Origin of the sequence: Salinicoccus siamensis, from assembly GCF_042429615.1 — a bacterium.
Classification (GTDB): Bacteria; Bacillota; Bacilli; order Staphylococcales; family Salinicoccaceae; genus Salinicoccus; species Salinicoccus siamensis.
Window position 1 is genome coordinate 1 of record NZ_JBHMAH010000004.1, and the last position, 57,671, is coordinate 57,671.

The window sequence follows — 57,671 nt, forward strand, 5'->3', positions numbered from 1 at the left end:
GGCGCCCCGCTGGATAGGGATGAAAAATATGGAATATATGCTTGTAATCTATTGACTAATCGTAAGAAAATGCCTCCCTCGGTTGAGGGAGGATACATAAATTAGCAAGGGGGTTTACTCCCTTATATATTACTCCTTTAAGCAGTTATATAACTCACTGTGCTTCCCTATCTCGTTACTTATATATCGAGCGCAATTCCCATCAGCCCTCAAGTCTATCCAGAACAACCTCACCGAGCGTTTTTGCACTGATCAATAAAGAGTCCTCGTTTATCAAGAATTTAGGATGATGGTTGGGATATGGCTCTTTCATGCCTTCAGGCTTGGCACCGACGTTTATAAATGTGCCAGGAATCTTTTCAAGATAGTAGGAAAAATCTTCCGAGCCGCTGAAAGGTTTGGAATGGATTACCTCATCAATATAGGATCCGACGCTCTTTTTGAGTATATCTTCTACATACTGGGTTTCTCTGGGATGGTTGTATGTGACGGGATAATCATAGAGATAATCAAGCGTGCACTCTACATCGAAAGAGGTTTCAATGCCTCTAGTTATTTTCTTCATTGCCTCGTATGCAGGCTCTTTATTATCTTCGTCCAGATAGCGAACAGTTCCACGTAGCACGACTTTATCCTGTATGACATTAAAGCCTCCAGGCGCATCGAATACTGTGATGGATACGACCACTGAATCGTTCGGGTCCATGCGTCGTGAGACGATGGTCTGGGATTCGGTGACGAAGTAAGAGCCGGCAACGAGGGCGTCATGGGTAGTATGCGGCATGGCACCATGGCCACCAGAACCTTGGATGGTCAAAGTGAAGTTCGATCTGCCGGCCATTGCGTTGCCGGGGACGAGAGCGATGGTTCCGGTATCGAATGCTGGGAAGATATGAATGCCGTAGATTTCGTCCAAGTCATCGAGCATGCCTGATTCGACAATACTTTTTGCACCGCCGGGCGGGACTTCTTCAGCATGTTGATGAATCAGTTTTATGGTGCCTGACCATTCTTCCTTTAGGTCAATGAGCGCTTCCCCCAAGTGGAGCATATAGGCAGTATGGACATCATGACCACAAGCATGCATTACGCCTTCATTTTTAGACTTGAAGGGGACATCCGCTTCTTCCTCTATGGGAAGCGCATCGAAATCAGCGCGCAACCCGATTACCCGGCCCGGACCCTTACCACTGATTTCAACGATGATGCCGTATCCATTACCCATATTATTTATAACCTTGACGTCCTTATCGTGATAGAAGTCTTCAATGAACTTCGCTGTGTTATGCTCTTCAAATGACAACTCGGGATTTTCATGCAGAAATCTTCTGGTTTCAATCATATCCTGCTTTTTATCTTCCAGTTTCCTAAAAAGTTTATCCTTTAACTCCACTATTAATACCCCCTAATATCTTTTGATGTAAATTTTAGCACTCAAGTACCTAAAAGGAACTCGCTAGCATAGTTTACAAAAATGCTGCAGTAGTCTGCGAGGGATGCGGCGGTAGGGAAGGTAGTGCTTAAACTTCAAAAAAATATTACCTTGGCCATTTTTCGACATAAAAGTCAATACTCATTTATTTCATATTTACACTTTTATTTTTGCCCTTGGATATTACATATTCTTATAGCTCACACGCATCTGGAATGCTTGTAAAATCAGGGTTTAGAGCCGAATTAGTACTAGGTTATATAATCAGACATAAAACTTTGCGATAGTAAAAGTTTGATATTTCTGAAATGAAAACGTTTACAATTTATAATCATGATGATACATTGAAATTGTAAGGTCAACATAAACAGGGGGATGTTATATGTTAAAAGTGTTTTTGGAATAAAAAATGTCGGGAGAATGGGATATGAAGATTATTTCATACAATGATTTAGAGCATATCGTTAAAACAGGGGATGTCATTGCGATAGCTGCTCTATCAGTGGGTAATCTGCCAGTCGAAATTCTTAAAAACTTGGCAGAACAGCATGATGAGAATAAGGAAGTAAATGATCTTACGTTTGTCGTTTCGAACGACATCAGTGATTTTGATGATGGATTCGATTTGGATTCCTTTGTTACACGGGGGATGGTCAAACGCATCATCACAAGTTTGGTGATAGCATCGCCGTTTACAGTTAAGGCGGTTAAAAATAATGAAATAGAAATGTATTTCCTGCCCCAAGGCATTATAGCCACCCAGTATCGCCATCAGTCATCGGCTTCACCAGGCATGATTTCTAAGGTTGGGTTGAACACAGTTGTTGATCCAAGGTATTCGGGTGGCAGAGCAAATGATGTGACTAGGGAAGATATAGTGTCAGTCATTGATATCGATGATGAAGAATATCTGCATTATAAATTCCCTAAAATTGATATTGCGTTATTGAGGGGAACTTATGCGGATGAGAAGGGCAACATCTACATGACCCATGAATCCCACCTCGGAGAAGGGTATGCTGCAGCTGCGGCAGCGCGCAGTAATAACGGCAAGATAATCGTCCAGGTGAAAGAAATCATCAAGAATGGCAGCTATAATCCAAAAGACGTATTTATCCCTGCCGAACTTGTAGATTACGTGGTCGTCAATAAAGATCCTAAATACCATAAGCAGGTGATACAGGACTATTATGATCCGGCCTTGGCGGGTCATTATAGGATTGCAGAGCCTAGACAAGGTTTTCCGAAGTTTGACGCTCGTAAAATAATTCTTAGACGCTCAGCCCAATTCCTTTCACCGGGAGATGGTGTAAGCATCGGTTATGGAATCAATAACGAGCTCTCCAGCCTACTGCGTGAAGAGAAGGTGGATGAGCTTGTGAATCTGAACATCGATACCGGTATTTTCGGCGGCATGTTCGGCAGCGGTAATCGCTTCGGCATGAACTACAACCTGGATGCCAGAATACGCCATGACATGACTTGGGATTTCATATTCAATGATGGTCTCGACATCGCATACTTGAGTTTTGCGGAAATCGACCGTCATGGCAATGTCAATGTCTCGGCCTTTGGGGAGAGGCTGAATGGCAGCGGCGGCTTTATAGACATCAGCCAAACTGTCCAGATATTGATCTTTTCGGGCACCATGGTTGTAGGCAGCAAGGCAGAGTGCCGTGGGAAGACTCTTGAAATAAAAGAGGAGGGACATACCAGGAAGTTCGTGGACAGCGTCAAAAGCATGGACTTCAACGCGGCTTATTCAAGACAGCTCAGACAGCAGGTCTACTATGTTACAGAACGTGCGGTCTTTGAGTTGACTGATGCAGGGTTGAAAGTCATTGAAATCGCACCAGGGCTTCAACTGGAAAAAGATGTACTTTCTCAGATGGATTTCAAACCGATCATTGCGGAAGATATAAAAGTAATGGATCCGGAAATCTATCAGGAAACATGGGGGAAGCTGCAATATTCCATAAAGGGAGAATAATCACAAACAAAGGGGAAGATAGACATGAACTACGATTGGATTAAGACACGGGCGGACTATGATGAAGTGAAGCCGGCAATAATAGATCCTCTGAAGGGGACTGAGTGGTCTTACCAGGATATGGACAAGCGTGCTGAAAACTTGGCGAATCACCTGAAGGAACAAGGTATTGGCCATGGCGATGTAGTCGGGATATTTGCGCCTAATGATGTAGCAATATTCGATCTGCTATTCGCGACATTCAAGATGGGGGCTGTATTTCTACCGATGAACTGGCGTTTGAGTCCAAAAGAGATTCAGAGCGTCATTTCAGATTCCGGCGTCAAGTTGATCTTATATGCAGAAAAACATAAAGAAAGCCTGACCGGTACTCCTGAAGGTCTGCTTCATATGAATATCGATTCGAAAGAATATGATGACATATGCCACCCTGATAATCATAGGCCTTTCAAAACTGTCGATGTTGAAAGTGATGAGCTTGCAGCACTAATCTATACAAGCGGTACGACAGGACTCCCTAAAGGAGTGATGTTCACATATGATTCATTCGTCAGCAATATCGTGAACACGGCACTGACCTATAAGATTAATGCATCATATAAGACAATCCTAACGACACCGCTATTCCATGTACTTGGATTGAATGATACCGCGCTGCCGGCAATCATGGTGGGGGGCACATTGGTGCTGCACCGCTATTACGACGGGGCACAGTTGAATGATCTGATGGCGGAGCATAAACCGGATTACCTCACGTTAATACCGACGATGTACTACGGCATGATTTTTGAGGAGAACTTTGATATTAAAAACTTTGAAAATATAAGGTTCCTGATCCAGGGAGGATCCTCTCCGTTGCCAGCTGTCCAAAGGCACTTCGAAAGCATGGGGCACACGCTGATCAATGGCTATGGTCTCACTGAGGCACCGCTGGCAATGGTCAATACACCAGAGAATGCCAAAAGAAAACCTATGAGCATCGGCAAGCCGATCATGTATGTCGACATGAAGTTGCTCGATGACGACGGCAATGAAGTTGGAACGAATGAAATAGGTGAACTCGCGATTAAAGGAAAAAACGTAACTCCAGGCTATTGGAATAGGCCGGATCTGACTGAAAAATCATTCCACAACGGCTATTTCCTGACAGGGGACCTCGCCCGGAAAGATGAGGATGGCGACATATTCATCGTCAACCGTAAGAAAGAACTGATCATCACCGGTGGTGAAAATGTTCTGCCATCTGAAGTGGAGTCGGTATTGTCAGAGCATCCACTAGTGAGGCAATCAATAGTAGTCGGATTCGATCACCCGAAATATGGTGAATCGGTCTCTGCAGCAGTCGTCCTGAAGGAGGATGAAGAAGGTTTTGAAGAGACCTTGAACGCACATATGAGGGAAAGGTTGGCAGGCTATAAAGTTCCGAGGATGTATCTGAATCTGACAGATATCCCGTTGAACTCGACTGCAAAACCGGATAGGATGGCCATCCAGAAACTCATGAACGAAAAAGCGCAGGAGAATGGGCTTGTTCACTAGTTCACTAGGCAGTAAACAGCAATTTTGAAAGCGGTATAATAAAATGATGGGGGAAATATAATGGCAACTAAAGATGAACTATTGAAGGAATTATATCCAGAAGATCTGTTGAACGTCTCCAAAGAACTCACTGAAGGAGAAGTGAAATTTTTAAAACAACTGAACGATCTGCTTGAGAGTAAATACCGGGATTCGATCAATGACCATTGGATAAATGCAACCATTCCGGAAGGCTTCTTTGAAGAGATGGGCAAACTTGATTATTTCAATAATCCCTTGTTGTTTGAAGGACGGGAAGGCGCCAGAATGGCAAGTCAGATGTTCCAGTTCTTCCTATCCTACACAGTAGCCAGGTTTGATGTATCACTGGTGACTTTGCTTGGTGTCCATCAGGGGCTTGGTCACAACGCCTTCTTGTTCGGAGGAAGTAAAGAGCAGGTTGCGCACTATATTCCAAAACTCCAGTCCCACGAACTCAGAACGTGTTTTGCATTGACTGAACCGGAGCACGGATCCGATGTAGCGGGAGGATTGGAGACGACGGCAAAACGTGAGGGCGACAAATGGATCATAAATGGTGCGAAGAAATGGATCGGGGGAGCGAATGTATCAGATGTCATTCCTTTGTTTGCGGTCGATGTTGAAACCGGCAAGCCGAAAGGTTTCATCATCCGGCCCGAGCAGGAAGGTGTCGATATCGATATTATAGAGAATAAAATTGCACTCAGAATCATACCCAATGCCAACATCCATTTAAAGGATGTCGTAGTGGAAGAGGCGGATCGACTGCAGAATATCAATAGCTTCAAAGATATCGCCAAAATCCTTTATTCGACACGTGCAGGCGTGGCATATATGGCGACAGGTGCAATGGCAGGGGCACTGCGTGCCACACTTGATTATGTGACCAAACGTAAGCAGTTCGGCAAGGAGATCAGCAAGTACCAATTGATCCAGGAAAAACTGGCCATGATGCAAGGTAACCTATCGCAGGCAATCACTTTATCTGCACAACTTGCACGTATGCAGGAGAAGGGTGAATACGATGAAGTGGCGACCTCTACTGCGAAGATGATGAACGCATTACGCCTAAGGGAATCTGTGGCGATGGGCAGAGGCATCACAGGTGGCAATGGTATTCTTGCCGAGTATGATATCGCCAGGTTCTTCTCGGATGCTGAAGCGGTATACACGTACGAAGGCACCCATGAAATAAATGCATTGGTGATAGGCCGTGCATTGACCGGCGACTCTGCATTCATCTAAAGCCCATAGTGCAAAAGTACATCGGAGATCAAATAATTTGGAGGGTATTTCCATGACGATAAGAAAAGCAACTGTTCTAGGTGCTGGGGTAATGGGCAGTCAGATTGCTGCACTGCTCGTCAATGCCGGCTTGAAAGTGAAATTATTGGATATAGTGGCAGATGACAAAGATCGTAACAAGGTTTCAAAAAAAGCATATGAGATGATAACGGATAAAAAACGTCCGCAGCTGTTCGACCTGGATTTTGCATCAAACTTGTCCTACGGCAACTTTGAGGATGACTTGAAGGGGCAGGATGATTCGGATATCTTCATTGAAGCCGTTAAGGAAGAGTTGGAAATCAAACATGAAGTGTGGAATAAGGTGAAGGGTGTTGCCAAAGATAATGCACTGTTTGCGACGAACACTTCCGGTATACCGATTGCTTATATCGCGAAAGTATTGGGTGAAGAAGAGCGCAGAAGATTCTTTGGAATGCATTTCTTCAACCCGCCAAGGATAATGAAGCTTGTGGAAATCATTCCGCTTGAAGACACTTCTGAACAATCGGTCGATGAAGCGCAAGCTTTCGCTGAAGACAAGCTTGGTAAGGGCGTAGTGATTGCAAATGATGTTCCGGGATTTGTCGCCAACCGGGTTGGGACCCAGACGATGAATGACATCATGTACCGCGCGGAAAACCAAGGAATGTCGATTACGGAAACGGACGCTCTGACAGGACGCAGCATCGGCAGGCCAAGTACAGGGACCTACGGGTTGAGTGATCTGGTTGGACTGGACATTGCTGTCACTGTAACAAAAGGACTGCAGCAGATTCCCGAAGAGAAGGAATTCTTCCATGATACTAAAATAGCTGAAAAACTAGTCGGACAGGGTGCACTCGGCAGGAAGACCAAGCAGGGCTTCTACAAGAAGGATAAGAAGGAGGTACTCGTCTTCGACCCGGAGCAGAATGATTATGTCTCCCAACAGCAACCACAGTTTGAAATCCTGGGGCAGTTCAGCAAAGATCTGGAAGCGAACATGGATGTAATATTCAATGCTCAAGATGAAGCGGGGCTGTTCATGTGGGAGACGCTCAGAAACAACTTCTATTATTCTACTTTGAATGTACCGAAAGCTGCTTCTGACTATAAAGATATAGACCGGGCGCTTGTATGGGGGTTCAATTGGAAGAAGGGGCCGTTCCAGCTCTGGGATCTTATGGGATTCGAACGCGTTAAAAACCGCATGAAGGAAGAACTTGGTGAATTACCGGACTGGATCGAGGAACGCACTTCAGGATTCTATGAAGCAGGCGAGACGATTGAGCGGACAGCTCCAGTGGCATCGTTCATAGACAGCCAAATATGGGACCGGGAAGATTCCAACCTGTCGGTGGTCCATTCCGATCAGTTGCTGTTGAAGTTGCAAAGCGCCAACAATATCATTTCGGACGGCTTCTCAAGTGATCTGATTGAAGCCATAGGCTTGCTCGAAACTGAAGATTTCTCAAGTATGGTCATCTACGCTGATGGCCGGAACTTCAGCGTAGGTGCAAATCTATACATGATGAAGAAAGCGCATGAAATGAAGCAGGTGGATGAGCTCGTCGGTCCAGCCATAGACCAGCTCCATGAAAGTTTCAATCGCTTGAAATATACACTGAAACCGATTGTAACAGCTGTACAAGGTCAGGCACTTGGTGGTGGGTGTGAACTGGTGCTGCACTCCCCGTTTGTCGTAGCTGCAAGCGAAACTTATATGGGTATGGTGGAGACTGGTGTCGGCCTGTTACCGAGTGGTGGGGGGCTTGCTGAAATGGCGGATCGCATATTAAGCACTACTCATAAGCATAACGACAAGCAGGAATCGATGACGGATATACTGATGAACATCGGCTTGGCTAAAGTGTCCACCAATGCCTATGAAGCAAAGAGGTATGGCTACTTGAGAGATACAGATTCCATATTGCTTAATTCAGAAAAACGTGTTGAAGTGGCGCTTGAGAAAGCACGATTTGAAGCCAACACCAATTATATACCGAAACCAAAGGGCCAATATATTGCTTTAGGACGCGATTTCATTGCACTTATTAAAGGTCAGCTTGATGCCCAGCGTCTCGGACATTTCATCAGTGACTATGATTATGAAATCACTTTGAAAATTGCAGAGGCATTGGCAGGTGGAAATCTACCGCGAAACACCTATGTGAATCAAAGATATATCCAGAAGCTGGAACGCGAACGTTTCTTGAGCCTGCTTCAAAACGAAAAGACGCACGCAAGAATCAGTCATATGCTTGAAACAGGGAAACCACTACGCAATTAATGGATCGGTTAAAAAGAAAGGATGAGTCTTAATGCAGGAAGCATATATAGTGGCTTATGGCCGTTCTGCTGCAGGCAGAGCTAAAAACGGCGCGATGTTTCACGATAGGCCGGATGAAGTAGCAGCACAAGTACTTAAAGGCGTGCTGGAACGTGTGGATGGAGGGTTCGAATCTTCCATGGTCGAAGATGTCATAGTGGGCAATGCTTTTCCAGAGGGACTACAGGGTCAAAATATAGCCCGCTCCATTGCATTGCTTGCGGGAATGCCAAACAGCGTACCGGGACAGACTGTAAACCGCTACTGTTCATCAGGGCTTCAAACGATTGCGATGGCAGCAAACCAGATTCAGGCTGGGCAGGCGGATGTCCTGGCGGCAGGTGGAATTGAGCTGATGAGCGCTGTACCGATGGGGGGCAACGAGCCTACAAACAGTCCGATTCTTCAAGATGCAGACTCAGGGGTTTCCTATCCGATGGGATTGACCGCAGAAATGGTGGCTGAGGAGTTCCAAGTCTCCCGGGAAGATCAGGATGCCTACGCAGTGCAGAGCCATCAGCGTGCCAAAGCGGCACTAGATGCGGGCCGTTTTGAAGATGAAATTATTCCGATCGATGTGACAAAAGTGTCCTATGACCAGAATGGACCCGTCGTCACCAAGGAAGAATTTAAAACAGATGAGCATATACGCCCGGGCACTACAATGGAAGGATTGTCGAAACTGCCTACAGTATTCAAGGCAGATGGCACAGTGACTGCAGGTACATCAGCCCCATTGACCGATGGCACCGGCTTCGTCGTTCTGATGTCAGGTGATAAGGTGAAGGAACTTGGGGTGACACCAATCGCGAGGTTCGTCGGGTTCAAAGCTGTAGGCGTCGATCCTAAAATAATGGGGATTGGGCCGGCATATGCCATCCCTGAAGTGCTCGAGCAGACCAACCTATCAGTTGAGGATATGGACCTGGTGGAATTGAATGAAGCGTTTGCTTCTCAGACTGTCGCCTCAATCCGTAAAACTGGCTTGGACATCGATAAGACAAACGTAAACGGCGGCGCAATATCGCTCGGACATCCACTCGGCGCTTCGGGTGCGATGCTTACGGCACGTCTGTTATCAGAAATGAAACGCAGGCCCGATTCGAAATATGGCATGGTCACCATGTGCATCGGGGTCGGCATGGGTGCAGCAGGCGTCTTTGAATATGTAAGGTAGTCCAAACCCTCCAGCAGATAAAACTTCTGCTGGAGGGTTTTCGCTTTTGAAGCAATCAGTCAATGACTTCAAACTCGGCTTCAAGCCAAGTGGTCTCTCCTGTATTCTTATTACTGAACGCTTTGACGATTCTGTATGTACCCTTGTCAAATGTTAGTCCGTAATCATCCATGGCCACCTTAATATCTGCTTTATCTCCTGGGGCAAGTCGACTGCCATAGTTATCGAATGACGTAAAGTCGTCAAAAACGGAGTCCTCTATTTCTAGCATATACCACTCTTTTTCTATATAGAAGAACTCACCATACGTATACACGGCATCCCCAGCATTATGGATGTGAAACGTCAGTGTCCGCATAGGCAGGATATATGTAGTCTTATCGAGGGAAAGTGAAACATTATTTGAAGTGTTGGATAGATTCTGTCTGGGTGAAGGATCCTCCAACAGATCTGATGTAGGCGATGTAATGCAGGAAGCCAGAATTAAGGAGACGGATACCAATAGTAATGTCAGCTTCTTGTAATACCTTTTCTGCATTGGGGCAACCCTCCCGCCGGGCTACAAAATATTTTTGCATCAAACTGTAGGAACCAGAATGCCAAACAATGAAATGAGCTTCATCATGAATGATGAGGCTCATTGGACGGAAATCCGGATTATGCGACTGCTCTGCAGGCTTCAGCACATGCTTCTGCACATCTTTGGCAATGTTCATGATCATGTTTTCCGCATTCTTCGCCACACGCATCACATATTGCGGCGCATACTCCAGCAAGTTCTTTGATGAATGGAGAGTTTCTGGAGATGGCCTGTTCCAGGTATCCACATATGTCGGCGCATTCCCTGTCGAGTCGTATGCATTCCGCCATCATTTTGACATCGTCTTCCTTGAGGCAGGCATCGAAGCAGCGCAGCGGTTGCACTCGGTCATGCATTGATGCAGCGTTTCAAGCAGATGCTGGTATTGCTTTTCCATTGGAAATCTCCTCCTGACAAATAATTTAATACGTTTCATTCTTCCCTCCATGATGAAACGCATACATAAGATATATCATTTGCTGAGATCTATATTGATATAGCCATAATGGAAAAGGCTTGAGGGCCTTCTTTCTTGAAAAAAGCCCAAGTCATGAAACCGGCTGCTCTGCCAATGGTCTTTCATGACGATGCGTTCTCTGGCCACGCGTCTGGCTTCAGTGATGGTATCAAGTGATAAATCTGATTTATCTGTCTGTGCGTGAATGATCTGCATTGCATCTGAAGTTTCGACGGTTTCGGTGAACATCGGATCGAAATAGATGATGTCAAAAGAATTATCTTTCTGCATCTGCAGGAACTCATGGTGTGGGGTGTGTAGTGCTTCTATTCGCGTCATCGCTTTTCTGATTTCTGCGTGTTGCGTGTGAAACCGTTTGAGGCCTTCTGATACAGCCAAGTGGAGGAGGGGGTTGCTTTCAAGCGCGGTGACCCGACCAGCATCACCTACAGCAAGGCTGGCAATCAAACTGTCGGAAGCGAGTCCCATTGTACAGTCGAGTACATGCATGCCAGATTGCAGGCCAGCTGTTTCAATGAAGGGATCGGATCTTCCTCCGAGTATTCTCTTGGCCCTTACCATTGCCATATTGGGATGGAAATGAATCGGCTCCTTCTGAGAAAGTGGATGGATGATGGTTCCACTCCTACTGGCGACCACGACATCTTGATTGTAATGCCTCTTCAGAGTTTCAATCGATCTTTTTGAACGGTCAACGTAGAGGGCATTATATTTATCGGCAAGGGAATATGCGTACAAAACGGTCTCTTCATCTGTTTTGCCGCCTGTAGTTATAATCATTACGGACTCCTTTAGTAAGAATGTATAAAATCACCGGCCCCCAAAATTGTAGATTCTGGGGGCCGGGTCAAATGGCTTAGGCATTTTATATTATTTTACTCATCACTCGGATTTTTCAAGTCCTATCTTATGATCAAGTGGTTCCGACTGCTCATCTGCCATCGGATTCTCACGGCTTTGGAGAACTGTTTCAAGTTCCGGGTCGACCGGTCCATAAGCCAGTACGGCTGTAGCACTCTCTCCGGGTTCGACTGTTTCGGTGGCGGCTGTTGCCTCTTCACTCATTTCGAAATCTTCCGGAAGGCTTGTGGTCATGTTTTCAAGTGTCGATTCACTGCCTTCCGCGACTTGCCTTACAGCAAGATCCAGACCAAACGCTTCTTGTGGCGCAGTCGGTACTTCCGAGTTATTTGTGAATTCAAATTCTATGACTACAACTTCTGAAGGTTGGGCTTCCTCGTCACCTTCTTCAGTCGACTCTTCTTCGCTCTCTTCGGGTTCGATGGTGGATTGGCTGAATTCATTGAAGGTATAGTCCCCATATTCTCCGGAATATGAAACTGTGCCCTCTTCAGATGATCCATTTTCATTTGATCCATCAGAAGCCTCTCCACTTGATTCTTCTCCCGTTGCTTCGTCTTCTGCTTGCCCCTCGTCAGAACTGCCATCATCGCTGCAGGCTCCGAGGAGCAGTACAGCAGAAAGGCCGCCCGTAAGCAGGTAATTTCTTAGACTCATTTCATGTCCCCCTATTAGTTAGATACAGATTAATTATAGTACACTATACAGAATAATCAATAATATTTCGGAAATTGAAATAAATAAATGTGCAACTGAATGTATCCGCATATATCAAGAAACTTAAAAGTACATCTCTAAAGGTGGAAATGTATCGATAAAATAAAAACTCCGGCAGTTAAGCCGGAGTTTTTAGATGCCCGTGAATCCATAAAGGACAAGGCCCAATGTCAATAAGATGCCAAAGATCGAATTTAATTTGCCCATGGCTGCCATCGCCGGAATCAATTCCTGCGGCGTGTCTCCCTGCCACATCAACTTCACAGTCTTGATGAATTGAGGTATGGAGAGGAAGGTGAGCAGCAGGAACAGGGAGCCGTAAGGCTTGAATATCGCTATCCATGCGATGAACAGGTAGGCGAATACCAACAGCGCTCCGGTGGTCACGACGGCCAACGGTTTGCCGACCAATATAACGAAGGTCTTACGGCCACTTTCCTTATCTTTTTTGCGATCCCTTATGTTGTTCGCCATGTTCAGAAGTCCGATTGTAATGGCTACCGGTATCGAGATGAGGAACGGGAAGATGTGCAATATGCCCGTATGGATGTAGAAAGTGATCATGATGATGACGGTACCCATAAAGAAGCCCGCAAACACTTCACCGAACGGTGTCCATGAGATGGGGAACGGGCCGCCGGTGTAAAGGTAGCCGACGGCCATCGATATGATGCCGGCTATGAGCACCCATACCGAGCTGTTGACGGTGATGTATATGCCGATCACTGCGGCAAGGGCATAAAATACGACTGCAATGGTCATGACGATGCGCGGGGACATGCCGTTTCTGACGATGGCACCTGCAATGCCCACCGAATCCTCACTGTCCAGCCCTTTCTTGAAGTCGAAGTACTCGTTGAACATATTGGTTGCCGACTGGATGAGGAGTGTTGCAATCAGCATGGCGAAAAACATATCCCATCTGATCGACGAGAATAGCAATACGCTCGCAGTACCTACAAGCACGGGAATGAAGCCGGCCGTCAGCGTATGTGGCCGCGTCAGGCTTATATATTTCTTCATCCCGGTATGTCTATCTGTTCCCTGCATTTTCTATCTTCCTTTGTATCTATGATGATAACAATTTTATCACAATTAACCTGTTATCATACACAGGGAAATAAATAAATGATAAAATGGTATTAATTATGCAGAAAGAAGTGTGTAGCAATGAATTTGGAAGCTTACCAGCGTATTCTGGATGACCTCAAACTTGATACTGATAAAAAGTACTTGAGTCTGCAAATGCCAATTGACGGATTTGATTTAAATGAGCGGAAGATATTTTCGCATTTCCATGATGCACAAGGGTCCAGATACTGGTTCCGTTCGAAAGATGGCCGCTATGACTCCATAGGCATCGAATTCCAGGAAAGCATAAAGCGGGATAAGTATTCGGCGGAAGTCCTTGAGGAGCAGAAGACATCTCTATTTGCAAAGATCCAGCAAGTGGCTGTGAAGGATGGGATGGCTTCTTCTTTAGGTCTGTTCGGAGGTACACGCTTTGATGATAAGGACACGACAGACGAATGGAACGATTTCGGCATGGTGGAATTCCATCTGCCGAAGTGGCAGTTTGACTTGGCGAATAGTGAGTTGTTCTATACGGTAAGGACAGACGAAGCGGATCTTGATGAGATCCTTATAGATATCAGTGACAAGCTGAAGGAGATTGGAGCCATTACTCCAGAACCAGCTCAGGCGCCCGAAGTCCATATGATGAAAGATATCTTCCCGGAGGAGTGGAAGACGTTGGTGGATGAGGCGCTTGGAGTCCTGGACGACACCGACTTCAGGAAAATTGTACTCGCCAGGCAGAGATTGCTGACATTCAAGGCGCAGGCCGATCCGCTCTATCTCTTGGATAGGTTGAATGATGAATCGGGCACTTATACGATATATTACGAAAAGGGCCAGTCGATCTTCATCTCCAAATCCCCGGAGAAGCTTTTTGACATCAAAGATGGCGTGCTCCGTACTAATGCGATTGCCGGTTCGGCAGAGCGTACGGGTGTAGAAGCGACAGATGAGCAGCAGAAGGCATTCCTGCTGAATGATGAGAAGAACCGTTACGAGCATGAACTGGTCCGGGAATCGATCGTCCAGAGTCTGCAGCCATATACAGAGGATATTGAATTTGCTGAAGGGCCGGACATCCTGTCAAATAGGTATATCTACCACCTCCACACACCAATCAGTGCAAAACTTGCTGAAGGGGCGAGTTTATTTGCACTGCTTGATGCAATTCATCCGACCCCTGCTGTCGGCGGGATGCCGAAAGATAAGGCGCGGGATTACATCATGGAAAATGAATACGGTACACGGGGATTATATGCGGCACCGCTGGGTATGATCCATGAAAATGACGACAGCGAATTTGTCGTTTCCATAAGGTCGATGCTCCTTAATTCGAAAAGTGCCACCCTTTTTGCGGGCTGTGGCATAGTCAGAGGGTCTTCCAGTGAGAAGGAGCACGAGGAGACCCGGGTTAAATTCACCCCGATGCTGAATGTGTTGGGGGTGGAACCTGAGTGATGGCTAAAGATCATAAAGACAATATGACATATCAAGTCTTTACCCTGATTGACCTGCTGTATGCTCATGGCGTCAGCGAATGCGTCATCAGCCCAGGCTCGCGCTCGACACCTCTCTCCATCGCAGCAGAAATGCATCCGGGCATGAAGACGCATGTCCATCCGGACGAACGGAGCGCGGCTTTTTTTGCGCTTGGAATCGCCAAATATTCAAATGAACCTGTGGTCTTAATCTGTACGTCGGGTACAGCGGCTGCGAACTATACGCCGGCGATCGCAGAAGCGGGCCTCAGCCATGTGCCGCTCGTTGCCTTGACGGCAGATCGACCACATGAGCTGAGGGATGTCGGAGCACCACAGTCGATCAGTCAGGAAGATATGTATCGCAACTATACGAAATATTATACGGAGTTGCCGATTGCTGACGGGCATTTGAGCGGTCAGAACTTATTGGAAGCCAAAGTACTCCAGGGGGCCCAATACTTTTACGGTGCCAATCGGGGACCTGTTCATATCAATGTGCCCATCCGCGAGCCATTGATGCCTGATTTGACGCGAACAGACCTCTTTTTCAGGAGTAGATCGGAAACTCCTGCCCAGATTACAGAAGCAGTGCCCAGCTACACGTTTAAAGGAAGTGGCCTCGTCTTCATCGGGGAGACCATCGAAGCGCTCGAAGGTCTTGTACCGTTGATGGAGAACAAAGGGCTGACGGTCATCACTGATCCGAGGCAACATATAAGAATGAAGGCAGCGACAGTCACACACCATGATCTCCTGTTCGGCAGCCTTTCTGAAGAGCAGAAGGCGTGGCTTGATGATGAAGTCGACTTCATTATCAGAATCGGCGATCCATTCACTTCAAAAGCACTCAACACCTTCTTGTCCCAGACATCCATCCCCCAATATCTGATCAGTGAGCATCAACAGTTGAAGACTTATCCGAAAGCGCCGGAAAAGGTGTTTGTCGGTTCGATCGGACACATATTCCGGTCTATGGATTTTGAAGGGGGAAGCTCCATCGTCAAAGGATGGTTCACCGAAATCGATGCTGCAATACGCGATTATATTACAGCGCAGATCCCGGATTATAGGGATGAAGGCAGATTCATGTACGAGATGCTTGAACGATTGCCGGAGGACCGCACACTGTTCGTTTCAAGCAGCATGCCGATACGGGATGTTGAACGGTATGATGTAGGCAATCACCACAAAATCTTGTCCAACAGGGGTGCCAACGGTATAGATGGGGTCGTCTCGACTGCTTTAGGCGTGGCTACAAAGACACCGGTCACTCTGATCATCGGTGATATCGCCCTTTACCATGATATGAACGGATTGCTCATATCAAAACTTGAATCGATCGACATCAACATCATCGTCTTCAACAACAACGGCGGAGGCATCTTCGGCTTCTTGCCCCAAAAGCAGGAAGCCACCCACTATGAACGCCTCTTCGGTACGCCGATCGACATCGATTTCTCACACGCTGCCGCCATGTATGGTTTTAACTACCGATTGGTGGAGGCAGCAGATGCAATCACTGAAGATGATATGTCGGCAGCGGGCCGAAATATCATGGAAATCAGGACGGATAGAGATGCAAACGTGGAGAGTCACCAACAACTGCGGTTCGAGGTGCAGGAGATGATTCAATCCTATGGAGCTTAATTATCATTTTGAAGATAATGGTCAAACAGAAACTATAGTAATCCTGCACGGTTTCCTATCAGATAAGTCGAGCATGGCAACAACAGCGGCCGAGCTCGATGGCATCCGCAACGTCATCACTGTAGACTTGCCAGGTTTCGGACAATCAAAGAGTACGGGGCGAGACTACGGTATAGAAACAATCGCAGATGCTTTGGCTGCGATGCTTGAGTCACTCACAATTACACGGGCCGATGTCTACGGCTATTCGATGGGTGGGCGTGTGGCGCTGTCATTCGCAATCAACCACCCGGATCATGTGAATCGGCTGATACTGGAGAGCAGTTCACCTGGCATAGCTTCCGAAGAAGAGCGGGCTATGCGCCGGCAGGTGGATCAAACCCGTGCTGATGAAATATTACGGGATTATCCTGCCTTTATCTCACAATGGGAAACGCTGCCGCTCTTTTCGACCCAAGCAGCAATGCCCCGTGATCAGCAAGCCAGACAGCGTGAAAACCGGTTGGCCCAAAAACCGGAGGAAGTGGCTGACAGCCTGCTGAAGTATGGGACCGGGGTGCAACCTTCCTACTGGACAAAATTATCCCAGCTCCACATGCCGATTCTTTTGGCGGTGGGTGGTGAAGACCAGAAGTTCATTGACATCAATACTCGCATGGCTCTGCATATGCCTGATGCCCGACTGGAGATTATAGAGGGGGCAGGACATAATATTCATATGGAAGCAGGGCCGAAGTTTGGTATACTACTATTAGACTATTTATCAGGAGGAATGAATGATGGCAAGAGAATGGCAAACGATTCGCGAATATGAAGAAATTAAATATGAATATTATAATGGCATCGCTAAAGTGACAATCAATCGTCCTGAAGTACGCAACGCTTTTACACCGCTGACAGTAAATGAAATGATTGATGCATTCACCAGAGCACGGGACGACGAAAAAATCGGCGTCATCGTGTTGGCAGGGGAAGGCGATATGGCATTCTGTTCAGGCGGTGACCAGAAAGTACGCGGACATGGTGGTTATGTAGGGGAAGACAACGTTCCAAGATTGAACGTACTCGACCTGCAACGGCTCATCCGGGTCATTCCGAAGCCGGTAGTGGCGATGGTTTCAGGCTACGCAATCGGTGGCGGACATGTTCTGCATGTGGTGTGCGACCTGACAATTGCAGCAGATAATGCACGCTTTGGCCAGACAGGACCGAAAGTCGGTTCATTTGATGCCGGTTACGGTTCCGGTTACCTTGCACGCATCGTTGGTCATAAGAAAGCGAGAGAAATCTGGTACCTGTGCCGTCAGTACGATGCCCAAGAAGCTCTCGACATGGGACTCGTCAATACTGTAGTACCGCTTGAACAGCTGGAAGACGAAACAGTGCAGTGGTGTCAGGAAATGCTCGAGCACTCTCCAACGGCACTACGCCTGCTGAAAGCTGGAATGAATGCTGACACAGACGGTCTGGCAGGCATTCAACAGATGGCTGGGGATGCGACGTTACTTTATTACACTACTGATGAAGCAAAAGAAGGACGCGAAGCATTCAAAGAGAAAAGAAAACCTGATTTCGGACAATTCCCGAGGTTCCCATAAGAATCGTAAAGCCCATCATATGATGGGCTTTCTTTTGAGAGGTGAGACGTTTATGTATGAATGGCTGAAAGTACAGGCAGAGCAGCAGCCTGACAAGACTGCAGTAGTCTACGAAGATCAGCATTTAAGCTTCAAAAGTCTCTACAAAGAGGCTTTGAAACTGAGCAGACACCTGAAGAGGCTCGACCGTAACCGATTGGGGCTTTATATCGGTAATACGCTGGAAGCGGTCGTTCTAGTACATGCTTCAATGATTGCAGGAATCGAAATCGTCCTGATCAATACTCGGCTGACAGCACGTGAAATTACAGTACAGCTTGGCGACATTGACGTGGACACGGTCATAACAACAAAGCCTTTGGAGCTGGAAGGGCACCGTCTATATGATCTCACTGATTTATATGAACTGGAGCCCCTCAGTTATAATGTCGATCCCCCAACCGGAGGAACGACATTATCCATTATGTTCACCTCAGGTACTACAGGTCGGGCGAAAGCCGTACCCCAAAGCTACAGGAATCATTTCACTTCTGCCAAGGGGTGTGAACAGCGGTTCGGCTATGGGCATGCAAGCATCTGGATGAATGTCAATCCGATCTATCACATATCGGGTTTTTCAATCCTTATGCGCTCCGTCATCGCAGGATGTCCGATGGTGTTGGTCGGCAAGTTTGACGAAGCGCGCATCTGGCAGAAGGTTGTCGAATATGGCGTAACACACACGAGCATGGTTCCGATAATGCTTAAGAGATTGATGGCACATCCTATTCCTGACCATAACCTTGAAGGCGTATTGCTCGGTGGGGCAGGCGTAACCAGGGAAGTATTGAAAGAGGCATTATCAAAAGGCCTCCCGGTCTACAACTCTTTTGGCATGACGGAAACATGTTCGCAGATCGTCTCGATCGGACCCGGCGATCCGAAAATCCTGGAAGGCACTGCAGGGCGGGCACTGGATAATGTGGAAGTGGCAATCGACCATGCCAACGATGGAGAAATACTGGTCAAGGGCGGCCCTGTCATAGGACATTACCTGAACGCAGATATCGAAATCACTGAAAAGTTCTTCAGGACAGGTGATATGGGGTATTTGGATGAAGAAGGTTACCTTTATATTCTTGATCGGCGTAAAGACCTGATCATCAGCGGTGGGGAGAACATCTATCCGAAAGAAATAGAAGATGCCGCAAACGCATATGAAAAAGTTGCGAATTCCGCTGTAGTGAAACGTCAGGATGATGAATGGGGCGAAGTACCCGTTCTGATGATAGAAGCAGTGCCAGGGGAGACGATAGATGAGAGGACTCTGATTTTACACCTAAAGGCAAGGTTAGCCCGCTACAAGTTACCGAAAGACATAAAAGTGGTTGAAAATATTATAATGACCTCGACGGGCAAGGTTTCGAGGGGGCAAAACCAGCAATTTTATGATCAAAGTGAAAGCCGCAAGCAATAAAAAAGCATGGCCTCAAAGCCTGCCTCATAGGTAGGGTTTCAAGGTCATGCTGATTTATTTTTTTCTTTTTTCTCTTTTGCAGGTACCGGATCAAAGCCGCCTTCATGGAATGGGTGGCATTTAAGTATCCGCCTGACAGCCAGGTACCCGCCTTTTATAGCACCATGTTCCTGCACGGCGTCGATGCTGTAGTTCGAACAGGTCGGATAGAATCTGCAGCTTGGTGGAAACATCGGGGAGATGGCCTTCTGGTAAAAACGAATCATGGATAGAAGGATTGATTTCATTGAGTATCACCGCTCTTTTATTTATAACTTCCATAATATAAGGTACACTGGATTTAATCAAATTTAAGACTCAAATCGATTTGGAGAGGATGCAATGCTGGAATTTATAGATCATCATGGGCGCAACGTCACTTTTGACCCAGAGAGTGTGGAGGATGCAGACCATGTGCTGGCAATCTGCAAGATGGATGGAAAATATCTGTTCACAGAACATAAGGTCCGTGGTATCGAATTTCCGGGCGGTAAGTTGGAAGACCGTGAGACTCTCCGGGAAGCATTGCAACGGGAAGTGTTCGAAGAGACCGGCGCGAGCCTCTCAGAGCTCAAATATATGGGCGCGTACACTGTACATGACAGCCGTCCATTCAAAAAAGGAGTCTATTTCGGAATCGTCGATGACCTTTTCTTCAAATGTGAATACATGGAGACTTATGGACCTGTCGTCTATCCTTCGATAGAGGCAGTGCCGGAAGAAAAGCGGAGTTTCCTGCTTGATGACCCGTGCATCCAATTCATATATGAGTTGAGCAGAACTGATGTTTTTTTCAGTTGAGCATCCCAGATGATAAACAAAAGATCAGGTCGCACTGCGACCTGATCTTTTGTTATGGCACAAGCAGATTCATCACACTGTGAATCCGCCGTTTTGTGCGATATGTTCGGAATCTTTACCGAACTTTTTGAAGTTCTCGATGAATGATTCCTTCAGTTGCTTCGCTTTTTCATCATATGCTTCTTCGGATACCCAAGTATTGCGTGGGTTCAATATCTCATTCGGCACACCTGGCACTGAAACTGGTATGCTCAATCCAAAGACGGAATCCTCTTCAAAATCATTGAGGACAAGCTCTCCACTGATGGCACGCCTTACCATGGAACGCGTATATTTGAGATCCATACGCTTACCGACACCGTATTCCCCTCCGGACCAGCCGGTGTTTACGAGATAGACATCGACGTTATGCTTATCGATGAGATCACCCAACATATTCGCGTAAGTTGTCGCATGAAGCGGCAGGAATGGAGAACCAAAGCATGTAGAGAAGACAGGTTGCGGAGAAGTGACACCGCGCTCTGTGCCTGCAAGCTTGGAAGTGAAGCCGCTCAGGAAATGATACATGGCTTGTGATTTAGTCAGCTTCGAGATGGGAGGCAACACACCGAATGCATCAGCGGTCAGGAAAATGATCGTATTCGGGTGACCAGCCACTGAAGGGATGCGTGCATTGTCGATGTAATCGAGAGGATAGGCTGCACGAGTATTTTCAGTCAACGCGTTATCGTCATAGTCCGGAGTGCCGTCTTTATCAACCACCACGTTTTCCAGAACCGTCCCGAAGCGGATTGCCTGGTAGATTTCCGGTTCCTTTTCAGCGGACAGGTTGATCGTTTTGGCATAGCAGCCACCTTCGATATTGAACACGCCATTTTCATTCCATCCGTGCTCATCGTCACCAATCAGTTCGCGCTGTGCATCTGCAGACAAGGTCGTCTTTCCAGTGCCCGAAAGGCCGAAGAACAGTGCGACATCCTTATTCTCACCGACGTTGGCAGAGCAGTGCATGCTCATGATCCCTTGTTCCGGGAGCAGATAGTTCATGACGGAGAAGATGGATTTCTTCATTTCACCAGCGTATTCCGTCCCCCCGATGAGTACGATGCCTTTTTCAAGGGAAACGATGATGAACGTTTCCGATTTAGTACCATCGACTTCAGGGTCGGCCTTGAATGTCGGGGCGGATACGATGGTGAATTCAGGGTTGATGTTAAGAGCTTCTTCCTTCGTTTCCGGTCTGATGAACATGGTGCGGGCAAACATATTGTGCCAGCTGTATTCATTTATTACTCTAAGGTCAAGGCTGGTTGCCTCATCAGCGCCTGCGTGCCCGTTGAAGATAAAGAGTTCTTCCTTGTTATCGAGATAGTCGACGACTTTCGCAAAAAGGTTGTTGAATACCTCTTCGGAAATTGGCTGGTTGACTTCTCCCCAATCAACCTTGTCCCTGGAAGTGTCATCTTCGACGATGAAGCGGTCCTTAGGACTTCTGCCGGTATATTTCCCGGTTTCGGCACGCAAAGCACCCGTATTGGTCAGTTTCCCCTCTCCTCTCTCCAAAGATTTTTCAACAAGTTGGGAAGTGGAGAGTTGGATATGTGCCGCATCCTTCGACACGAGATTCTGAATTAACTCGGAATGGTTTACCATTGTTTATGCCCCCGTTTTATAGATTATACATAGATGATGCTTTTCATGAATTAGTATAACACATTCATAATTGAGGTGACATAATAAATATCAAACAAGAATAGCTTGATTTGAAACCTCTCATCTAGTATATTATAGGGTAAGTTATCTCTTATCAAGAGCCGGTGGAGGGAACATACCCGATGAAGCCCAGCAACCTCTTTACTGAAGAAAGGTGCTAAAGGATGCAGAAGTGATTCTGATCGATAAGGGGAAGAGCGGAGCCTTTTCTCGTCTTATGGAGAAAAAGGCTCTATTTTTTTGCAGTGGGAGATAGCTAATATACTTAAAGGAGATAAAGTTAATGGCAGAGCGTAGACTTTTCACTTCGGAATCTGTTACTGAAGGTCATCCCGACAAGATTGCAGACCAGATTTCCGATGCGATACTTGATGAGATACTGAAAGGGGATAAAGATGCCAGGGTGGCCTGCGAGACGGTGGTCAATACCGGTATGGCACTGATTGTTGGAGAGATAAGTACAAACACTTATGTAGATATCCCTAAAATTGTCAGGAAGACGGTCAAAGATATCGGTTACATCCGTGCCAAATACGGTTACGACTACAAGACTATGTCGGTATTGACGGGGATTGATGAACAGTCTGAAGATATCGCGCAAGGTGTTGATGACGCTTTTGAAACGCGGGATTCGGCAACCATTTCAACAGGGGCAGGCGATCAGGGGCTGATGTTTGGTTTTGCATGCGATGAGACAGAAGAGCTCATGCCTCTGCCAATAGCGTTGGCACATCAGCTTGCCAGGCGGTTGACGGAGGTGCGGAAGGAAGAGATCATCGACTATCTGCGGCCGGATGGCAAGACTCAGGTGACTGTGGAGTACGACGAAGAGAATAATGTAAAGAGAATAGATACCATCGTCATCTCCTCACAACATCATGAAGAAGTGGAGACGGAAAAGATCCGCGAAGATCTCATCAACCACGTCATCCGAGAAGTTGTGCCTGAAGAACTGCTTGATGCGGACACGCGCTATATCATCAACCCGACGGGCCGTTTCGTCATCGGAGGCCCCCAAGGTGATGCAGGATTGACTGGACGCAAGATCATCGTCGACACATACGGAGGATATGCCCGCCATGGTGGAGGCGCATTCAGCGGTAAAGACCCGACTAAAGTCGACCGTTCTGCAGCCTATGCTGCTCGCTATATCGCAAAAAACATCGTGGCGGCGAAAGTTGCTGCAAAATGTGAAATTCAGCTGGCTTACGCGATAGGGGTCAGCGAGCCGGTCTCGATTTCAGTCGATACGTTTGGAACATCTGAATATAGTGAATCGGCTATCGTAGCGGTTATAAGGAAGCAATTCAACTTGTCGCCTGACGGCATCATAGATATGCTCGACCTAAAGCGCCCGATATATAAAGCGACGGCGAGCTATGGCCATTTCGGCCGTAACGACGCGGAATTCCCATGGGAGAAGATTGATAAAGCCACTGCCATAAAGACGGAACTTGAGAGCGTCACGATGAAATAAATGGATAGCTCCCTTAGAAACAGGGGGCTATCTTACATAAGTACGCTAATCCGGTATATTTATATGCAGATGCATTATTTTCCTTGAAAAGCTCGCTTTTCCCATGTAAAGATATATCATTTCCGGTATAATGAACGGAGTCTTAATTAAGACGGGAAAGTCAAACAGGAAAGGAATTGAGGAAAGTCCATGAATACAGATATTTTTACCAATCCGATATTCATCGTGGTGGCAATTCTGCTTCTTATCGTTGCAATTGCGTTCCTGGTCTATTATTTCAGGAATAGAGGCAAAGTGAAAACGCTCCAGGAGGAGTATGATAAAGAGAAGGACGCCCTAGTCGAAAAATATGAGGCTGATAATGCAGCCGAGCGCCAGGAACATGAAGAGAAATTGTCGTCAATCAATGAGAAATATCACGAAGAAACGACATTGCTCAACAATAAACTTTCAAGCCTGCGCCAGTTTACCGTAGACAAGGGAGAGTACTTGACCGATTTGTCACTCCTACAGCTGAAGGACCGCCTTGTGGCAGATGAAAAGATCAGGGAGACGGATATGTACATACTCTCCAATGTGTATCTGCCTTCACGCAATTACACGAACACCCGTAAAATCGATCATCTGGTACTTACGCGGACGGGCATCTATTTGATCGACTCCAAATATTGGAGTGGGCATATACTGCATGGTGTCAATGAAGAGAATTTTGAACAGTTGCCTTATGTAGAACATTTCTTTGACCTTCTGGATATTGACAAGGCAAAAGAACAGACGTTGATATTCGAAAAGGGAAATGAGCAGAATGTGGCAGTCAACCATTATAATGAAACGATCGAAGAAACTAAAATCTCTGCTGAAAAACTCAAGAATATCTTCAAGCTCCAGTACGACGTTGTGCCGATCATCTACTTCAACCCTGAAGACAACGGCAACTATTCCATCGCGAACTACTCCAATGACCCTTCCATAAAAGTATTGGTGGGCGAGGAGGAACTTGAGAATTTCTTCATGAAATATGTCTTCCACGGCCGGTTCCAGTATACGGTTAAAGACCTGGATGAAATTGCAGAAGCGATATTCCAACTGAATCCATAAGCGAAACTTTTGTTTTGATGGACTGAAAGCCTTATAATTTTCTTATAAGGCTTTTATTCTATTTAATGGGAGGCAATCATTTATGTCTGAAGAAATCATTGTACTGAACCCTGCAACAGGTCAGGAAATCGACAGGGTGAAAAAAGAGAGTAAAGCAGATATTGACAAGAAAATTGAAAAAGCGCATGAAACATTCAAAAAGTTCAAGAAAAAGAATCCTCATGACCGCAGTGCACTACTTACAGAGTGGTCCAAGCTGATAGGTGAACACAAAGAGGAAATCGCTGAATTGATAACAAAAGAGAATGGTAAGCCGCTACAGGAATCACGCGGTGAGGTCGACTATGCACGCAGTTATGTCGATTATTATGCTGAAGAGGCAAAACGTGTATATGGCCGCACCATACCACCGCACGAAGATGATGTGCGCATGGTAGTGACCAAACAGCCGATTGGCGTCGTCGCTGCCATTACGCCATGGAACTTCCCGATTGCGATGATGGCCCGCAAAGCAGCACCTGCAGTTGCAGCTGGCTGTACTTTCCTGGTTAAACCTGCAAGTGCAACCCCATTATCTGCAATGAAATTCCTTGATCTGGCATTGGAAGCAGGATTCGATGAAGGTGTCGTCCAATACGTTACCGCCTCTGGTAAAGATGCCGGTGAGGCTTTCACAGAGTCTGATAAAGTAATGAAAATAACATTCACAGGCTCCACCGCTGTCGGAAAGTCATTGATGGAAGGTGCTGCCTCAACAGTCAAGAACATCACCATGGAATTGGGCGGACATGCCCCTCTGGTCGTCCACAAGGATGCGGACATTGATATGGCCGTCGAGCAGGCGATTGCCTCCAAATTCAGAAACTCCGGACAGACATGCGTATGTGCCAACCGCTTCTATGTCCATGAAGATATTGCCGACGCTTTCAGCAAAAAATTTGCAGATGCTTCGAAGAAGCTGAAGATGGGCAACGGTCTTGATGAAGACGTCGCAATAGGACCGATGATCAACGAAGATGGCTACGATAAGGTAATGCGACACATCAACGATGCCGAGGAGAAAGGTGGTAAGATCCTAACGGGCGGTAAGGGTTCAAAGGATGAAGGATACTTCATCGAACCGACAGTAATCACCGGTGCCACTGATGAAATGGTCATCATGAATGAAGAGACGTTCGGACCGGTGGCGCCAATCCAGACATTCTCCACTTTGGATGAAGCCATTGAAAAAGCAAATGATACCGAGTATGGTCTGGCAGCTTATTTCTTCACAGAAAGTTACCGCGATGGCATCAAGCTCCAGGAAGGTCTTGATTTCGGTGTGTTGGGCTGGAACAATGGTAAACCGAGTGCAGCACAGATTCCATTTGGCGGACTCAAAGAAAGCGGGATGGGGCGTGAAGGCGGCCCTGAAGGCATCGAACCGTATCTCGAAACGAAAATCACATCCATGCGCGTTTAAAGCAAAAAGTCCGTCCCATGCCGGGGCGGACTTTTTATGATGGAGAGGAAACGTAAAGGCCGAGTAGAAGGGCCAGGAAGGGCACGGTAAACATCAAAAGCGAATATGCGATGAAAGATTTATAGCGCCTTTGTTCATATAACTTCAATTGATCGAGGGTGAACGATGAATACGTGGTGAATCCACCCAGGAATCCTGTAACCATTATTAAATAGAGTGTACTGCCTATACTCAGGAACATGATGACGACCCCCATCAGAAAAGAGCCGACTGAATTGATGATGAGGGTTCCGACGGGAAAGGCGAGACTCTGCAGCTTCGGGCGTGTGGATATATAACTTCTCAATGAAGCCCCAAGAGCGGCACCAATGCCGAGGAATATTATTTTAATCATGAGGCACCTCCTGATTTCATGCCGAGAAATGCAAGCATGAATCCACCAAACAAATTGATGGCCAGATAAATGGAAAGTGCCAGGAGGTCTCCAACCTCCACCAGCATATAATTTTCATAGGTGAGCAGGGAAAATGTTGTAAAGCTGCCAAGGAGGCCCGTAATCAAAAAGTCATGCCACAATGGATTGCGCGCCACCAATTTCTGGAAGATGAAGCCTATGCCGAAGGCGCCAAGAAGGTTGACGACCAATGTCGCAGTAAAGAAAAAGGGTGTCACTGCAGCCAAAGACAAAGCAATCGCATACCTTGAAACAGCTCCAATCATGGCGCCACATGAAATGATAATATACTTTTTCATATACCCGACCTCCTTAACACAAGAAAGAAAATGCAAAATCTTTCATATACCTATATAATGTACCATAAGTAAAGAAGGAAGAGAGTGTGGGTGTATGAAGCAGACTAAAGTGGCGATTATAGGTGGGGGCGTAACAGGGGTATCCATGTTAAGCCATCTTGTGCACGATGAACGATTCACTAGCGGGATTACGGTTGATATATATGATAACGCGTATACGATGGGCAGGGGCCAGGCTTATCAGGAAGATAATGAGCATCTGCTCATCAATGTCCCTGCTGACGAAATGTCTCTTGGGGAGAGCCATCCGGATTACAAAAGTTGGCTTAAACCAGAAAATGGGCAAGAGCTGTATACCAGCCGTCAACAATTTGGGGATTATGTTAAAGACCAGTTGGAGACGATTGCGTCTACACACGAAGAGGTCCACTTGAGATATGCGAAAGTCGACGGAATCGAATATGATTCCAGCAGTGGGAAATTCACACTTTCCATAGATGAGGAGGAAGTGTTATACGACCGCGTCTTTCTGACCATCGGACAGCTCAGGTACGGCGACCCCTATAACCTTAAGGGGAGTCAGGGCTTCCTTTATGACCCGTATCCCCTCTCAAGGAAACTCGCAGACATTGAAGATGACAACATCGGAATCCTTGGTGCAGGTCTTTCGGCAATTGATTGTGTGCGTTATTTGATTTTAGATAAGCAAGTGAAAAAAGTATCCCTGTTTTCCCGCAGTGGTGACATGCCTTCTGTCAGGGGAGAGCGGGCAGAAATCATACTACGGCATTTTACTGAAGAAAGCTTGAGAGATAGGATCCAGAATGACGAAATAGCGCTCACAGATATCATTGCACTGTTCAAAGAGGAATTGGCGCATCAGAACATCGATGAATCGCTGTTTTTCCGCCGTACAGGCAACACCCTGCAGGACTTGAATTATGACCTTGAACATCAAGAGACAGTAGGACGGCTGCAGTACCTCATCATCAAAGTCAACCCGATATTCAGTGATGTCTATCAGTACCTCTCCCGCAACGACAAAAAAGCCTTTCTTGAAAAGTATCATCATTTGATTGAAGAGAACCATTCGCCCATGCCTGCTGAGGTAGCGCGATTGCTGGTGCAATGGGGTGATGAAGGTCGGCTGCATATCATAGACGGTACAGAACACATAAAAAAAGAAGATGGATTCACCATCCTGACTAAAGAGGGTGGGGAATACCGAGTAGACACATTGATCAATGCCACAGGGCCTGTCAAGGATGTGCGCAGAGGGGATTCGGAAATCATCCAATCGTTGATGAACCATATGATCATAGCACCAAGTGAGTTCGGTGGCATCATGGTGGATGCAAGCAGGCATGTCATCAGTCCGAAGGTCGGTACGGTTCGAGGCATGTATGCACTCGGTGCTTTGACGATAGGGTCGGATTATCTTTCGAACTCTGTCCAGTTGCTCCAAAAGAATGCGCAAAAACTGATTAATAGGTTTTATGAAGATATATATTAAAAGAAGGGGTGCGGCTGCACCCCTTCTTTGATTGCGTTTCACAAACTATTTTCTGTTGAAGAATTTCAGTGCCACTGCACCAAGTGCCAGGGCACCTACTGCTTTTACTCCAGTCTGGAACATCGGATCTTTTGTTACGGATTTGACGATAAGGTTGAGGTTCTGTGGACGCTCGGCCAGACGTCTCATGAAGTAGGCATACCAGTCATTGCCAAACGGAATGTAGATGCAGACATTATATCCGCGCTCAACAAGCTCTTTTTGGAGTTCTTTCCTGAAACCGAACAACATCTGGAATTCGAAGCGGTCATTTGGAATATCATTCTCCTTGATGAAGTCAATTGATTTCTCGATGATGTTATGATCATGGGTGGCGATTGAGGTAAAACCGTCTCCTTTGGTCAGGTGGAGTCTGATGAGCAGCTCGAATGCTTTATCGATGTCTTCCTTTTCTTGGAGAGCAACTGCAGGCGCCTCCTTGTAGGCCCCTTTGACAAGACGGATTCTCCTATCCTTATATTTATAGACGTCATTCTTCGCATCGAAGAGGTAGGACTGCAAAACAGTACCGATATTATCATAACGTTCCATCAGATGATCGATGACACGTACGGTATCTTCATATGATGCATAGTTTTCCATATCGATATTGACGAACATATTATGTTTTTTTGCGGCATCCATTATCTCCGTAATATTCTCTATACAGAAATCATAGTCTATATTGAGCCCGATCTGGCTGAGTTTGATGGAAGCTGACGCATCCACACCGTTCTCGCCGATGGCGTTGATCATGTTTAAGATGATATCCTTTTCATGTATCGCATCAGAACGTCTCGTTACGAATTCTCCAAGGTTGTCGAACGACACGCTCATACCTTGTGAATTAAGATCTTTGATGCGTTCGATCGTGTCATCGACGGTGATGCCGCCTACGACCTTGTTTGCACCGAATCTCAGTCCCATCTTTTTTGTTGCATCATTCAAAACCTGATTCTCTGATAGTTTGATGAAGACATCCCTAAGTAGTGGCATAGTGTACCTCCTGAATTTTATCTTTATATTATCATAAGTGAATCTCGAGTTAGAAGAAACATATAGTGTCATTTGTAATGCGGGATATGATTTACATATGTTTCGTTTATTCTTTGCATCTCTTCTATATCTTCTTCCGTCAGTTTCCTTACCACTTTTGCCGGCCGTCCAAACGCCAATGTACCTGGCGGGATTTCCGTCCCGGGAGTGACGAGGCTCCCGGCACCGATGAAAGCCCCTTCCCCGATGACAGCCCCGTCCAGTATTGTGGAATCCATTCCAATCAAAGCATGTCTTTTGATTGTACAGCTGTGCAACGTAGTTTTGTGGCCCACGGTGACATGATCTTCTATCGTCAAGGGCATATCTGGTGTTTCATGGAGGATCGAGAGATCCTGGATGTTGGTGTGGCTGCCTATCCTGATCGGGGCGACGTCTCCCCGCAGTATGGCACCAAACCACACAGAAGAATGTGCGCCCAGCACCACGTCACCGATGACGGTGGCATCAGGGGCGATAAAAGCGCTTTCATCAATTTCAGGCGTATATCCCTTATAGTCCAATATCATTTCATATTTCCTTTCTTCCAAGTATTGTTATAATAAGTTTATCATATAAGAATGAATTTAAGTATGTTAGGAGCTTTGTAATGTGGAAGTGGGAAACTGATAAACGGCCGAAAGGGGTCGTCCTCGTCATACACGATATGATGGAGCATCATGATTATTATGCCGGACTGATCGCGCAGCTCAGAAACGACGGCTACCATGTGGTCACGGGTGATCTGCCGGGCCATGGCCAGACGACACGGATGAATAAAGGGCACATATCCGACTTCGCCCAATATCTGGATAGAGTGAAGGAATGGCATGAGGTGGCATGGGCCTATCGACTGCCAACATTCATACTTGGTCAAGGCCTCGGAGGACTGATTGCGATTGAAGTGCTGAGACGCAATATGATCAGGGCAGACGGGTTGATTGTGCTGAATCCGCTGCTCGCATTCAAGCAGTCATTCATCAACCGCAAAAATACCATCCGCTCGAGCATCAGAATGGGAAGTGACACCCATCGATTCGACCCTGGCCTCGAACCTGGGTATTTTACAACAGACAAAAAATACCTGGATTTATACGAGAATGATGAGCTGCTGGTGCGTAAAGTGAGTCACCATTGGTACCGTACTGTCATCAACCAGATGAAGGATACCTCTGAGTATATCGATGATATGCCGGATATTCCCATACTGGCCATTACAAGCAAAGAAAATGACATCATTGAAAAGTCGCTGACGGTTAAAACGTTAAAGGACATAAATACAAGCGAGATGACCTTGCTGGCGCTGGACAATATCCAGCACAGTGTGTTCCAAAGAGATGACATTACAGACCCCTACCATTACCTGGCCCGTTTCCTCGATGACCAGCTGTTCCGGATTGGTATACTGTAACTTCCGGGTATCTTCATCTTTTCCATTACTGTAATTTCATAAAATGACTATCCAGAACGCTGGCGGATCAAGGAGTTCGCTGCCACTCACGAGGGGTAATCAAAGGTATCTGCATGCATTTCCTTTGATTTCGCTTACATCAATTGTTATCATTATGGTGTAGGAGTTAAAAAAAAGTAATAGGAGAATGAACATTGAAACAGGTACCAGAGACAAAAATCAAATTGACCGAAGTCAAAGAGCTGATGGATAAAGGATATGGCCTTTTAGGGGAACTTCGGCAGGATGTAGGAGCCCCGGTAGTAAAGGCAGAACTTTTGAATGAAGAGATGATAATCACATACGGGGAAGAAGCGGCACGCAAATTCTACGACCCGAAAAACTTCAAAAGGGGCGGCGCAATGCCGACTCCCATCCTGAAAACATTATTTGGAGAAGACGGTGTCCAGACACTCGACGGTGAAGCGCATCACCATCGCAAAAACTACTTCATGGATCTGATGGCACCTGAGCGCATGGAGGACTACCGGAAGATATTGGATAAGAACCTGACGTTGGAACTCGACAAGCAGCACGGAGAATTCGAGTTGTTCGACCTGGCCAACAGAGTGTTGTTCAATTCCATTGCCGAGTGGTCGGGCATAAATCTGGAGCGGTATGATGATAAGACACTTGAAGAGTTGGCAAAGAACCAGATTTCCATGATCAGTGGTGCTGTCACATCTCCTAAAGACCATATAAAGGGAGTCTCAGACCGCAATGAATCGGAAAAGTGGGCCCGAGGATTGATAGAAGAAGCCCGCGCCCACCCGGTGGAAGGCAAGGAACATCTTGCGTTGTATACATTTGCCCAGGCAACCGATCTGGATGGCAATCTGTTGCCTGTGGAAGTGGCTGCTGTTGAACTACTGAATATCATCAGACCGACAGTCGCCTTAACAGTCTGGGTGGCACTGATGGGTCATGCTTTGTTCTCGGATGATAAGATCCGCCCAACATTAAAGGAAAACTTTGAAACCCTGCAGGATCCATTCATCCAGGAAATGCGCCGCTACTATCCATTTTTCCCGATGCTGCCAGCGATTGCAGTGCGTGATGTGGAGATCGACGGTTATGAAATACCTGAAGGCAGTTGGGTAGTGCTTGACCTCTACGGCAGCAATCATGATGCGAGAACGATTGCACACCCGGAAGAATTTGATATCACCCGATATAAAGATAAGGCAACTTCACTTTCATACGAAGAAGAATATGAAATGATTGCCCAAGGGGGCGGGGAGTTCAGGGAGATGCACCGCTGCGCCGGGGAGTGGATTACCCTCCACAGCATGAGGATATTCTCCGACCACCTGGTCAATAGATATGAGTTTTCCGTACCGGAACAAGACTGGACCATCCCCCTCAATCAATTTCCGACTTATCCCAACAGCCGTGCATTGCTGTTCAAAGATTGATGAAAAAGTCTCTTCGAGACTTTTTTCGTTTAGATTATGTTCAAGGCATCAGCAGTTTGGAAAACATGTTGCATATGAATATACTGATCGGTAGTGCCTGATCAATGAAAAAATCCTTCAGCCCATACTAATGGACTGAAGGATTTTTTAGACCGACATCTGGATGTACTTTCATTTGAACCGTCAAAACGCTTCAATAATATCAGTTTCAGTAGCCGGGGTGACATTCGCAAACATTGAGCGGTTGATGATCCTTAAGGAAGCTTCGTGATCTTCATCCACCTCCGACGCCACACAATCACCCGGCACCCATAGGTTAAATTCCCGCATATATGCCTCAGAGGAAGTGAATAGCACACACATATCTCCAGAAAGACCTGTCAGAATAAGGTTCTCCACTTCCAATTTCCTAAGGAGTATATCCAACTGTGTGCCAAAGAAAGCAGAGTGTTTCGGTTTGATGAGGAAGTAATCCTTCTCTTCTGGAAGGAGCTGTTCAATGACTTCCTTACCGATGCCCTTTTTGCATTCCTCTATCAAGCTGTTCATATCTTCATGCCACAGGCCGAAGTTGTCGTTTGCATATATGACGGGAATATCATTTTCCTTGGCCTGCCGCTTCAATTCACGCAGCGGTTCTATGATTCCCCGGGCGTTCTCAAGCAAGTTCTCGCTGCCTTCAAAATCCATCTTATTTATGATGTCTATCATAATTAGAGCTGTTTTGCCTTCCATATCCATCTTCCTTTCCGAGTTGAATCTTCCAAAGTGATGAAAGAATATTTAATTTGAATATATATACCCGGATGGGACTGAAGATAACATTAAAGCTGGCGGTTTCCAATTATTGGACATCGCCCCTTGATAAAATGGAAAATCAGCTGTCAAGGCATGCTGATCTTTTCCACACATAGCAGGAAAGGGGCATCATTCTTCTGGTTGATGAATTGGTACTTGAGGACCTGGGCTTCCTTTTGGGACCAGTGTGATAGGGAAGCGAGCAGTTTATCGCGCTCTATTTTCCCGGACGGGTGTCCATGGTAGACCACTATGATGATCCTCCCTCCGACAGTGAGACGGTTGAATATTTCGCTTAGGGCGACGGAGGTGGATTCATAGACGGTAGTGATTTCTTTATCCCCTTTCGGCAAGTAGCCGAGATTGAACATTGCCGCACGGATTGGTGTGCCCTCTGGTATATAGCGTCCAAGATTTGCATGCGAGTCCAATATGAATTCTATATTGTTGTGGGATTGGCATAAGTCTTTGGCGTTTGCGAGCGCCTGGGCTTGGATATCGAAACTGAACACTGTGCCGTCTGATCCGACGGCATCTGCCAGAAATTTCGTATCATGGCCATTCCCGCATGTGGCGTCGATGACAATATCGCCAGGCTCTATAACTTCTTCTGATAAAAGCTTCGCTTGGGGCAGTATTCGTCTAAACATCGACTCTCTCCTTCTTTTCATATTTCAGTCCCTGATGCGTATCCCTCACCTTCAACTCCTCGTCTATGCTATTAAGCACATTCCATTTATCTGTACTCCACATCGGTCCGATCATCTGGTCGATCGGTCCATCCCCGGTGATGCGATGGATGATCATTTCTTCAGGAAGCACCTCAATCTGGTCGCACACCAGATTGACATAACCCTCTTGGGTCATGAATTCGAGCAACCCCTTTTGATATTGTTTGACCATCGGCGTGCCATGTAGCAGGTGGAGCAGGTGGATTTTGATGCCTTGCACATCCATGTCGGCCACTGCTCCAGCGGTTTCCATCATCATTTGATAATCTTCGCCAGGGAGGCCATTTATGATATGGCTGCAGACATTGATGTTGTGACGCCTGAGCTTATCGACCCCTTCACGATAACACTGCATATCGTGGGCGCGGTTGATCAGCTTCGAAGTACTTTCATGAATTGTCTGGAGACCGAGCTCGACCCAAAGATAAGCCCGCTCGTTGAGTTCGGCTAAGTATTCGACAACCTCCTCAGGAAGACAGTCGGGGCGCGTGCCGATCGACAATCCAATGACACCTTCAATTTCAAGTGCCGCTTCAAATTTTTCGCGTAGCACTTCGAGCGGTGCATGGGTGTTGGTGAAAGACTGAAAATAGGCGATGTATTTACCATGCTTCCATTTTTGTGACTGCATTTTGGATCTGACCTTTTCAAATTGGACTGGTATCGGATCGACCCTGTCCCCGGCGAAGTCACCGCTGCCGGCGACGGAACAGAAGGTACATCCACCGTAGGCTACGGTACCGTCCCTGTTTGGACAGTCAAAACCAGCATCTAGTGCGACCTTGAATATTTTTTCATTGAATTTATTTTTAAGATGATAATTCAAAGTGTGGTAGCGTTTATCATCAAAACTGTACTTAAAATCCATTGTTTATCCACCTCTTATCCTGACATATTGAGAAGTGTACCATATGTCGGGGGCGGTTTTACCGGGTTTTCATAGATATAGAGGGGAATGCAAAGTTTATCATGAGGCGTAGATGAGGTATGATGGAATTATTAATCCAGATTATTGACGACGAGGAGATCATATGATTAAAGTAAACCGGTTGAATAAGAACTATAGCGCACATAATGCAGTGACAGACCTCGATTTTGAAGTGGGGGATGGCGAGTTGTTTGCATTCATAGGCCCGAATGGTTCCGGCAAATCCACAACCATCCGCATGATGACTGGACTGCTCGAGCCTTCATCGGGTTCAGTCGAGCTATTTGGTGAAGAAATGCGTCTCGACAAGATGGCGCTTAAACAGCGTATCAGCTATGTGCCGGATACTCCAGACTTGATAGGCAGGCTCAATGGCCATGAATATCTGAATTTTATAGCGAGTGCCTACCGTATGGAGCAATCTGCATTTATGGAAAGAAAACAGGAACTGTTGGCGCTGTTTGACCTAGAAGGCGCTCTTGGGACTTTGATAGAAGAATATTCCCATGGCATGAAACAGAAGCTGGCTCTCGTCGGTGCCTTAATCCATCAGCCTGATATCCTATTTCTGGATGAACCAACCGTGGGGCTCGATCCTAAAAGCAACAGAAATCTAAAGCAATACTTGATAGAGTACGTCAAGAGTGGCAAGACGGTGTTTTTGACGACCCACAACCTCTCCCTTGCTGAAGAGATTGCCACAGATATATTGATTATATATGACGGCAAGAAACGTGCCCATGGTTCGCTCGAAGCCTTGAAGCAGGAAGCGGTTGGCGTAACTTTGGAAGACATCTTTTTGGAATTGACTGATGGAGAGGGCGTGCGATGATTCGTCTGATACTTAAAACTGAAATGCGTTCTGCCTTCAACTATTGGAAGTCAATGGGAGAAACAAAGGTGATTTTATACATCATCATGGCGCTTCTATTCATGCTTTTGCCATTGCCGTTGCTCGGATCGCTACTTTTTACGTTGACGCTATCGCTGAAAATGGATCATTTGAGCAGCTACATCATGATCCTGTCGCTGGCCGCCATAGCCATATTGACTCTGCTGTCGATACATTTCATCATCAAGGACATGATTCTAAGTGCGAATGTACCAATGTACCTCTCTTTTCCCATCTCGGCTAGGGACTTGTTCTGGGCTAAGTTCATCAAACATGCATTTCTGCATGTGGCCATCATCCTTATGCCGATAAGCATGATAGTGGGGGTGGCCCTAGCCATTCGGTTTGAGGAATGGATGCTGCTCATAAATAGCGCGGTATACTTTCTGGCAGTGGGTGTGGTGATTACATCTTTGGCTTATTTATGCACCTTTTTGACAGCCCACATACTACCTGTCAAAAAGGTCAGTGGGGTACTCTCATTTGTAGGGGCTGCGTCCTTCATACTGGTCTATCTCGCTTTCTTCGCTCTCGGAGATTCGATAAAGGGGTGGACAAAGAGGCTGCCTGAGAGCCCTGTGTCATTCGACGGGTTCCTTTACGGGTTTGATGTAGCAACAAGCATCATATTCATATTATCTCTGGTTGGTCTTGCGGTCGTAATGGCCAAGTCGGCCAACCATGTGACAAGACGGGCGATGGTCCGGGGCTGGAATTTTTACGGCCACACCGGCAAAAGAATGAAGTCAGGGACGAAACTCGAGCAGGTCGTGCATCCGATTGTTACGCTGATGCGCAAAGATCTGAAAGTGACAGTGCGTGACTTTAAGGAGTTGGCCGTGCTCTTGCCATATTATCTATTGCCACTATCTCTAATCTACGTCTCCGGATTCTCAGAGCAGACCGAGACGGGTGCTCTGGATATGATCGATATCTTCTTATCGGCAGTTGGAGGAACATTGGTGATGTCTTTATTTGTCGGGGCATATAATACTGCACGTGATGCTGAACATTTCGCGATGCTGAAAGCTCTGCCGCTCAAAGGGTCAAGCATTGCGGTATCGAAGTACCTTTTCACTCTGCTGACCACTGTACCTGTAATGATGGCGGCCTTCACTATAGTCTGGTATTTATCACCGGCGGCGCCAGGGGACCTCGTCCTCCTAATCATCATGATATTGCTGTCAGCCCTTGCAGCAGTGCCGATCGGCATGATGATAGGCAGCAAAAACCCTGTGGTCAGCTATAGGAATCCGAGGAAAAGGCTCGATACCCTAAGCAATGTAATGATCAGCTTCTCCCTCGTAGTCGTACTTATGCTGACAAGGGCGGCTACAGGGCTGATGGACGGATCAACTGGAATGGACCGGCAAATGCTGATAGTAGGTTCCCTCGTATTACCAGCAGTGGTTTCAATATGGCTGCTATGCAAAGTGGCAAAGCGCTATGATAAAGGGTTTAAAATCACCTATAAGGAGTGAAGGAAATGCAAAACATCTATTTTATGGATGCACCGGTAGGATGGTTGAAAATTCGTTCTGAAGATGGGGTTATTGTGGAAGTCGATCATGCTGACAGACCAAAGGATGATCAAGATTTAACGGAAGTATCTGAAGTCATCCGCCAATGTGTGACGGAGCTTGAAGAGTATTTTTCAGGAGAACGCCGCACTTTTGAAGTGCCAATAGATATCACCCGCTCCGGTACGGCCTTCCAGAGAAAAGTGTGGCGTCGGCTCAGTGAGATACCTTACGGCGAAACGATAAGCTACAAGGAATTGGCGCTCGACTGCGGTGGGCCAACCTATTCACGTGCAGTGGCAAATGCGAACGGTAAAAATCCGGTATCAATCATCATCCCGTGCCATCGGGTCATTGCCTCAGATGGTTCGCTTGGGGGGTATACCGGCGGAGTAGCCAAAAAATCAAAACTTCTAAAGATTGAAGAGACGGGACTATAGCGAGATTGCGTCTTGCGTATTGGCGGTTTATAATCTATATTTATAAGTACAGGAACCAGTATTGTGCATAACCATATCCAGAGAGCCGGTGGATGCTGCAAACCGGCAATGCGTGCACAGGAACTCATCCGGTACGAATCAATTCCATGTAGTATAAAAGAGCTGCACTATCAAGTGAATGCGGGTGGTACCGCGGTCGTATACATATATGATCGTCCCATGCCTTATATTGGCATGGGATTATTTATATTCAAGGAGGATTATCATGACGTTCAACCATAAAGAAATTGAAAAGAAATGGCAGCAATATTGGGAAGAGCAGAAGACTTTTAAAACTGAGGATAAAACCGGGAAGGAAAAATTCTACGCGCTGGATATGTTCCCATATCCTTCGGGGGCCGGCCTGCACGTTGGGCATCCGGAAGGATATACAGCGACCGACATCATCTCGAGGATGAAGCGCATGCAAGGATATAATGTACTGCACCCGATGGGTTGGGATGCTTTCGGACTGCCTGCTGAACAGTATGCCATCGATACTGGAAATGATATCCGCAGCTTCAATGAAACGAACATCGAAAATTTCAGGCGTCAGATAAAAGAGCTCGGATTCAGCTATGACTGGGACCGTGAAATCAATACGACGGATCCGGAATACTATAAATGGACACAGTGGATCTTCATCCAGCTCTACAAAAAGGATCTCGCATATATCGATGAAGTGCCGGTGAACTGGTGTGAGGCGCTCGGTACGGTACTGGCGAACGAAGAAGTCATCGAAGGATTGTCGGAGCGCGGTGGACATCCGGTCGTCAGAAAACCGATGAAACAGTGGATGCTCAGGATCACCGAATATGCCGACCGGCTGCTTGAAGATCTCGAGGAATTGGATTGGCCGGAGTCATTAAAGGACATGCAGCGCAACTGGATCGGCAAATCGGAAGGCGCAAACGTACGCTTTGACATCGCCGGCACGGGGGAATCTTTCGAGGCATTCACCACCCGCCCGGACACCATCTACGGCGCAACCTATGCTGTCCTTTCTCCTGAACATGCACTGATCGAAAAGATATGTTCAGATGAACAGATTGAAGCGGTCAAATCATATCAGGAACAGGCAGCGATGAAAAGCGAGCTCGAACGGACTGATCTGGCAAAGGAAAAAACAGGAGTGTTTACGGGCGCATACGCCATAAACCCGCTTTCCGGAGAGGAAATGCCGATATGGATTGCAGACTATGTATTGGCGAGCTACGGCACGGGTGCAATCATGGCTGTACCAGCCCATGACGAGAGGGATTACGAATTTGCCCATGCTTTCGACCTGCCGATCAAAGCAGTTCTTGAAGGTGGGAACATCTCAAAAGAAGCCTATACGGGTGACGGCCTTCATATCAATTCCGGAGAGTTGGATGGCCTCGATAAAGAGGAAGGAATCAAAAAAGCAATCAGCCTCCTCGAGCAAAAGGGGGTAGGGGAGCAGAAGACGACCTACAAGCTGCATGATTGGCTCTTCTCCCGCCAAAGGTATTGGGGCGAGCCGATTCCAGTCATCCACTGGGAAGATGGTACAATGAGTGTCCTGGAAGAGGATGAGTTGCCACTCACCCTGCCGCAGATGGAAAAGATCAAACCGTCCGGTACAGGTGAATCGCCGTTGGCAAACAACGAAGAGTGGGTCTCCGTCACACGTGAAGATGGCGTCAAGGGCCGGAGGGAAACGAATACGATGCCGCAGTGGGCCGGCAGCTGCTGGTACTATCTGAGGTTCATCGATCCCCATAACCCGGATGCCCTTGCTTCCAAGGAGAAGATTGAGCATTGGCTGCCTGTCGACTTGTATATCGGTGGAGCAGAGCATGCCGTCCTTCATCTCTTGTATGCGAGGTTTTGGCATAAGGTGCTGTACGACATCGGTGTCGTCAATACTAAAGAGCCTTTCCAAAAACTCTTCAACCAAGGGATGATACTTGGGGAAGGTAATGAAAAGATGAGTAAATCCAAAGGGAACGTCATCAATCCGGATGATATCGTCGCCTCCCACGGGGCGGATACGCTGAGACTCTATGAAATGTTCATGGGGCCGCTCGAAGCGTCGATTGCATGGAGTGATAAAGGACTGGATGGTGCCCGTCGCTTCCTGGACCGGGTATGGAGATTGTTCATGGATGAGGATGGCAGTGTAAGGGACTCCATCGTCGATGAAGAGACTTCTGATATGACTAAGGTCTACCACGAAACAGTCAAGAAGGTGACTGATGACTACGAGACGCTCAACTTCAATACGGCAATATCCCAGCTTATGGTATTCGTCAACGAAGGCTATAAAAAAGACAAGATAAACAGGGCTTTCGTCGAAGGCTTCATTAAACTCCTGTCTCCAGTTGCACCGCATATAGCAGAAGAACTGTGGGAAAAGATGGGATACACGACCACAATCGCCTACGAAGATTGGCCGGTCTATGATGAATCAAAACTTGTTGAAGAAGAGATCGAAATCGTCATTCAGGTCAATGGCAAAGTGAAGCATAAGATGAATGTGCCAACAGGGGCTTCAAAAGATGATCTGGAACGCATTGCAATAGAATCCGATAACGTCCAACAGGCAATCAGGGATAAGACGGTGCGTAAAGTAATCGTGGTTCCGGATAAACTTGTAAACATCGTAGCCAACTAAAAAAACCCGCTTCCAAAATGTTTTGGAAGCGGGTTTTCTATTGTGCTGCACTGTTGCCGGCGACATAGCCTGTAACAAGTGCACTTGTAATGTTGTAACCGCCCGTGTAGCCATGGACGTCAAGCACTTCCCCAGCAAAATACAATCCTTTCACCAGACGACTTTCCATGGTTTGAGGTACGATTTCCTTAAGGCTTACACCTCCACCGGTCACAAAGGCCTTTTCAATGGACTGGGTACCATCCACATCAAACTCGAAGTGTTTCAGGAACTGGATGATCGCATTGATATTCTCCTTGGACACATGATGCCCACTTAGCGCTGCATCGATACCCAAGGATTCGAGCATAAAGATCACCATACGCTCCTGCATGAGTGGCTTCAGAATGTTCTTCAGGGAGCGGTCCCGATTCTCCCTGATGGCGCGCTCAACTTGCTCCTTCAATTGGCCGGCAGTGGCGTCGGGATAAAAATCGATCGACATTCTTATGGTCTCCGACTTCTGACTCTGCAGCTCTTTATGGACGAACTGGCTGCACCTTAGACTTGCCGGACCACTGATGCCGAAGTGGGTGAAGATCATATCCATGCGATGGGTCACCCGCGGCTTACCATTCTTTTTCAGCACGGAAAGGGCGACGTCAGACAAGCTTAACCCTTTTAATGCACCTGACTTTATGAAAGGCTCCGAAGAAGTGATGGGGACTTCCGTCGGAAAGAGCTCAGTGATTTTATGTCCTCCCTGTTCTGCAAAGCGGTGTCCGTCACCGGTGGAACCAGTGTGTGGTACGCTTTTGCCGCCTGTGGATACAATGACTGACTTCGCTTTCATGGTACGGCCATCAGTGAGTCTGACGCCCTGCACCGTCTTGTTGTCGGACATGATTTTATCCACGGTCGTTTCAGTCATGATTTCAACCCCATTTTGTTCAAGGGCGTCAAGAAAGACTTGCAGTATGTCTTTTGCCTTGTCCGTTTTCGGAAACATGCGCCCGTGGTCCTCTTCCTTTAAGGCGACCCCCCTGGATTCGACAAATTCGATGATGCTCTCATTATCGAATGTAGAGAAGGGGCCGTAGAGAAATTTGCCATTGCCAGGGATATGCTTGATGATCTCCTCATAGGGGAGGCGGTTGGTGACATTGCATCTGCCGCCCCCCGAAATGAGCAGCTTTTTCCCGAGGGTTTTATTTTTCTCGATCAGCAGCACTTTGTTTTGGGTCTGAGAAGCGGCGAATGCCGCCATGAGCCCACTCACACCACCGCCTATTACAACTGTCTGGTACATCTGTTGTTCTCCTTTTTGTTTAAAACTGTTATGCTTTCGATTATAATGAATATTATTCTTAAAATAAGAGGGTTATAAAATGTCTGATTCAAATAAGCTGGTGCGCGGAACATTTCTGCTCACTATCGCGACAGTCATCACGAAAGTACTTGGTATGCTATACCTGATACCATTCTACAGCATTATGGGCGGGGAGGAAAATCTCGCTCTCTATGGGTATGCGTATACGCCCTACACAATCATGCTGTCTATTGCTGCAGCCGGAGTGCCGGGGGCAGTGTCCAAATACGTATCCAAATACAATGCACTGGGGGCGTATGCCACAAGCCAGAAGTTATACCGGTCAAGTCTGCTCGTCATGATGGCGTCAGGATTCATCGCTTTTTTAATTCTATTCTTGGCGGCACCCTATATTGCAGAACTGCAGACGCTTGCTGCCGGTGACGGTGAACATCGCTGGTCCACCGAAGATATTACCCGCATCATCAGGGTCGTGGGCGTTGCGGTGATCATCATCCCGTTCATGGCGACTTGGCGTGGCATCTTCCAAGGATTCGAGTCATTTGGGCCAACAAGTGCCTCTGCAGTCGTCGAACAGATCTTAAGGATCGCCTTCCTTCTCATCGGTTCTTCCCTTGTGCTCTATGTATGGAGTGGATCTGTACAGACGGCCAATGAGCTTGCAGTGTTTGCAGCATTCATCGGGGGTCTTGGTTCACTGGCGACACTGTGGTTCTTTTGGCGCAGAAGAAAACCCCACATCCAGAAAATGGTCGAGTCGGATGAGACGGATTATGATTTCTCATATAAGGAAATGTATTCTGAAATCATCAGATACGGTATTCCATTCATCATAGTCGGCATCAGCATCCCACTCACTCTGTTCATCGACCAATTGACCCATAATAATGGTCTTGCCCTTGGCGGGGTACCTGAAGAGTTTCATGATGCATGGTTTGGCATGCTGAACCTGACGACGCATAAACTCGTCATGATTCCGACGGCCTTCGCCTCTGCATTTGCTATTACAATCTTGCCGTTCATCACGAAAAACTACCATCAGAGCAATATGAAAAACGTGCATCATCAGATCAAGATGATGGTTTTAATGCTGTTGTTCTTTGCCGTACCTGCAGCAATCGGTATGATGATCCTGGCAGCACCATTGTATACTTCGTTCTATAGCTATAATGAAATGGGCATTAAGATTCTGATGTTCTATGCACCGGTCAGCATCGTCATTTCACTGTTCACAATCACATGCTCCATCCTTCAGGGCATCGATAGGCAGAATCTGACGCTCTATGTCGTTCTGACGATGCTCGCCATAAAAGCGGCAATCAATATTCCGCTTATAATGCAATTCGGCACGGTCGGGGCCGTCATGGGCACCGGCATAGCACTTGGCATTGGTGTCGCGATCAATTTCTACATTATCAGGAAGCACGGTGGGTTCAGCTTGAGGACATTGTTCAGACCACTGGTGGAGATCATGGTCTACAGCCTCGTGATGCTTTTGGCAGTCGAAATTGTATACTATATTTTCATCCTGAATGCCGAGGTTGAGCAGAAACTCAACTCCATCATCATCATGGCCGTCGCAGTCCCGGTAGGGGGCATAGTCTATATGATACTCTCCTTCAAAACCGGGCTGGCTGATGAGATACTCGGAAGCAGGGCAGATAAGATACGCAAAAGATTGAAGGTGCTATAAATGAGACTCGACAAGTATTTGTCGAATGCCGGCTTGGGCAGTCGGAATGATGTTAAAAGGTTCATCAGGAAAAAACATGTCGCAGTCAACGGTAAAGTGGTCACGGATCCGAAATCATCCGTTTCAGCCGAAGATACAGTCGAGATTGATGGAGAAGCAATCCAGCTCGAACAATACATCTATTTTATGCTGAATAAACCTTCAGGTGTCATTTCTTCCACTGAAGAAGGCGCCACGTCAACTGTAATCGACCTGATCGACCACCCGCAAAAAGACGAACTCTTTCCAGTCGGAAGACTCGATAAAGATACAACCGGACTGCTGCTGATCTCCAATGATGGCAAACTCGCCCACACTCTTTTGAGTCCAAGGAAAAAACAGCCGAAGACATATATCGCGACGTTGGCAAAAGCGCCGGAAGAAAAAGATTTGGAACTGCTCAGGGAAGGGGTCCCCCTGAAAGATTTTACGAGCGCTCCGGCTCAAGCACACAGGTTGTCTGAGAAGGTCGTTGAATTGACGATCACCGAAGGCAAGTTCCATCAGGTGAAAAGGATGTTCGGGTACCTGGAAAATGAAGTCATTGCTCTTGAGCGCATTTCATTTGCCGGCTTGGAGCTGGATGGGACTTTAGAACCTGGGGAATACAGGCGGCTCAAAGAAAATGAAATTGCTTTGTTGAGAAACGTTTAACAAATATGCCAATGGGTAAATATCAATCAGTGGACGACTACAAAATAATATGACAAGAGGTGTTTTAAATGGCTAGAAAAACAGGTGGATTGCTGAAAGTTGCAGCTATGCTCGGCCTTGCTGTAGCTGCTAAGCAACTTTCCAAGAAGGAAAACCGTGATGCAGTGAAGAATGAATACAGCAAAGTGAAAGAAGATCCTAAAAGCTATGCCCAGGATGTACAGGACAAACTTTCAAAACAGGCTGGAGAATACCAGGAAAGAGCGAAGAGTGAATATGACCGGGTGAGACAAGATCCGAAGGGTTACGCTCAAAATGTGCAGGAAAAAGTGAATAAACAAGCTGCTGAGTATCAGGAGCGGGCAAAATCCGAAATCGAGAAAGCTAAAGAAGACCCGAAAGGATATGCCCAGTCAGCACAAGAGAAAGCCAAATCAAGAATGAACAAAGATGAATCGAAAAATTCAGACGATGGTTCGGACGGCAATGACAAAGTTTCTGCAAGCCAGGGCAAAAGTAGTGTGTCCGGTGAACACTCCACAAAACCTGATAGGATGGATGCAGAAGGTCAGCTGACTGATGAACAGATGAACAATGAGTGGATTTCAGAGGGCGGCATCCACCCGCAGGAACATCTGCAGGATGATGTTAGCCACGGTGAGTTGAATAAAGACGAAGCAAAAGTGATTGAAGGGCTAGAAGACGAAGAAAATGTTGATGTGGTACAAGACGAGGGTGAAATGGACGGCAACCATAACATCCACGTCGTCACAGATGAAGGCCTACAATCAAAAAATAAAAATAAGTAATAAGAACGGGGACACGTGAGATACACGTGTCCCCTTGTTTTTGTGGTTTCTTTTCTTTATCATTAAGCTAAAGATTGCGTCATATTTTATGGGGGTTGTCATCGATGGATTATAAATCGTTAGTAGAATTACATAGGGAAGCACTGATCAATGACCTTAAGGGGCTGCTTGAGATAGAGAGTGTAAAGGGAGAAGCTGTAGAAGGCGCACCAGTCGGCACTGGACCGAAACAAGCATTGGACTACATGATGGAGCTTGGCGAAAGAGATGGTTTCCTGACCAAGACCGTCGACTCGATAGCGGGGCATATCGAAGCGGGGAAGGGAGGACCGCTGTTTGGAATATTGGGGCATGTCGATGTGGTTCCGCCAGGTAGTGGCTGGGATTCCGAACCGTTTACGCCAAAAGTTGTGGATGGCACAATTGTGGCCCGTGGCGTGCAGGACGACAAAGGGCCGACAATGGCTGCCTATTACGCAATGAAGATACTCAATGAACAGGAACTGCCCTTCAAATATCGGACGCGTCTGATCATCGGCACTGATGAGGAATCCGATTGGAAATGTACAGAAGCCTACTTCAAGTCAGAAGAGATGCCTGAGGCCGGATTTGCGCCGGATGCTGCATTTCCACTTATACATGGGGAAAAAGGCATCTCTACATTCAACCTTGTGCAAAAGAATCTCCAGGTTGATGAAACTGAGCCGAACATCGAGTTGAAGGTGCTGATTTCAGGCGAGAGATATAATATGGTGCCTGAAGATGCAGAAGCCAAGCTCAAAGTCCTCCAGAACATGAGTGAAGTGATCCAGTCGTTTGAAGACTTTTTACGCGAAAATGAGGCAGAAGGTAATTATGAAGTGGATAACGGATTCCTGAAGCTCGGCATCCAAGGAAAAAGTGCGCATGGGTCTACACCAGAGGCAGGAATCAACGCTGGACTTATACTGATTGATTTCCTGTCGAGATTGAATATGGATGATAATGCGGAGAGCTTCGTAAGTTTCGCCACTGAAAGACTGGCAGGCAGCACCGATGGTTCATTGCTCGGCATGGATGCCTCCCATCCGGAACTGGGGGAGACGAGCGTCAATGTCGGAATGATCAACTACACGGAAGTGGATGGTGGCGTCTTTGGTGTCAATCTGAGATATCCCGAAGGCCTCGATTTTAAGGCAGGGGTGGAAAATTTGGATGCAGAGATCATGGAACAAGGCTTTACTGTCGAAGATGTCGACTTCCAGCCTCCCCACTACGTGGATAAAAATGATCCTCTAGTTAAAATACTTACAGAGACATACCGGAACCATGTCGAAGATGAGTCTGAACCATTCACGATAGGTGGGGGTACATATGCGAGGGTACTCGAGAAGGGTGTTGCATATGGGGCCATGTTCAATGATACGGAAGATACTATGCATCAGAAGAATGAACGGATGAAAATAGAAGAGTTGCTGTTGGCCACCGAAATCTATCTGGAAGCATTGCATAGAATATGCATAAAGGGTGAATTGGATGAAAATTAGTTATTATAACGGTGAATTTAAGCAAGATGCAGATATCTCGATTGACTATAATGATAGGGCATTTTATTTCGGAGATGGCGTCTACGAAGTCATCCGGCTCTATAATGGTGTCTTCTATACACTTGAAGCACATATCGATAGGCTTTTCAGAAGCATTGAAAAGATAGGGATCAAAGGGATCGAGCGCAATGAAATCATGGAGATCATAGCTGGACTGCAGCAGCAGAACCAAATAAGCAATGGCTATATCTATCTTCAGGTATCAAGAGGTATAGATGGCAGAAACCATTCTTTCCCGGTTAATACGCCTCCTGTGGTTATGGCATATATGAATACGATTGAAAGTTCTGCCGCGCAAAATGAAGAAGGGGCAGCCATCATCACATCTGAAGACTACCGCTGGTTGAAATGCGATATCAAAAGCCTCAACCTGCTGCCGAATGTACTGGAAAAGCAGCGTGCTGTAGAACAGGGGGCCAAAGAAGCGGTATTGCACCGCAATGGCACTGTTACGGAAGGAACCTCAACAAATGTATTCATCGTCAAGGAGGGCACCTTGTATACTCATCCGGCGGACAACTTAATACTGAATGGCATCACCAGACTTTCAGTACTCGAAATAGCTGATGAACTGGAGGTCCCAGTAAAAGAAGAAAGTTTTACGTTGGCTGACCTTGCTGCAGCTGATGAAGTATTCATTACAAGCACAACTTTGGAAGTGCTGGCGGTAGACAGCGTTGATGGACAAGCGGTCGGTGAAGGACTTAAAGGTCCGATGACGATGCGAATCCAAGAAGCCTTTCAAAAAAAGACCCAAAAATTAAACATGTCCAAATAATGTTAAACTGAAAAATTACTCTAATTATTTTTTATTCCTTCAACGCTTGCACTGTATGGATTTGAGGGTGCCGGACATCCAGTTATCAAAATCGGTTCGACGATAGTTCTTGAAATAAGCGGTGAAACACTATAAAATTTATAACACGAACAGAAATCTGCGCTATCTTATTCTTGAATATTTAGCGCTTTTTTCTTTGATGATGAAAAGAGGTGTGGAATTTGGAGCATTTCTATCAGCTCGGCTGGACACTAGACCCCGTCGGTGGTGCCTCCGGTGAAGCCTATAAGGCGGAACAGGATGGCAGGAAACTCTTCCTGAAACGAAATGCCAGCCCTTTCCTTGCTGCGTTGTCTGCTGAAGGCATCGTTCCGAAGCTGGTCTGGACAAAAAGAATAGAGACCGGCGAAGTAGTGACGGCACAGCATTGGAAGAATGGCCGGGAGCTGACTCGTGATGAAATGTGCTCGGAGAGGGTCGCTTTGTTGATGAGTAAGATACACTCATCCAATCCTCTTCGCACCATGCTGAAAAAATTGGGCATGAAACCCATGTTGCCGGATCTCCTCCTCAATAAGATCCAAACGTCCCTTTCACCTAAGGTGAATGCCCATCATACTGTGCGGACGGCCATTCAATATCTGGAGAATGAAATGCCGAAGATCGATGAATCCTTCTGCACAGTGTGTCACGGGGATGTCAACCATAATAACTGGTTGCTGTCTGAACAGGACGAACTTTATCTGGTGGACTGGGAAGGCGCGATGATAGCCGATCCGGCCATCGATCTCGGGATGCTGCTATATACTTATGTGGAGCCGGAGGATTGGGAAGAATGGCTTGAGGGTTACGGTAAACCGCTCAATAGAGATTTAAAGAAACGTATGAAGTGGTATACTCTGGTCCAGGCGATCACTATGATCCAGTGGTATGAGGACCATAAGCGGTTTAAGGACATGAACGACTGGATTATCTTTTTGAATAAAGTGATAGAGAGGGACCGCTTCATATAGAGTCATGTTTTATAAGAATCGGTAACAGGTGGTAACTATAATGAGAATGCGTAATAAGCCATGGGCTATGGATTTTCTGAACGAACACGGGCATATCGTGGATACGGATTCGTCCTATGCAGGAAATATTCAGGGTTTTTTCCCTTCAAAGCAACCGATTCATGTGGAAATCGGTACTGGGATGGGGAGCTTCATCATTGAAATGGCCAAAAGAAACCCAGGAATAAACTACGTCGGCATCGAACTTGACAAAAATGTTCTGATCCGTGTAGTCGAGAAGGTGAAGGAACAGGAACTTGATAATATCAAGCTTGTCCTTTTAGATGCCCGCAAACTGGAGGAATATTTCGGAGAAGAGGAAGTGGAAAGGATATATCTCAATTTCTCCGACCCATGGCCGAAAAATCGACATGAAAAGAGAAGGCTTACCCATGAAGGGTTCCTTGAGGGATATAGAAAAATTATGTACAGGGAAGGCCATGTTGAATTCAAGACTGATAACAGGAGTCTGTTCGAGTTCAGTCTGAGAAGCATGAACAATTATGGAATGGCATTTGAAGAAGTCATCCTGGATCTTCATGCTGATGAGCCTCCTGAGAACATACGTACTGAATATGAGAATAAGTTCTCAGCTCAAGGAAATAAAATATACCGGTTAAAAGCATCTTTCTAGGATGCTTTTTTTATGTCGTGTATTTCCTCAATGAATAATGATAAAATGTAAATGGCGCATCGTTTCTCAAGGTATGGAAAATAAAAAAGCCGGGGAACTACAGTTCCACAGCTTCCATCATCTCACCTGTATAAGCATCTGCAGTAAATTGGTAACGCCTTGTCGAATCGCCTGCTCCCGTATGGAAGCGGCCAGTGTAGACATCGCGCTCAAGACCGAGAAACTTTTTCTTTGAAGGGCTATAATCAAGTGAGATGAATGTAATGTCATCATATTGAGCACGTAATTCTGCTAGGATGGCACGGGGGTGGACATTTTTGTTCATCCTGATCCATACAAGGGCAGGAAGCAGCGCAAGAAGAATAGCTATGAAAACCTTTACGTTTCTAGATGGCATTGTATGACCTCCTATCGCAATAATTTTATCATATTTATGTGTCAAATGATCATGAAAAGGGGAATTGTAATGAAAGTCACAGACAACACTCTCGAAAGAATGAAAACATTGACAGAACTTCATGGCGCACCGGGTTTTGAAGATCAGGTACGTGCTTACATGAAACAAGAAATGGCGCCTTTGGCGGATGACATCATCCAAGATGGCCTAGGGGGCATTTTTGCACTTAAAAAATCCAAAGTGAAAGACGCGCCTAAAGTGATGATAGCAGGCCATATGGATGAAGTGGGCTTCATGATAACCCAAACGACCGACAATGGTCTATTGAAGATCACTCCGCTTGGGGGATGGTCGAATGATGTACTGCTCAGCCATAAGTTTAAAGTAAGAACTTCTGAGGACAGAGAGATCCCCGGGGTTATAGGCAGCGTGCCCGTCCACTTCAGAAAAGGGGACGATAAAGGCAGTATGGTGAAGATCGAAGATATGTTGCTTGATGTTGGAGCAGATAGCCGGGAAGAACTGGAGGAAGTGGGCATCTATCCAGGAGACTCTGTTGTACCAGATGTAGATTTCCAAGTGATGGAAAATGAGGACAAACTTCTCGCTAAAGCCTGGGACAACCGTTACGGCTGTCTGATTGCGATAGAGACGCTCGAGGCACTGGCGGATATTGAGCTTAATTGTGACCTATACGTCGGAGCGAATGTCCAGGAAGAGGTAGGACTCAGAGGGGCAAAAGCAAGCGCCAATATGATAAAACCAGATATCGCGTTTGTAGTGGATTGTTCCCCGGCGAACGACATGATGGGCAAAAATGATGACATTGGCAAATTGGGTGAGGGAACCCTCCTCAGAATAATGGACCGCACAATGATCCTGTCCAAGCCGATGCGCGACTATATGATCAGCACGGCAGAAGAGAACGATATAAAATATCAATACTATCAGTCCCCAGGCGGCACGGACGCAGGTAGCATCCATGTTGCCAATGATGGAGTGGTGAGTGCAGTGGTCGGGATTGTGGCACGTTACATACATACGAGCCATTCAATCATCAACAAGAATGACTATCTCGAAGCGAGAAAGATGCTGATGGAGCTTGTGAAGGGTATTGACGCCCAAAAGGTTGAACAGTTGAGAGGGTACTGATGAGGACGCTCCTTAGAAGATGGTTCATAGATGGCATGAGTTTTATGGCGCTCGGTCTCTTCTCATCGCTGATCATTGGCCTCATCATCGATACCATAGGCACATATATCCCTTATCTTTCAGGTTTTAGGGAGATAGGGGCTGTGGCGATGGGTATGGCAGGAGCTGCTATAGGAGCCGCAATCGGATATGGCTTGAAGGCGCCACCTCTCGTCATCTTCACTGTAGTGGCGATCAGTTACGCTGCCTATGATATGGGTGGGGCTGCAGGCAGTTATATCGCGAGCATTGCCTCCATAGAGATTGCCCGATTATATGCTGGGAGGACGAGAATAGATATCATATTGACGCCGCTGTTCACTCTTATCATCGGATACGGAGTAGCGCGTTTTATTGGACCTGTAATTGGTGATTTCATGACTGGCATGGGCGATGTGATCGTCTTTGCCACAGAGCAGCGCCCATTTGTGATGGGTATGCTGGTAGCAGTCATATTCGGCATTACATTGACGGCCCCATTATCGAGTGCTGCCCTTGCCCTGATGCTTGATATAAGCGGCCTTGCTGCAGGGGCTGCAGTCATTGGCTGTTGCTGTCATATGGTGGGTCTTGCTGTGACGGGGTACCGGGACAATGGTTTTTCTGGCGTATTATCCATCGGCCTCGGCACATCCATGCTCCAAGTGCCTAATGTATTGTTGAATCCATTCATACTTATGCCTCCAATTCTTGCGAGTGCAATCATTGCGCCTATCATGACCGTATTCTTCCCCATGGAAAATAATGCTGCAGGTGCCGGGATGGGCACAAGCGGGCTTGTTGGACAGATCATGACCATAGAAACTATGGGGCCGACGATGGAAGTACTGTTACTTATTCTGATCTTCCAAATTATTTTACCGGCCGTTGTAACTCTGGTATTCTATATCCTGCTTAAACGTATAGGATTGATAAAAGAAGGGGATCAGACACTTAAACTGGGAACATGAGATTAGAATCAGATGCGGAGGTTATTTTATGAATATTTTTCAGCTTAGAGACAGAATCACCGAGAAATTGAAGGAAAAGCGTGATGATTTTAAGACAGCATTTGATCGCGAAGAGGAAATGCTGAGGGTGGAACGCATTGATAATGGTAAAGGATTGGATATCGCATTATCAAAAGCCATAGACAAAGCAAAGAAAGATGATAAATTCGTCGATGAAGTGGTGTATTATATCGATGAAACGCTCGAGCGCATGAAAGAAGGCGAATTGACACTCGATGAGAATGCCATCTATCCTGTTGTAAGGTCAACGAGTTTCCATAAAGAAACTAAAAGTGGGGTACCTTTCATAACGGATGACCACACAAATGAAACAAACATCTATTATGCCCTCGACTTTGAGAAAAGCTACCGTCTGATTGATGAAGAACTGCTTAACTCTTTGGGTATCGATAAAGCAGCTTTAAAGAAACTCGCCTGGAAAAACCTGGAGAAATTGTCCATCAGTTACAAGAAGGATACAATCCAGGAAAATGATTTCTATTTCATCAACCACAATGATGGCTATGATGCCACCAGAATCCTGAATGAAGACTTCCTCGGAGAAATGTACCACAGCATGGAAGGTGAAATGATGGTTGGCCTACCGCATCAGGACGTCCTTATAATCGCGGATGTCAAAAATAATGTAGGCTATGATGTGATGGCACAAATGATGATGCAGTATTTCGCCGAAGGGTTGACACCGATCACGTCGCTGTCGTTCTCCTATGATGGCGACAAACTGCAGCCGGTCTTTATACTTGGGAAACAACAGAACAACAAAAGAGGTAGAGAAGAATGAAATTGACATATAACAGAAAACACGTCGGTGATGTACTGCTTGTTACCTTTGAAAAAACGGATGATCCAATCTATGAGCATCATGATGATGTTACAATCATTAAAAATGGGGACAGGATCATAGGATTGAATATATTCAATGCTTCAAAACATATCACCATGCCTGATGAGGTCAACATAGAGCCCGATGAAAAAATTGTTCAGGAAATCAATAGCCTGCTTGAGAAGAAGGGACTGGAAACAATCCAACCAGATCTATCACCAAAATTCGTAGTCGGAAAAGTGATGCAGAAATCAGCTCATCCGGATGCCGATAAATTGAATGTATGTCAAGTGGACGTCGGTGATGAAACGCTGCAGATAGTGTGCGGGGCACCCAACGTAGATGAAGACCAACTTGTAGTGGTCGCTAAAGTCGGCGCAGTGATGCCTGACGGGATGTATATCAAGCCTTCTAAATTAAGGGGTGTAGAATCGTCGGGGATGATCTGTTCGAAGAAAGAACTCAACCTCGAGGATGATGGTGTCAAAGGGATTTATGTGTTGGACGACAGCTATGAAGTATCACAACCATTTGAAGTTAAATAAGGGTGATGAGAGTGGATAGAGGAAGAAGGAGAAGACGATTCAGTCGTGATTTCGAAGACGACAGGAATCCAAGCGGCGAAAAATTCAGATTTCCGCTGGATCTAGACGACGGGGTGAAGGATAACGAAAGCAGGTCAGATGATTTTGACGAACCTTCAAAAGATCTGATCAGACAACAGCAACAGAAGATTCTGTTGGATGAGCATAATTCCAGGAAACGCCGGCCATCGAAGTTCACGATAAGTAAAGCCCGTGAAGTGCCTTCTGCGATACATGGAACAAAAAAAGATGTCGCGAAAGATCAGAAAGAAGAATCCGAGGCAAAAGAAAAAAAAGATGGAGGCTATGTGTCTCCGCTTGTCGAGGAATTGAAACGCCAGCGCGAAGAACGCGCGCGACGCCAAAAAAAGAAGGCGAAGAACCGGAATAACCAATATCAGGGTCCGCTACAAAAGAAGGGAATGCGAACTGCTTCTGGAAAGCTGACCTACAGCTCAGCTGGAGAAAACGATGGAAACGGGTCTGATGAACAAAACACGGGCAAAGCATCAACTCCTTTTAATGTCATCATGACGCCCTATGACAAAAAGAAATCGCAAAGCGCGCCTAACCGCTCTGTAAAGCGCAGTGGACCAAAAAACACCTTGCCGCCGCTCGAAATTCTGGGACAGCAGCAGGATGCCCAGTATGAGTTGAGGGATGAAGGCCTTGGGGATGTCATCGTTTCAGCGTTCCAAGCCATCGGCGTGCCGACCCGTCTGCGTGATGTCAAGACAAATGGTGTAACCGCCCGCTATGAACTATCGTTGGACCGGAATTTCAGGCTTAATGTAGTCGGTAAGCTAAAAGAACATCTACTGCCATATTTGCCATTTGATGATATGAAGATTATAGCACCGATTACAGGCACATCGAATATCGGGATAGAGTTCATGCTTCCTGAACCTTATCCCATTTCCTTTGCCACCCTCTTTACATCCAGCAGCCTTAAACTTCGTAAAAATGATTATAAGTTTGTCATGGGCAAAACTGTCGACGATCAAATTTTCAGCTTCCTCCTGCCAAAAGCCGGACATATCCTGCTCTACGGTGGAAATGACACAGAGACCTCATCAGTCATCGACAATATACTCGTCTCCCTACTGATGAACCATAGCCCCGATGAACTTCGGATTCATGTGGCTTCTGATAAGACGCATTATGATGCCTACAAGGATTTGCCCCACATGTTCAGCGCACAAAAGCCAATCGGGGACAATACGGTACTGGAAGATGTCCTCAATGAATTGAATAACAGGCATAACCAGTTCAGAAGAGCGAATGTGCGAAACTTGAGCAGCTATAACCAAAGGGTCAGCAATGATGCGAAAAAAAGTGTAATAGCAGTGGTGATTGATGATTTATCTGATTTGTTCGAGTACAATAATCCTGAAGCGATACGGGCAATCGTCCAACTGCTTAAAAAAGGCAAGCCGCTTGGCATGCACTTGATCTTGAACCATTCGAGAAGCGACGTCGGAATCCGATTCGAGCTGCTTCAACAGATGCAGACGCGTCTGTCATTTAGGGATGAAAAGTCGAAGGTGATTGACGGTAGTAATGAACTTGCAGAAGGAAACGATATGCTGGTTCAAATCCCAATTTCCAATCAGCCTGTACGAGTCAACGCAGGTATTTTGACCCCGGAAATCAAGCAGAGGATATTTTCCCACATCAAGGAAATGAGAAAATGAATCAATTTTATGAAAGTGTGGTGGTCTCATGGAAAAATATCATTTTATAGGAATCAAAGGAGCGGGCATGAGTGCCTTAGCACAAGTTCTTCATGATATTGGGCACCAGGTCCAAGGATCCGATATAGAAAAAGAAGTGTTTACAGAATACCAACTTAGAGATAAAGGCATCTTAATATTGCCTTTTAGTGCCGACAACATCGTCGAAGGTGTGACATATATTGCCGGCAATGCATTCAATGATGAGCATGAAGAAATAAAAAAAGCTCGTGAACTTGGGTATCCAGTCATCAGATACCATAAATTTTTATCCGAATTCATGAATCATTTTACATCGATAGCAGTCACGGGGGCCCACGGTAAAACATCGACCACGGGACTTCTCAGCCATGTCATGAATGGGGATGTGGATACTACATTCCTGATAGGGGACGGGACAGGCTTCGGGCTTGAGAGCAGTGAATATTTCGCTTTTGAATCATGTGAATATAAACGCCATTTCCTGAGCTACCATCCGGATTACGCAATTATAACGAACATCGATTTCGATCATCCCGACTACTTCACAGACTTGGATGATGTTATAGATGCATTTTCCGATATGGCTTCCCAGGTGAAAAAAGCAGTCATTGCATATGGTGGAGACCATTATGCACAGCAGATCGACTACCAGGTGCCGGTCTACTTCTATGGGATAGGGCAAGAGTACGACTTCTATGCCGGTAATATAGAGTCAAACAGCAATGGCACGTTTTTCGATGTCTATTTTAAAGGCGAATTCCTGGACAACTTCCTTATTCCCCTCCACGGAGACCATAATGTTTTAAACGCTTTGGCTGTCATAGCCATCAGTTACTTAGAAGACTTGAACATGGCCAATATTAAAGAAGCATTCACCACTTTTGGAGGGGTTAAGAGACGCTTCAGTGAAACCTACCAAGACGGAATGGTGATAGTGGATGATTATGCACACCACCCCCGTGAAATCAGGGCGACTTTGGAAACGGCGAGAAAAAAGTATAGCGGCAGGGAAATCGTTACGGTGTTCCAACCGCATACATTTACAAGAACTGAAAAATTCCTTAAGGAATTTGCAGAAGTATTATCCAGCTCCGATAAGTCCTATATAGTGGATATCTTTGGTTCTGCACGTGAAGACGCCGGCAGCCTATCAAGTCAGGATCTTGTGGCGCTCATACCGGGGGCTGAACTCCTCGATGAAGAAGATATCGGGAAATTGAATATGCACAGAGAAGCCGTAATAATATTCATGGGTGCAGGAGATATACAGAAATATGAGAAGAGATTTACAGAGTTATTATCATAATAGAGATGAAACATGTTTACACCCATATGTTTTGGGTTAATCTTAAGTATGACTAATCAAATATAAATGAATATGGAGGCGTTGGAATGGATTGGCAAATAGTTTTATATATTGCTGCAGGCATTGCTGCAATTGCTTTTCTGATTCTTTGTATCGCACTGGCAGTAGTACTGTTTTCAGTGAAGAAGAATCTGGACCATGTTGCAAAAACACTTGATGGTGTAGAAGGTCAGATACAGGGCATCACTAGGGAATCGACAGATCTGCTTCATAAGACGAACCGTCTTGCTGAAGATGTGCAGGGTAAATCTGCAAAACTCAATTCTGTAGTGGATGCAGTCCAAGGCATCGGTAATTCCATGGGGAATCTTAATGAATCTGTAGATAGAGTAACAAACTCCATCACACATAACATTTCCCAGAATGAAGATAAGATTTCGCAAGTTGTCCAGTGGTCAAACGTAGCGATGGAAGTTGCCGACAAATGGCAGATGAGACAAAAGCGCAACAGTGCTTTTAATACGAAATATTCTACAACAGCGGAAACAGATTCGGATAATCTTCCGGTTGCTGTAAATCGAGCGGTAACAGAAAACGATAATGTAGATGAAGACCGCATTAACGCAGGTCTTGAACAAGATCGTAAATAACAGGAGGTTTATATATGGAAACCTATAACCGTGACCGCCACCTTCATGGTGTTGAAGAGTATGAAGAACAAGTCCATCAATCGACCGGCAGGGATTTTACTGTCGGCCTGGCTATCGGTTTAATTGTAGGGACAGTCGGCGGTTTATTACTTGCACCAAAATCTGGCGATGCGCTTAGGGATGATATATCCGAGCAGACCCAGAAGTTCTCGGAAGGCCTGAACACTGAAACTGGTGAGGGGCAGGGTAGCCTGAAAGATAAGGCTCAAGAGAAGAAGGAAGAGCTCAGCAATAAAGTCAATGAAACCAAAGATGAGATGAAAGCAAAAAAAGGTGAGCAAGAGGAGAAGCAGAGGGTTAAATCCCTTGACGAATCTGCTGTCAAAGCTCAAAAGGATGCAATTCAGGAAGAAGTTCAAGAACCTGGCCGTGACGATGTAAGAACGGTTGATGTATCTAAATTTGAAGAAACACTTGACGGAGATAAGAAATAGTAATAATATGATGGCATTCTTCCACTAACCACATGTACATGCATGTGGTTAATTTTATGAGGTGAAAACATGACTGAACAAAGCAACGATATTGAAAAAGCCATTTTGGATACGGATATTGAATTGCTTGAACTTTTTCAAAAACGGCATGAATTAATGCTAGATAAACCAGCATCCTTCAACATGACTGATCATTTTAAAAGGTTGGAGCAGTTGGCTGGCGATCTCGGTTCACGAGAAGGAATAGAGGCGCTTCTGAATCTTACAGCCGAGGCCAAAAGGGAACCCCCTTTGTTGGTGTCAAGGTCTACCAAAGCCACGGACACTGTTGTGGGAGTCGGCAATGTATCGATAGGTGAAGGTTCTCCTGTACATATTTTCGGGCCGTGCGCAGTAGAATCGTTCGATCAGGTGGCGACAGTAGCAGAACACATGAAACGTAAAGGTTTCGATATTTTAAGGGGAGGGGCGTTCAAACCGCGTACATCTCCCTATGAATTCCAAGGTCTTGGTAAAG

The 57,671-nt window shown here is 46.2% G+C and carries 53 protein-coding genes, 1 pseudogene and 1 riboswitch (1 of these 55 running past the window's edge); of the genes and pseudogenes, 37 read left to right on the forward strand and 17 right to left on the reverse strand.

Annotation, left to right across the window (positions count from 1 at the left end):
* Window positions 1-202 precede the first annotated feature (202 nt).
* Window positions 203-1,393 (reverse strand): amidohydrolase, encoded by a 1,191-nt coding sequence (locus ACFFLE_RS00750; RefSeq protein WP_380569275.1) that lies wholly within the window; start codon window positions 1,391-1,393, stop codon window positions 203-205.
* Window positions 1,394-1,859: 466 nt separating this feature from the next.
* On the opposite strand from ACFFLE_RS00750, the gene fadX reads away from it, so the two are divergent.
* The 5 genes from fadX to ACFFLE_RS00775 are packed head-to-tail and all read left to right on the forward strand — an operon-like array spanning window position 1,860 to window position 9,754.
* On the forward strand, window positions 1,860-3,422 hold the full coding sequence (fadX, locus tag ACFFLE_RS00755; RefSeq protein ID WP_380569276.1) for a fatty acid degradation protein FadX: 1,563 nt from the start codon (window positions 1,860-1,862) through the stop codon (window positions 3,420-3,422).
* 24 nt (window positions 3,423-3,446) lie between these two features.
* The gene (gene fadD, locus ACFFLE_RS00760) at window positions 3,447-4,961 is read left to right on the forward strand and encodes a long-chain-fatty-acid--CoA ligase FadD (protein WP_380569277.1); all 1,515 of its coding nucleotides are present in this window, start codon (window positions 3,447-3,449) and stop codon (window positions 4,959-4,961) included.
* 60 nt (window positions 4,962-5,021) lie between these two features.
* Entirely contained in the window at window positions 5,022-6,227 is a 1,206-nt protein-coding gene (fadE, locus tag ACFFLE_RS00765; protein ID WP_380569278.1) for an acyl-CoA dehydrogenase FadE, read from the forward strand.
* A 52-nt stretch (window positions 6,228-6,279) separates the two neighbouring features.
* Window positions 6,280-8,538 carry a 3-hydroxyacyl-CoA dehydrogenase/crotonase FadB gene (gene fadB, locus ACFFLE_RS00770; RefSeq protein WP_380569279.1) on the forward strand — a complete coding sequence of 753 codons (2,259 nt, stop codon included), beginning with the start codon at window positions 6,280-6,282 and terminating at the stop codon, window positions 8,536-8,538.
* 31 nt (window positions 8,539-8,569) lie between these two features.
* Window positions 8,570-9,754 carry a thiolase family protein gene (locus tag ACFFLE_RS00775; protein WP_380569280.1) on the forward strand — a complete coding sequence of 395 codons (1,185 nt, stop codon included), beginning with the start codon at window positions 8,570-8,572 and terminating at the stop codon, window positions 9,752-9,754.
* Window positions 9,755-9,809: 55 nt separating this feature from the next.
* Here ACFFLE_RS00775 and ACFFLE_RS00780 read toward each other — a convergent pair whose 3' ends face one another.
* The 5 genes and pseudogenes from ACFFLE_RS00780 to ACFFLE_RS00800 all read right to left on the reverse strand — a co-directional run bounded on the left by ACFFLE_RS00780 (window position 9,810) and on the right by ACFFLE_RS00800 (window position 13,440).
* Window positions 9,810-10,292: an immunoglobulin-like domain-containing protein gene (locus ACFFLE_RS00780; RefSeq protein ID WP_380569281.1), complete on the reverse strand. Its 483-nt coding sequence runs from the start codon at window positions 10,290-10,292 to the stop codon at window positions 9,810-9,812.
* 119 nt (window positions 10,293-10,411) lie between these two features.
* Window positions 10,412-10,731 (reverse strand): annotated as a pseudogene (locus tag ACFFLE_RS00785) (four-helix bundle copper-binding protein).
* Between the two features lie 75 nt (window positions 10,732-10,806).
* Window positions 10,807-11,592, reverse strand: coding sequence for a class I SAM-dependent methyltransferase (locus tag ACFFLE_RS00790; protein WP_380569282.1), 786 nt, complete (start codon window positions 11,590-11,592; stop codon window positions 10,807-10,809).
* Window positions 11,593-11,694: 102 nt separating this feature from the next.
* A complete protein-coding gene (locus tag ACFFLE_RS00795; protein WP_380569283.1) occupies window positions 11,695-12,330 on the reverse strand; it encodes a DUF5067 domain-containing protein in 636 nt (211 codons plus the stop codon).
* A 192-nt stretch (window positions 12,331-12,522) separates the two neighbouring features.
* Window positions 12,523-13,440 carry a 1,4-dihydroxy-2-naphthoate polyprenyltransferase gene (locus ACFFLE_RS00800; RefSeq protein ID WP_380569284.1) on the reverse strand — a complete coding sequence of 306 codons (918 nt, stop codon included), beginning with the start codon at window positions 13,438-13,440 and terminating at the stop codon, window positions 12,523-12,525.
* A 120-nt stretch (window positions 13,441-13,560) separates the two neighbouring features.
* Between ACFFLE_RS00800 and ACFFLE_RS00805 the strand changes: the two genes are divergently transcribed.
* The 5 genes from ACFFLE_RS00805 to menE are packed head-to-tail and all read left to right on the forward strand — an operon-like array spanning window position 13,561 to window position 19,649.
* A complete protein-coding gene (locus ACFFLE_RS00805; protein ID WP_380569285.1) occupies window positions 13,561-14,925 on the forward strand; it encodes an isochorismate synthase in 1,365 nt (454 codons plus the stop codon).
* On the forward strand, window positions 14,925-16,595 hold the full coding sequence (gene menD / locus ACFFLE_RS00810) for a 2-succinyl-5-enolpyruvyl-6-hydroxy-3-cyclohexene-1-carboxylic-acid synthase (protein WP_380569286.1): 1,671 nt from the start codon (window positions 14,925-14,927) through the stop codon (window positions 16,593-16,595). Before ACFFLE_RS00805 ends, menD begins: the two co-directional genes overlap by 1 nt.
* Window positions 16,585-17,409, forward strand: a complete 825-nt coding sequence (gene menH, locus ACFFLE_RS00815; RefSeq protein WP_380569287.1) for a 2-succinyl-6-hydroxy-2,4-cyclohexadiene-1-carboxylate synthase — start codon at window positions 16,585-16,587, stop codon at window positions 17,407-17,409. The genes menD and menH overlap by 11 nt, the downstream gene beginning before the upstream one ends.
* A complete protein-coding gene (menB, locus tag ACFFLE_RS00820) occupies window positions 17,372-18,193 on the forward strand; it encodes a 1,4-dihydroxy-2-naphthoyl-CoA synthase (RefSeq protein WP_344702424.1) in 822 nt (273 codons plus the stop codon). The genes menH and menB overlap by 38 nt, the downstream gene beginning before the upstream one ends.
* A 52-nt stretch (window positions 18,194-18,245) precedes the next feature.
* Window positions 18,246-19,649 (forward strand): o-succinylbenzoate--CoA ligase, encoded by a 1,404-nt coding sequence (gene menE / locus ACFFLE_RS00825; RefSeq protein WP_380569288.1) that lies wholly within the window; start codon window positions 18,246-18,248, stop codon window positions 19,647-19,649.
* A gap of 44 nt (window positions 19,650-19,693) precedes the next feature.
* On the opposite strand, the gene yidD is transcribed toward menE, so the two are convergent.
* A complete protein-coding gene (gene yidD / locus ACFFLE_RS00830) occupies window positions 19,694-19,936 on the reverse strand; it encodes a membrane protein insertion efficiency factor YidD (RefSeq protein WP_380569289.1) in 243 nt (80 codons plus the stop codon).
* Between the two features lie 94 nt (window positions 19,937-20,030).
* On the opposite strand from yidD, the gene ACFFLE_RS00835 reads away from it, so the two are divergent.
* Window positions 20,031-20,489, forward strand: a complete 459-nt coding sequence (locus ACFFLE_RS00835; protein WP_380569290.1) for an NUDIX domain-containing protein — start codon at window positions 20,031-20,033, stop codon at window positions 20,487-20,489.
* A 72-nt stretch (window positions 20,490-20,561) separates the two neighbouring features.
* Here ACFFLE_RS00835 and pckA read toward each other — a convergent pair whose 3' ends face one another.
* Window positions 20,562-22,142: a phosphoenolpyruvate carboxykinase (ATP) gene (gene pckA, locus ACFFLE_RS00840; protein WP_380569291.1), complete on the reverse strand. Its 1,581-nt coding sequence runs from the start codon at window positions 22,140-22,142 to the stop codon at window positions 20,562-20,564.
* Window positions 22,143-22,290: 148 nt separating this feature from the next.
* Window positions 22,291-22,394: riboswitch (SAM riboswitch) on the forward strand.
* Between the two features lie 91 nt (window positions 22,395-22,485).
* Between pckA and metK the strand changes: the two genes are divergently transcribed.
* The 3 genes from metK (at window position 22,486) to ACFFLE_RS00855 (ending at window position 26,239) form a co-directional block, all read left to right on the forward strand.
* On the forward strand, window positions 22,486-23,679 hold the full coding sequence (metK, locus tag ACFFLE_RS00845; protein WP_380569292.1) for a methionine adenosyltransferase: 1,194 nt from the start codon (window positions 22,486-22,488) through the stop codon (window positions 23,677-23,679).
* A 189-nt stretch (window positions 23,680-23,868) separates the two neighbouring features.
* The gene (locus ACFFLE_RS00850; RefSeq protein WP_380569293.1) at window positions 23,869-24,777 is read left to right on the forward strand and encodes a nuclease-related domain-containing protein; all 909 of its coding nucleotides are present in this window, start codon (window positions 23,869-23,871) and stop codon (window positions 24,775-24,777) included.
* 82 nt (window positions 24,778-24,859) lie between these two features.
* Window positions 24,860-26,239 (forward strand): NAD-dependent succinate-semialdehyde dehydrogenase, encoded by a 1,380-nt coding sequence (locus tag ACFFLE_RS00855; protein WP_380569294.1) that lies wholly within the window; start codon window positions 24,860-24,862, stop codon window positions 26,237-26,239.
* Between the two features lie 34 nt (window positions 26,240-26,273).
* Here the strand turns inward: ACFFLE_RS00855 and ACFFLE_RS00860 are convergent, their stop codons facing one another.
* Together ACFFLE_RS00860 and ACFFLE_RS00865 are read right to left on the reverse strand one after the other, a co-directional pair.
* Complete coding sequence (locus tag ACFFLE_RS00860) at window positions 26,274-26,633, reverse strand: fluoride efflux transporter FluC (protein ID WP_380569295.1); 360 nt, start codon at window positions 26,631-26,633, stop codon at window positions 26,274-26,276.
* Entirely contained in the window at window positions 26,630-26,992 is a 363-nt protein-coding gene (locus tag ACFFLE_RS00865) for a fluoride efflux transporter FluC (protein ID WP_380569296.1), read from the reverse strand. The genes ACFFLE_RS00860 and ACFFLE_RS00865 overlap by 4 nt, the downstream gene beginning before the upstream one ends.
* Before the next feature lie 94 nt (window positions 26,993-27,086).
* On the opposite strand from ACFFLE_RS00865, the gene ACFFLE_RS00870 reads away from it, so the two are divergent.
* Window positions 27,087-28,505, forward strand: a complete 1,419-nt coding sequence (locus ACFFLE_RS00870; RefSeq protein WP_380569297.1) for an FAD/NAD(P)-binding protein — start codon at window positions 27,087-27,089, stop codon at window positions 28,503-28,505.
* 45 nt (window positions 28,506-28,550) lie between these two features.
* Here ACFFLE_RS00870 and ACFFLE_RS00875 read toward each other — a convergent pair whose 3' ends face one another.
* Together ACFFLE_RS00875 and ACFFLE_RS00880 are read right to left on the reverse strand one after the other, a co-directional pair.
* Window positions 28,551-29,540: a proline dehydrogenase family protein gene (locus ACFFLE_RS00875; protein ID WP_380569298.1), complete on the reverse strand. Its 990-nt coding sequence runs from the start codon at window positions 29,538-29,540 to the stop codon at window positions 28,551-28,553.
* A 68-nt stretch (window positions 29,541-29,608) separates the two neighbouring features.
* Window positions 29,609-30,109: a gamma carbonic anhydrase gene (locus ACFFLE_RS00880; protein WP_380569299.1), complete on the reverse strand. Its 501-nt coding sequence runs from the start codon at window positions 30,107-30,109 to the stop codon at window positions 29,609-29,611.
* A gap of 80 nt (window positions 30,110-30,189) precedes the next feature.
* Between ACFFLE_RS00880 and ACFFLE_RS00885 the strand changes: the two genes are divergently transcribed.
* Window positions 30,190-30,990 (forward strand): alpha/beta fold hydrolase, encoded by an 801-nt coding sequence (locus ACFFLE_RS00885; protein ID WP_380569300.1) that lies wholly within the window; start codon window positions 30,190-30,192, stop codon window positions 30,988-30,990.
* Window positions 30,991-31,184: 194 nt separating this feature from the next.
* On the forward strand, window positions 31,185-32,444 hold the full coding sequence (locus ACFFLE_RS00890; protein WP_380569301.1) for a cytochrome P450: 1,260 nt from the start codon (window positions 31,185-31,187) through the stop codon (window positions 32,442-32,444).
* A 183-nt stretch (window positions 32,445-32,627) separates the two neighbouring features.
* On the opposite strand, the gene ACFFLE_RS00895 is transcribed toward ACFFLE_RS00890, so the two are convergent.
* The 3 genes from ACFFLE_RS00895 to mnmL all read right to left on the reverse strand — a co-directional run bounded on the left by ACFFLE_RS00895 (window position 32,628) and on the right by mnmL (window position 34,841).
* Window positions 32,628-33,179 carry a cysteine hydrolase family protein gene (locus ACFFLE_RS00895; RefSeq protein ID WP_380569302.1) on the reverse strand — a complete coding sequence of 184 codons (552 nt, stop codon included), beginning with the start codon at window positions 33,177-33,179 and terminating at the stop codon, window positions 32,628-32,630.
* A 149-nt stretch (window positions 33,180-33,328) separates the two neighbouring features.
* Entirely contained in the window at window positions 33,329-33,892 is a 564-nt protein-coding gene (gene mnmM, locus ACFFLE_RS00900) for a tRNA 5-(aminomethyl)-2-thiouridylate-methyltransferase MnmM (protein ID WP_380569303.1), read from the reverse strand.
* Complete coding sequence (gene mnmL / locus ACFFLE_RS00905) at window positions 33,885-34,841, reverse strand: tRNA modification radical SAM protein MnmL/YtqA (protein WP_380569304.1); 957 nt, start codon at window positions 34,839-34,841, stop codon at window positions 33,885-33,887. The genes mnmM and mnmL overlap by 8 nt, the downstream gene beginning before the upstream one ends.
* Window positions 34,842-35,004: 163 nt before the next feature.
* Between mnmL and ACFFLE_RS00910 the strand changes: the two genes are divergently transcribed.
* The 4 genes from ACFFLE_RS00910 to leuS all read left to right on the forward strand — a co-directional run bounded on the left by ACFFLE_RS00910 (window position 35,005) and on the right by leuS (window position 40,430).
* Window positions 35,005-35,733 (forward strand): ABC transporter ATP-binding protein, encoded by a 729-nt coding sequence (locus ACFFLE_RS00910; protein WP_380569305.1) that lies wholly within the window; start codon window positions 35,005-35,007, stop codon window positions 35,731-35,733.
* Entirely contained in the window at window positions 35,730-37,274 is a 1,545-nt protein-coding gene (locus ACFFLE_RS00915; RefSeq protein ID WP_380569306.1) for a permease-like membrane multi-spanning protein, read from the forward strand. Before ACFFLE_RS00910 ends, ACFFLE_RS00915 begins: the two co-directional genes overlap by 4 nt.
* Before the next feature lie 5 nt (window positions 37,275-37,279).
* A complete protein-coding gene (locus tag ACFFLE_RS00920) occupies window positions 37,280-37,753 on the forward strand; it encodes a methylated-DNA--[protein]-cysteine S-methyltransferase (RefSeq protein ID WP_380569307.1) in 474 nt (157 codons plus the stop codon).
* Between the two features lie 265 nt (window positions 37,754-38,018).
* Window positions 38,019-40,430: a leucine--tRNA ligase gene (gene leuS, locus ACFFLE_RS00925; protein ID WP_380569308.1), complete on the forward strand. Its 2,412-nt coding sequence runs from the start codon at window positions 38,019-38,021 to the stop codon at window positions 40,428-40,430.
* Between the two features lie 37 nt (window positions 40,431-40,467).
* Here the strand turns inward: leuS and ACFFLE_RS00930 are convergent, their stop codons facing one another.
* Window positions 40,468-41,718, reverse strand: a complete 1,251-nt coding sequence (locus ACFFLE_RS00930; RefSeq protein WP_380569309.1) for a BaiN/RdsA family NAD(P)/FAD-dependent oxidoreductase — start codon at window positions 41,716-41,718, stop codon at window positions 40,468-40,470.
* Between the two features lie 79 nt (window positions 41,719-41,797).
* On the opposite strand from ACFFLE_RS00930, the gene ACFFLE_RS00935 reads away from it, so the two are divergent.
* From ACFFLE_RS00935 to trmB, 7 genes are all read left to right on the forward strand, one after another.
* A complete protein-coding gene (locus ACFFLE_RS00935) occupies window positions 41,798-43,432 on the forward strand; it encodes a putative polysaccharide biosynthesis protein (protein ID WP_380569310.1) in 1,635 nt (544 codons plus the stop codon).
* Window positions 43,433-44,125: a pseudouridine synthase gene (locus ACFFLE_RS00940; RefSeq protein WP_380569311.1), complete on the forward strand. Its 693-nt coding sequence runs from the start codon at window positions 43,433-43,435 to the stop codon at window positions 44,123-44,125.
* A gap of 68 nt (window positions 44,126-44,193) precedes the next feature.
* The gene (locus ACFFLE_RS00945) at window positions 44,194-44,934 is read left to right on the forward strand and encodes a hypothetical protein (protein ID WP_380569312.1); all 741 of its coding nucleotides are present in this window, start codon (window positions 44,194-44,196) and stop codon (window positions 44,932-44,934) included.
* Window positions 44,935-45,038: 104 nt separating this feature from the next.
* A complete protein-coding gene (gene pepV, locus ACFFLE_RS00950) occupies window positions 45,039-46,460 on the forward strand; it encodes a dipeptidase PepV (RefSeq protein ID WP_380569313.1) in 1,422 nt (473 codons plus the stop codon).
* Entirely contained in the window at window positions 46,450-47,298 is an 849-nt protein-coding gene (gene dat, locus ACFFLE_RS00955; protein ID WP_380569314.1) for a D-amino-acid transaminase, read from the forward strand. The genes pepV and dat overlap by 11 nt, the downstream gene beginning before the upstream one ends.
* A 221-nt stretch (window positions 47,299-47,519) precedes the next feature.
* The gene (locus ACFFLE_RS00960) at window positions 47,520-48,311 is read left to right on the forward strand and encodes a phosphotransferase (RefSeq protein WP_344702545.1); all 792 of its coding nucleotides are present in this window, start codon (window positions 47,520-47,522) and stop codon (window positions 48,309-48,311) included.
* Window positions 48,312-48,351: 40 nt separating this feature from the next.
* The gene (gene trmB / locus ACFFLE_RS00965) at window positions 48,352-48,984 is read left to right on the forward strand and encodes a tRNA (guanosine(46)-N7)-methyltransferase TrmB (protein ID WP_380569315.1); all 633 of its coding nucleotides are present in this window, start codon (window positions 48,352-48,354) and stop codon (window positions 48,982-48,984) included.
* A gap of 97 nt (window positions 48,985-49,081) precedes the next feature.
* Here trmB and ACFFLE_RS00970 read toward each other — a convergent pair whose 3' ends face one another.
* Complete coding sequence (locus tag ACFFLE_RS00970) at window positions 49,082-49,381, reverse strand: hypothetical protein (RefSeq protein WP_380569316.1); 300 nt, start codon at window positions 49,379-49,381, stop codon at window positions 49,082-49,084.
* 69 nt (window positions 49,382-49,450) lie between these two features.
* On the opposite strand from ACFFLE_RS00970, the gene ACFFLE_RS00975 reads away from it, so the two are divergent.
* The 9 genes from ACFFLE_RS00975 to ACFFLE_RS01015 form a co-directional block, all read left to right on the forward strand.
* The gene (locus ACFFLE_RS00975) at window positions 49,451-50,533 is read left to right on the forward strand and encodes a M42 family metallopeptidase (RefSeq protein ID WP_380569317.1); all 1,083 of its coding nucleotides are present in this window, start codon (window positions 49,451-49,453) and stop codon (window positions 50,531-50,533) included.
* Entirely contained in the window at window positions 50,533-51,522 is a 990-nt protein-coding gene (locus ACFFLE_RS00980) for a PTS sugar transporter subunit IIC (RefSeq protein ID WP_380569318.1), read from the forward strand. Before ACFFLE_RS00975 ends, ACFFLE_RS00980 begins: the two co-directional genes overlap by 1 nt.
* A gap of 28 nt (window positions 51,523-51,550) precedes the next feature.
* Window positions 51,551-52,363 carry a DUF1444 domain-containing protein gene (locus ACFFLE_RS00985; RefSeq protein ID WP_380569319.1) on the forward strand — a complete coding sequence of 271 codons (813 nt, stop codon included), beginning with the start codon at window positions 51,551-51,553 and terminating at the stop codon, window positions 52,361-52,363.
* Window positions 52,360-52,950 carry a YtpR family tRNA-binding protein gene (gene ytpR, locus ACFFLE_RS00990; protein ID WP_380569320.1) on the forward strand — a complete coding sequence of 197 codons (591 nt, stop codon included), beginning with the start codon at window positions 52,360-52,362 and terminating at the stop codon, window positions 52,948-52,950. Before ACFFLE_RS00985 ends, ytpR begins: the two co-directional genes overlap by 4 nt.
* An 11-nt stretch (window positions 52,951-52,961) precedes the next feature.
* A complete protein-coding gene (locus tag ACFFLE_RS00995) occupies window positions 52,962-54,683 on the forward strand; it encodes a DNA translocase FtsK (protein ID WP_380569321.1) in 1,722 nt (573 codons plus the stop codon).
* Between the two features lie 28 nt (window positions 54,684-54,711).
* The gene (gene murC / locus ACFFLE_RS01000; protein ID WP_380569322.1) at window positions 54,712-56,010 is read left to right on the forward strand and encodes a UDP-N-acetylmuramate--L-alanine ligase; all 1,299 of its coding nucleotides are present in this window, start codon (window positions 54,712-54,714) and stop codon (window positions 56,008-56,010) included.
* A gap of 86 nt (window positions 56,011-56,096) precedes the next feature.
* Window positions 56,097-56,660 carry a DUF948 domain-containing protein gene (locus ACFFLE_RS01005; RefSeq protein ID WP_380569323.1) on the forward strand — a complete coding sequence of 188 codons (564 nt, stop codon included), beginning with the start codon at window positions 56,097-56,099 and terminating at the stop codon, window positions 56,658-56,660.
* 14 nt (window positions 56,661-56,674) lie between these two features.
* A complete protein-coding gene (locus ACFFLE_RS01010) occupies window positions 56,675-57,154 on the forward strand; it encodes a YtxH domain-containing protein (RefSeq protein ID WP_380569324.1) in 480 nt (159 codons plus the stop codon).
* Window positions 57,155-57,223: 69 nt separating this feature from the next.
* A protein-coding gene (locus tag ACFFLE_RS01015) for a bifunctional 3-deoxy-7-phosphoheptulonate synthase/chorismate mutase (protein WP_380569325.1) crosses the window boundary here: on the forward strand, window positions 57,224-57,671 show its start. The gene runs 551 nt beyond the window's last position; 448 of the gene's 999 nt are visible here — the first part of the coding sequence; it begins with the start codon at window positions 57,224-57,226; its stop codon lies beyond the right edge, outside the window.

What these genes read in the sequence shown, in the direction of transcription:
- ACFFLE_RS00835 (WP_380569290.1), top strand. Translation starts at nt 20,031, where the DNA reads ATGCTGGAATTTATAGATCATCATGGGCGCAACGTCACTTTTGACCCA.
- ACFFLE_RS00975 (WP_380569317.1), top strand. Translation starts at nt 49,451, where the DNA reads ATGAAAGTCACAGACAACACTCTCGAAAGAATGAAAACATTGACAGAA.
- mnmM (WP_380569303.1), bottom strand. Translation starts at nt 33,892, where the DNA reads ATGTTTAGACGAATACTGCCCCAAGCGAAGCTTTTATCAGAAGAAGTT.
- fadB (WP_380569279.1), top strand. Translation starts at nt 6,280, where the DNA reads ATGACGATAAGAAAAGCAACTGTTCTAGGTGCTGGGGTAATGGGCAGT.
- ACFFLE_RS00790 (WP_380569282.1), bottom strand. Translation starts at nt 11,592, where the DNA reads ATGATTATAACTACAGGCGGCAAAACAGATGAAGAGACCGTTTTGTAC.
- ACFFLE_RS00970 (WP_380569316.1), bottom strand. Translation starts at nt 49,381, where the DNA reads ATGCCATCTAGAAACGTAAAGGTTTTCATAGCTATTCTTCTTGCGCTG.
- ACFFLE_RS00980 (WP_380569318.1), top strand. Translation starts at nt 50,533, where the DNA reads ATGAGGACGCTCCTTAGAAGATGGTTCATAGATGGCATGAGTTTTATG.
- dat (WP_380569314.1), top strand. Translation starts at nt 46,450, where the DNA reads ATGAAAATTAGTTATTATAACGGTGAATTTAAGCAAGATGCAGATATC.
- leuS (WP_380569308.1), top strand. Translation starts at nt 38,019, where the DNA reads ATGACGTTCAACCATAAAGAAATTGAAAAGAAATGGCAGCAATATTGG.
- menB (WP_344702424.1), top strand. Translation starts at nt 17,372, where the DNA reads ATGATGGCAAGAGAATGGCAAACGATTCGCGAATATGAAGAAATTAAA.
- pepV (WP_380569313.1), top strand. Translation starts at nt 45,039, where the DNA reads ATGGATTATAAATCGTTAGTAGAATTACATAGGGAAGCACTGATCAAT.
- ACFFLE_RS00885 (WP_380569300.1), top strand. Translation starts at nt 30,190, where the DNA reads ATGTGGAAGTGGGAAACTGATAAACGGCCGAAAGGGGTCGTCCTCGTC.
- ACFFLE_RS00875 (WP_380569298.1), bottom strand. Translation starts at nt 29,540, where the DNA reads ATGCCACTACTTAGGGATGTCTTCATCAAACTATCAGAGAATCAGGTT.
- ACFFLE_RS00780 (WP_380569281.1), bottom strand. Translation starts at nt 10,292, where the DNA reads ATGCAGAAAAGGTATTACAAGAAGCTGACATTACTATTGGTATCCGTC.
- pckA (WP_380569291.1), bottom strand. Translation starts at nt 22,142, where the DNA reads ATGGTAAACCATTCCGAGTTAATTCAGAATCTCGTGTCGAAGGATGCG.
- ytpR (WP_380569320.1), top strand. Translation starts at nt 52,360, where the DNA reads ATGAAATTGACATATAACAGAAAACACGTCGGTGATGTACTGCTTGTT.
- ACFFLE_RS00935 (WP_380569310.1), top strand. Translation starts at nt 41,798, where the DNA reads ATGTCTGATTCAAATAAGCTGGTGCGCGGAACATTTCTGCTCACTATC.
- ACFFLE_RS00850 (WP_380569293.1), top strand. Translation starts at nt 23,869, where the DNA reads ATGAATACAGATATTTTTACCAATCCGATATTCATCGTGGTGGCAATT.
- metK (WP_380569292.1), top strand. Translation starts at nt 22,486, where the DNA reads ATGGCAGAGCGTAGACTTTTCACTTCGGAATCTGTTACTGAAGGTCAT.
- ACFFLE_RS00880 (WP_380569299.1), bottom strand. Translation starts at nt 30,109, where the DNA reads ATGATATTGGACTATAAGGGATATACGCCTGAAATTGATGAAAGCGCT.
- ACFFLE_RS00910 (WP_380569305.1), top strand. Translation starts at nt 35,005, where the DNA reads ATGATTAAAGTAAACCGGTTGAATAAGAACTATAGCGCACATAATGCA.
- ACFFLE_RS00940 (WP_380569311.1), top strand. Translation starts at nt 43,433, where the DNA reads ATGAGACTCGACAAGTATTTGTCGAATGCCGGCTTGGGCAGTCGGAAT.
- ACFFLE_RS00985 (WP_380569319.1), top strand. Translation starts at nt 51,551, where the DNA reads ATGAATATTTTTCAGCTTAGAGACAGAATCACCGAGAAATTGAAGGAA.
- ACFFLE_RS01005 (WP_380569323.1), top strand. Translation starts at nt 56,097, where the DNA reads ATGGATTGGCAAATAGTTTTATATATTGCTGCAGGCATTGCTGCAATT.
- fadE (WP_380569278.1), top strand. Translation starts at nt 5,022, where the DNA reads ATGGCAACTAAAGATGAACTATTGAAGGAATTATATCCAGAAGATCTG.
- ACFFLE_RS00800 (WP_380569284.1), bottom strand. Translation starts at nt 13,440, where the DNA reads ATGCAGGGAACAGATAGACATACCGGGATGAAGAAATATATAAGCCTG.
- ACFFLE_RS00865 (WP_380569296.1), bottom strand. Translation starts at nt 26,992, where the DNA reads ATGAAAAAGTATATTATCATTTCATGTGGCGCCATGATTGGAGCTGTT.
- ACFFLE_RS00870 (WP_380569297.1), top strand. Translation starts at nt 27,087, where the DNA reads ATGAAGCAGACTAAAGTGGCGATTATAGGTGGGGGCGTAACAGGGGTA.
- menD (WP_380569286.1), top strand. Translation starts at nt 14,925, where the DNA reads ATGGCTAAAGATCATAAAGACAATATGACATATCAAGTCTTTACCCTG.
- menE (WP_380569288.1), top strand. Translation starts at nt 18,246, where the DNA reads ATGTATGAATGGCTGAAAGTACAGGCAGAGCAGCAGCCTGACAAGACT.
- murC (WP_380569322.1), top strand. Translation starts at nt 54,712, where the DNA reads ATGGAAAAATATCATTTTATAGGAATCAAAGGAGCGGGCATGAGTGCC.
- ACFFLE_RS00945 (WP_380569312.1), top strand. Translation starts at nt 44,194, where the DNA reads ATGGCTAGAAAAACAGGTGGATTGCTGAAAGTTGCAGCTATGCTCGGC.
- ACFFLE_RS01010 (WP_380569324.1), top strand. Translation starts at nt 56,675, where the DNA reads ATGGAAACCTATAACCGTGACCGCCACCTTCATGGTGTTGAAGAGTAT.
- ACFFLE_RS00860 (WP_380569295.1), bottom strand. Translation starts at nt 26,633, where the DNA reads ATGATTAAAATAATATTCCTCGGCATTGGTGCCGCTCTTGGGGCTTCA.
- menH (WP_380569287.1), top strand. Translation starts at nt 16,585, where the DNA reads ATGGAGCTTAATTATCATTTTGAAGATAATGGTCAAACAGAAACTATA.
- fadD (WP_380569277.1), top strand. Translation starts at nt 3,447, where the DNA reads ATGAACTACGATTGGATTAAGACACGGGCGGACTATGATGAAGTGAAG.
- ACFFLE_RS00795 (WP_380569283.1), bottom strand. Translation starts at nt 12,330, where the DNA reads ATGAGTCTAAGAAATTACCTGCTTACGGGCGGCCTTTCTGCTGTACTG.
- ACFFLE_RS00895 (WP_380569302.1), bottom strand. Translation starts at nt 33,179, where the DNA reads ATGGAAGGCAAAACAGCTCTAATTATGATAGACATCATAAATAAGATG.
- ACFFLE_RS00855 (WP_380569294.1), top strand. Translation starts at nt 24,860, where the DNA reads ATGTCTGAAGAAATCATTGTACTGAACCCTGCAACAGGTCAGGAAATC.
- ACFFLE_RS00920 (WP_380569307.1), top strand. Translation starts at nt 37,280, where the DNA reads ATGCAAAACATCTATTTTATGGATGCACCGGTAGGATGGTTGAAAATT.
- ACFFLE_RS00775 (WP_380569280.1), top strand. Translation starts at nt 8,570, where the DNA reads ATGCAGGAAGCATATATAGTGGCTTATGGCCGTTCTGCTGCAGGCAGA.
- fadX (WP_380569276.1), top strand. Translation starts at nt 1,860, where the DNA reads ATGAAGATTATTTCATACAATGATTTAGAGCATATCGTTAAAACAGGG.
- trmB (WP_380569315.1), top strand. Translation starts at nt 48,352, where the DNA reads ATGAGAATGCGTAATAAGCCATGGGCTATGGATTTTCTGAACGAACAC.
- ACFFLE_RS00915 (WP_380569306.1), top strand. Translation starts at nt 35,730, where the DNA reads ATGATTCGTCTGATACTTAAAACTGAAATGCGTTCTGCCTTCAACTAT.
- ACFFLE_RS00930 (WP_380569309.1), bottom strand. Translation starts at nt 41,718, where the DNA reads ATGTACCAGACAGTTGTAATAGGCGGTGGTGTGAGTGGGCTCATGGCG.
- mnmL (WP_380569304.1), bottom strand. Translation starts at nt 34,841, where the DNA reads ATGGATTTTAAGTACAGTTTTGATGATAAACGCTACCACACTTTGAAT.
- ACFFLE_RS00805 (WP_380569285.1), top strand. Translation starts at nt 13,561, where the DNA reads ATGAATTTGGAAGCTTACCAGCGTATTCTGGATGACCTCAAACTTGAT.
- yidD (WP_380569289.1), bottom strand. Translation starts at nt 19,936, where the DNA reads ATGAAATCAATCCTTCTATCCATGATTCGTTTTTACCAGAAGGCCATC.